Here is a 57,671-nt window from a genome sequence, read left to right on the forward strand (position 1 = left end):
GAAGTTGTTCAAGAAGATATTGAAAATCCTCCGGTAATGGCGCTTCAAACTCTAAATATTCCTTTGTTCTTGGATGGGTAAATCCTAGAATGCCCGCATGCAAGGCTTGCCCATTAATATCTAGTGTTTTTCTCGGACCATACTTCGGATCACCAGCTAGTGGATAGCCAATATATTTCATGTGAACACGAATTTGGTGGGTTCTACCTGTTTCTAACTGACACTCCACAAAAGTGAAGTCTTTAAAACGCTCCAACACATGAAAGTGTGTAACAGCATGTTTGCCGTTATCCACCACTGCCATACTTTGCCTATCCTTCGTGTCCCTAGCAAGCGGAGCGTCGATTGTACCAAAATCATGTGGGATGATTCCATGTACAATTGCTTTATATTTACGGGTAACCGTCTTTTCCACTAATTGATTCACAAGGCTTTCATGAGCCATATCGTTCTTCGCAACCATTAATAGTCCTGATGTATCTTTATCAATCCGATGGACTATGCCAGGTCTTAACACACCATTTATACCAGATAAATCCTTACAGTGTGCCATTAATCCATTCACAAGGGTGCCAGTCAAATGTCCAGGGGCAGGATGTACAACCATCCCACGTGGTTTATTCACAACTAATACATCTTTATCTTCATAATAGATATCTAAATCCATCTCTTCAGGAATGACATCTAATTCCTCTGGTTCGGGAATATTGATTTCAATGACATCATTTAAGCTACATTTATAATTTGTTTTAACAGGTTTTCCATTGACCAAAACATCTCCGTCTTTTATCCATTGTTGAACCTGTGTTCGTGACCATTCTTCGTCTAACCCTGAGATGACCTTATCAATTCGGTCTCCTTTTTGTTCTTCAAGAATGGTGTGTTCCATTTTCTCCATATGATTTCTCCTTTGATCCCCGCTCATCAAGCAGCATTTGAATCATTAACAAAATAACTCCGATTACTAAAGAAGAATCGGCAATATTAAAGACAGGGAAATTATAGCCAAAAATATACGTATGTATAAAGTCAACTACTTCCTTTCTAAGCACCCGATCAATAAAATTCCCAATCGCTCCTCCAAGCATTAAACTTAAGGAAACTCCTAATAGGATTTTTCCTTTAGCCGCTTTGCGCAAATAATACATGATGGCTACAATAACAACTAATGTAATAACATAAAAAAGCCACATTTGACCTTGGAGGATACCCCATGCAGCTCCGCGATTGCGGTGAGAAGTGATATACAAAACATTTTCAATGATCGTAATACTTTCCCCAAAATACATTTTGCTTACAATTAACCATTTTGTAAATTGGTCTAATAAAATTACAAAGATTGCGATTAAGTAATAAAACACTCAAAAAAACCTCCAACATAAGCTAACTAGACCTAGCGTTCGCTTATCTAATCTCTTCTGCATTTTAGCATACTTAATCGCATAACGACAATGTAACAATTATAAAAAAGAGGTTGAAAGGGGCTTTTTATAATAATACTCCAAGCCCTCGGTATCCTTAATAGAACGAATAGTTGGAATCATTTTCAATAAGTCCTCAGGGATAAATTCACCTGAGATCTCACATTGACCAAATTTCCCTTTCTCAAACTTTTGAATAGCAGCATTAATATCTTCAAGTTCTGACTGTAAAATGGAAGTGAGCCAGGCTTGCTTCTTTTTTTCATTCTTTAGCGATGTTTCAATTTCTTCCTTTGTCTGACGGAGTTCTAAAAACAGCTTTTCCTGCATGGCATTCATAGTTGTTACCTCCGTTATTTGTCATTTGTAATATTATCTCCGCACATTAAAATCTTGACACGAAAAAACAATTGACAACGACAACAACTATTGACGGAAAAGGTAATTTTTATAAGAAAAGCGTAAGGCGCTTAGCTTTCGGCGACAAGCACAAGACGAGCTGGCCGAAAGGTTGTTCTTTAGCCTTTTGGACGGATTGATTTAAATGTGGAGGCGACTGTTCTGGGACGAGGGCATAAGATGCCCCCTGTAAGAAGGCGCTTTTTGCCTTCTTCAGGGGGGCATCTTATGCCTTGAGTCCCAAGGAGCCGTCACTGGATAAGCTTGTGACCTCGAGCCTATGGCGCCTGGAGCTGCACAATTCTCGAAGTAGAAATTATTACCTTTTTATCTTTTAAAAAAGTCCCTTACCTATTGGCAAGGGACATTAAATTATGCTAAATGTGAATAATTTTCTTTTACGACTTCTGCACAGCGCGGGCAAAGAGTGCTATGTTCCGGATTTTGACCAACGTCAGGTGTAACAATCCAGCAGCGTTCACATGTTTCACCTTCCGCTTTTGTTACCACAATAGCAGCTGTCTCTAATTTAACCGCATCATCAGGTGCTTGATCATATGTTCCTGCAACCTCAAAACCTGACACAATAAATAATTGTTTCAAGTTCTCGTTAATCGAATGCAATAATTCTTTTGATTTTCCATTCACATATAATGATACTTTTGCTGTTAAAGACTTTCCAATTACCTTTTGATTACGTGCTTCCTCCAACGCCTTAAGCACATCATCTCGAAGCGTCATGAAGGCAGACCATTTTTCTTCAAGAGCCTTCGCCCCTTCTAATTCCTGGTATTCAGGAAGATCTGTTAATTGTACACTTTCCTCTGTAACAGCCGGGATATACTGCCAAACTTCATCCGCTGTATGTGAAAGGATTGGCGAAACTAACTTTGTTAGTGCTAACAGTGATTCATATAATACTGTTTGGATTGCACGACGCTCATGGTTATCAGTTGCTTCAATATAAAGGACATCTTTAGCAAAATCAAGATAAAATGCACTTAAATCAAGCGTACAGAAATTATTAACAGCATGATAAATACCGGCAAACTCATAATTTTCATAGGCATTCTTTACGTATTTAATTAATTTATTGAGTTTCACAAGCATAAATTGATCTACTTCACGTAAGTCTTCGTAGGCAACCTTGTTTACGGCTGGATCAAAGTCAGCTAAGTTTCCTAACAAGAATCGGAACGTGTTTCGGATTTTACGGTAAACCTCTGCCACTTGTTTAAGAATCGGATCAGATACGCGAACATCTGCCTGATAGTCAACAGAAGCGACCCATAGGCGTAAAATATCTGCGCCTAATTGATTCATAACCTTTGCAGGAACAACTGTATTCCCTAGTGATTTGCTCATTTTTCTGCCTTCGCCATCAAGCGCAAAGCCATGGCTTAATACGCCTTTGTATGGTGCTTCACCAGTTACAGCTACAGCAGTTGATAATGATGAGTTGAACCAGCCGCGATATTGGTCTGACCCTTCTAGGTAAAGGTCTGCTGGTCGTACTAAATCCTCTCTCTCAAGTAATACAGCCTGATGAGAAGAGCCAGAATCAAACCAAACATCCATGATGTCTGTTTCTTTCGTAAAGGTACCATTCGGACTTCCCGGATGCGTAAATCCTTCTGGAAGTAAATCCTTTGCTTCCCGTTCAAACCAAATATTTGATCCATTTTCACGGAAAAGATTTGAAACATGATCAATCGTTTCATCAGTAATAATTTCTTCGCCATTTTCTGCATAAAATACAGGAATTGGCACACCCCAAACACGTTGACGAGAAATACACCAATCTCCTCGGTCGCGGACCATATTAAATAACCTTGTTTCGCCCCAGGCTGGTACCCATTTCGTTTCTTTTACTGCTTCAAGTAGTTGGTCACGGAAATCCTTAATCGATGCGAACCATTGTGCAGTAGCACGGTAAATAACCGGCTTTTTGGTTCTCCAGTCATGTGGATAGGAGTGTGTAATAAAGGATAGCTTTAACAACGCGCCCGCTTCTTCTAATGCTTGAACAATTGATTTATTGGCCGTATCATAAAATAATCCTTCAAAGCCCTTTGCTTCAGCTGTCATAACACCTTTATCATCGACAGGGCATAATACCTCTAAGCCATATTTCTGACCAACATAGAAGTCATCTTCACCATGTCCTGGAGCTGTATGAACACATCCGGTACCAGCATCCGTTGTGACGTGTTCTCCTAACATTACTAAAGAATCACGGTCATATAATGGATGTGAGGCAATAATATATTCTAGATCAGAGCCTTTTACTTTTTGAACAACCTCTGCATCTTCCCAGCCCACTTCTTTTGTAAAAGCTTCTAATAAGCTCTCCGCAACCAGATACTTATTATCATTAACCGCAACAACCGCATAAGTTAGGTCAGGATGGACAGAAATACCAAGGTTGGCTGGAATAGTCCAAGGGGTTGTTGTCCAGATGACAATTTGTGTATCTGTATCGAGGACACCCTTACCATCTTTTACTTTAAAACCTACATAAATAGAAGGGGATTTTTTATCTTGGTATTCGATTTCAGCTTCAGCTAGAGCAGATTCACTAGATGGAGACCAATAAACTGGCTTAAGACCTTTATAAATGTAGCCCTTTTTGGCCATCTCGCCAAACACTTTAATTTGCTGCGCCTCATATTCTGGTTTTAGGGTGATATATGGGTTCTCCCAATCTCCTCTTACACCAAGTCGCTTAAATTGAGTCCGTTGATTATCAATTTGTTCAAGAGCATATTTTGTACAAAGTTCACGGAATTCAGCAACTGTCATTTCTTTCCGTTTAACACCTTTATTCGTTAATGCCTGCTCAATTGGCAGACCATGTGTATCCCAACCAGGAACGTATGGAGCATGAAATCCACTCATCGATTTATAGCGGACAATCATGTCCTTTAAAATCTTATTAAGAGCATGCCCCATATGGATGTCTCCATTAGCGTAAGGAGGTCCATCATGAAGGACAAACATAGGACGACCTTTTGTCCGTTCTTGTACTTTTTGATAAATATTCATTTCTTCCCATTTGGCCTGGATTTCAGGTTCTCTTTGGGGAAGGTTGCCACGCATCGGAAATTCCGTTTTTGGCATTAAAAGCGTATCTTTATATTCCATTTTCCTCTTCCTCCTAAATCCTTGTTCATATAATCAGAATAGCCAAAAGACAAATAAAAAAACCTTCTCATCCCAAATAGGGACGAGAAGGTTTATTCCCGCGGTACCACCCTGATAAATAATACCCTTTGAGTACTATCCTCTTTACCATTCGTAACGTGAATAACACGCCTAAGCCTACTGTCCCAAATGGGATTTCAACTCGGAACTCGAGGGTGATTTTCCAATTTTTCAACTATATCGGGCTTTCACCACCCCCGACTCGCTAAGAATAGCTTAAGAAAAATTGTACTGTCCCTTTCATCGTCAATTTTCATTCTATTTACTATGTTTAAAAATTATATGCTAATAAAATGCATTTCGTCAAGCTAATGAATCTTCTTCTTCATGTATCTTTAATTCTGTAGCATCGACTTCATACTCTAATAAATGATCCCAATCATCAGTATTAAGCATGTCAAGCTGTGCCTCAATTAACATCTTAAAACGTGTACGGAAAACTTTTGACTGTTTCTTTAAATCTTCAATTTCAAGGGCAATTTTTCTTGCTTTTGAAAGAGATTCATTTACAATCCGATCAGCATTTTTCTCAGCTTCTTTTATAATAAGTTTTGCTTCCTTCTGAGCATTGCGTTTTACTTCTTCGCCTGCTTCTTGCGCAATAACAATTGACTTGTTTAGCGTTTCTTCAATGTTTACAAAATGACCAAGACGATCATTCATTTCATTTAAACGTTCTTCTAGATCTCTTTTTTCTCTCAGAACTAATTCATAATCCTTAATAACCTGATCAAGAAATTCATTTACTTCATCTTCATCATATCCCCGAAAACCCTTATTAAATTCTTTATTATGAATATCTAACGGCGTTAAAGGCATTAATGCCACCTCCATGCAATCTCTGTGCTTATATATGTACTTGCAAATATTCGACAGTTTTTTCTAAATTCCTGCTTATATTGCAATTATTTTTGTTTTCCTACTGTAATTCGCCATTTTTCCTTTTTTGTTTTTCCATCTATTCCCGCAATCTTTGCTCTGCCATAGCCCCTGACCGAAATCAAATCCCCCTCCTCACACAGAAAAGAAGGATTCTCGATTAAGGTCCAATTAACCTTAACTCGACCGTGCTGGATTAAGACAAGCGATTTTTGCCGCGATAAATGATAAATTCCGGAAATGGCTGTATCAAGCCGTAGAGAAGATAATGTTAATTCATTTTCAACCCATAAATCTAACGATGCAACCGCATTCTCCATACTTAATTCAACAAGAGAAACCCCTGCCCTGCCAATGGACTCGACATTATTTTTTATATATTGGCTTATCTCCAAGGCTGCGAAAAATTGAACACGCCCCTCACTAATTAAGATATCGCCGAATTTCCCTCGTATAAGACCTAAAGACATTAGCGTACCTAATACTTGCCGATGTTCAATAGTGACAAACTTTTTAGGATATCGAATCTCAAATAAACTCACTTGAAAATCAGCTTCATTGGGAATGAAATAATCTGGATAAATAAGTGCACGCTTTCTTTCTACTCCAGTAACTCCCCCAAATAGCTGATATTTCACGTCCCCATGTTCACCAATCAACATCTTTAGAATATGCTGCTCTCTCGGGTCAAGAAAATCAGTTAGCTTTGGAGCGTATTGCTGTTCGACATTGCTCTTCCATTGTAAAACTTGGTCAATAAAGTCCCGTTCTTCTGGCCGAAAATGTTGATAAATGTTCATTCTCTACCTACGCAATCTAGTATGATTCCTAAGTAAGCCATGAATAGACACTGTATAAACCGCTGCTGGCAAAATTTAAAACAAGGAATGCCACGATTGGTGAAATGTCCATCATACCAATAGGAGGGATAATTTTTCTAAACGGTTCTAAATATGGTTCACAGATCCGGGCTAATATTTGTCCAATGGAAGATTCCCTAGCATTTGGAAACCAAGACATTAATATATAGATAATTAATGCCCATGAATAAATTTGTATTACATGCTGTAACAGACTAAAAACTAACGCCATTCACATTACCACCTTGTCGTTGGGTTATTGTGATCAGTTAGAAGCTCAGTGATATTCCCCGTCACCTCTACATTATCAGGAGTACATAGAAAGATGCTAGAGCCGATTTTCTGAATATCTCCGCCAATGGCATAAACAGCTCCGCTAAGAAAATCCACTATCTGCCGTCCTTGATCATGGTTAACGCTTTGAAGGTTGACGACAACAGCACGGCGATTTTTTATATGATCAGCAATATCAGTTGACTCTGAATAAGACAAAGGCTCTACTAAAATGACCTTTGATGATTTTACTGAATTGGACGATGGATTGGACGAACTGACCGGTTTTGGTACACTTTGGAAATTGACAACATTTTGACTCTTAACAGGCTGCTGTTTTTGTTTGACAGGAACTGGTGGCTCTACATATTCATCGTTGTTATCATCATATTCATCATTTAAAAAGAAAAATGTTTTTAATTTTGATTTAAGCGTCATTTTCTTCTCTCCTTATTCTTCTTCACCAACAAGTGCAGTACCTATTCTAATCATCGTCGCCCCTTCTTCAATGGCAATGGCAAAATCGTTTGACATGCCCATTGAGAGGTGAGTACATGGTGCAAACTCCAGGTTCATCTTCTGTATTTGTTCTCGAAGATTGTTTAATCTTCGAAAACAATCTCGAAGAATTTGTTCATCATTTGTAAAAGGAGCCATTGTCATGAGCCCATCGACGACAATATTCTCAAATTTTGAAAGGGATTCGATAAATGGCATTGCTTCTTCTATAGATAGACCGTGTTTGGATTCTTCACCTGAAACATTGACCTGGACAAGACATTTTATTTTTTGGTTAGCCCGCTTATTTATTTCTTCGGCAAGTGATTCACGATCTAATGAATGGATATATTCAACCTTATCAATGATGTTTTTAACCTTGCGAGTTTGTAGTGTTCCAATATAATGCCATATAGGCTTGTCCTGTAATACTTCCCACTTTTCTAAAAGACTATCATCTCGATTTTCACCCAGATTAACAATCCCAGCATCTAGTGCTTCCTCTGCTCGTTCAATGCTGACATATTTGGTTACAGCAATCAACGTCACTTCTTTAATACTTCGATTTACTTTTTGACAGGCTTCATTTATTTGTTGATTAATTCTCTTTAAGTTTTCAACTACTTTCATGATGTACTACTTCTCCTTCCAGCCAATAAAACTCATCATTCTTCCCGTGCTGCCTTTGTCGCGACGGTGAGAAAAAAATTCTTCTTGGTCGCAACTAGAACATAAGTGGGTTTGAAGAATGTTTCGCTCTGGTACACCTGATTCAAGAAGAATCTGTCTATTTAGTTCCTGTAAATTTAGGGAATATTGTCCTTCACTAATTAAATTATAGGGTAATGCTTCGCCTACTTCTAGTGATTTTTCTACCAGGTTAATAACATGTTTATCTACAATATAACATTTTTCGCATATAGATGGTCCTATGGCGGCGACAATCTGCTCTGGTCTTATCCCTTCTTCACCCCAAGCCAAGATCATTTTCTTGGCAATTAAGCCCACGCTCCCTTTCCATCCGGCATGAGCGATTCCAATCATCCCTCTATCAGGAGCAAGAAAATAAAGAGGGACACAGTCAGCAAAACATAGTGTTAACAGGATTCCCTCTTCATCCGTATAAAAGGCATCTGTGCCTTTAAATGCATGATTATAGGAATCGGATCCAGTTCCACGGTCTGCTTTGGTAATCTTTTTGATGACTGTATCATGTATTTGTTCAGCCCCAACCCAGTTCCTTAAAGGGAACTGCAGGACCTGAGCCATTTTTTCTCTATTTGTACAAACGGTTGATAAATCATCGCTAACATGAAATCCAAGGTTGAGGGATTCAAAGTTTCCTTTGCTCGTCCCTCCGTTTTTCGTCGAAAAGCCAGCCGTTAGTTCAGGAAATTGATTAATCCAGCTATCAAGTGAAAAATAGGATTGATGTTTTTTCACAAAGGGTTCCATTCATTTACCTCATTTGTTTTTCTATAGTTTACCATGAAAAGAAAATTTGGTCATCGCAAATAGAAAATATCAAACTTCCGTTTGCTCCTCAATGAATTCATTATGGTCTTTATACCTAACCAAGATCACATCTTGACCAATCTTAAGTATGTTTTTCCACGGGATGACTATATCCTCATCTTTCCCGAAAAACCCAAGGACTCTTCCGTTTCTCGAAATAACAACAGCATCGATTTTTCCTGTTGTTAAGTTTATCTCAATATCCCCTATATTCCCAAGCCTTTTACCATCGGATACATTGACGACATCTTTGATTTGGAATTCTGATATTTTCACCATGTCCGCCCCTCCCACTAACATACTATTAACACTATATGATTCATGAGGCTGTTTTATATATATAAAATTAAACCTGGAAGTTGATTTCCGCTCCAGGTGCTCCAATCAACTTTGTTAGAATATCGATTCTCCTTTTAACACAGCCCCAAAAATAAAGCTGTCCAGGTGGACAGCTTTAACTTTGGATATTTTTATTCATTTGTCTTATTGCTGCTTTCTCAAGGCGTGATACCTGTGCTTGAGAAATTCCAATTTCATCGGCAACTTCCATTTGTGTTTTCCCTTGAAAAAACCGCTTCCGTAAAATAAGCTTTTCTCGCTCGTTTAGTCTCCGCATGCCTTCTTTAAGAGCAATTTCTTCAATCCAATGGATATCTTTATTTTTTTCATCACTTAGTTGATCCATTACATAAATTGGGTCACCGCCATCATTATAGATGGGTTCAAATAAGGAGACCGGGTCCTGGATTGCATCTAGGGCAAAGACAATTTCCTCATGCGGTACTTCTAAGACCTTGGCGATTTCCTCAGCAGTTGGTTCACGTGACGTCTCACTCATTAATCTTTCCCTAACCTGAAGTGCTTTATAGGCGATATCTCTTAAGGAACGCGACACACGGATGGGATTATTATCACGTAAGTATCTTCGAATTTCTCCTATGATCATCGGTACGGCATACGTGGAAAACTTCACGTTTTGACCTAAATCAAAGTTATCAATTGATTTCATGAGTCCAATACAGCCAACCTGAAACAAGTCATCAACAAACTCGCCTCGATTGTTAAACCGCTGAATGACACTAAGGACAAGTCGTAAATTACCGTTGACAAGCTTTTCACGGGCACTTATATCGCCCTCTTGCATTTGCTTGAAGAGTATTCTCATTTCTTCGTTCTTTAAAACAGGAAGTTTTGATGTGTCTACACCGCAAATTTCAACTTTATTCCGAGTCAATCCTTTTCCCTCCTCACAGGAGCTGCTGTACAAAAAACAGTATCTCCCCGAGAAGGAAAAATATGCACCTGCCCTCAAGCATGGACAGGTGCATATTTGTCGAAAAATGCCATTACATCATGAATTTAGTTAGTTTTTTTTGGAAGAAAAATTTTTCTTAATCTCTAAAATTTTGGAAGAAAGACTGTATGTTTACCCATCCATCCTTTCTTTTATACCATCTTATTAAATTCTTTACGAAGCCTCTTAATAATTCTCTTTTCCAATCTTGAAATATACGATTGGGAAATCCCAAGCATATCAGCAACATCCTTCTGGGTTTTTTCTTCCCCATTTGTCAGACCAAATCTTAGCTCCATTATTTGCTTTTCACGATCTGTAAGTTGGTGTAATGCTTTTGTTAGTAGTTTTCTGTCAACACTAGCCTCTAAATCCTTTGTAATAATATCATCATCTGTTCCCAAAACATCTGATAATAACAGCTCATTTCCATCCCAATCGATATTCAGCGGTTCATCAAACGATACTTCTGACCGAATTTTATTGTTCCGTCGTAAGTACATTAGAATTTCATTTTCAATACACCTTGAAGCATATGTAGCAAGTTTTATTTTCTTTTCCGGGTTAAACGTATTGACGGCTTTAATGAGGCCAATTGTTCCAATACTAATCAAATCCTCGATATTAATGCCCGTATTCTCAAATTTTCTGGCAATGTAAACAACAAGACGGAGGTTACGTTCAATGAGAATGGACCTTGCTGTTTTATCCCCACCGGGAAGCTTTTTCAATAAAACCTCTTCTTCATCCTTACTCAAAGGAGGTGGTAATGCTTCGCTTCCACCGATGTAAAAGACCTCATCTGTTTTAAGTCCGAGTTTCATTAATAATTTATACCAGTAGTAAGTTAAGCGAAATCTCCATTTTTTCATGCATGTTCCTCCTTCTAAATCAATTTTTTCTGAGTATAGTAATATTAACTTACCATCACAGCCCCTCCTTGCTGCCTAGGTCCCGTCAGCATTTTAGGATGAACGATACATTCAAAGGCATCATCTGCTGAGAGCTGCTGCATCGTAAAGGAGACTAGACCCTTTTCACATAGATATTGAACACTGTTATGTTCGATTAAAATCAAATCTGGTTTGATGGCCACAATTAACTGATGCTCTTGTCCAACGACCTTACACGGAATGATTCTTACCCTGTGCTCCCATGTATGGGTCCCCTCTCGATTCTCCAGTATGAAAGATTCTGGGTCCACTGCAGCAAGCCTGCTAATCGGCTCAGGTATAGCATCGAGTTGCTCTTTAAGAGAGACAAACATAACAGGGAGTTTAGACAACGGATCATATAGTTGATTTCCACTGTCGACCAATCCTTTAAAATTTAGAATGACATCATCCAATTTCACTTGAACCTTAACAATTTGGTCGTATTGGATTTTGGTCATTTCCATTGTTTCTACATTTTTTCTTGCAAAGTGCCAAGCTAATGGAAAACCAATAATAACAAACAACCAACTAATTGGATCTCCAAATCCTTTTACACTAGAAGAGAGAACCTTTACTGACAGTTCTAAATCAGATTGAATGAAATAATGCGCCCCCATTAAGCCTCCGCCAATTAAAAATGTAGAAACATATAGCGTCATTAAGGCTTTAAAGAAAAAAGATAACCGCTTAAATCCAAAGACCATAAGAATCATAAACATAGAACAAATAAGTTTGGATATGGGTTGGCTAGTATAGGCATTTAGTGGGGTAAACGATAATAAAATGATCAATGAGCCGATAAAACCACCCGCAAGTAATCTCCAGATGTGTATTTTTCTTTTAAGGAAAATGGCTGTTAAATACAATAGCAGGCTATCGAATAAAAAATTAAGAGCCCAAATAACATCTAAATAAACCGTCAAACGAGCTTCCTCCTTATTGCGGCTATAGGCTACTATGTTTCTATTCTTCTGTTTACGAAAAAGTATAACGTACTTTCCTAGCGGAAGTGTGTCACTTTCTGTAATCAAAAAATTAGAAATTTTCACTATCCGAAACGGAATTTGTCATATTTATCTAGTTGAATATATTAAAAAGGCGTAATCCCTAGGGGACTACGCCTTTTTTAATATTATTAATTTTCTATCTCTGAACTTTTAAAATAGTTCAGCTTCAGCGCCTAGCGACTAGTGTACTTCGCTTAACAGATGCTTACGCTTCCTGTTACCTTCTTCTATTCCGGTTTCGTAAGAAAGTAGGAATATCAAGTGCTTCATCTTGTGAAACATTGTTATTGCGGACAGGTGGTTCTTGTGGAATTTCTTCTCGTTTAGTCTCTCTCTTTACAGGGCTATTAGAAGGTTTCACTTGTCCAAATGATGGACGTGTTACTTTTGGCTGTGCTACTTCTTCATTAAAGCCAGTAGCAATAACTGTTACAATAATTTCATCTTTTAGGTTTTCATTGATAACAGAACCGAAGATCATATTTACTTCCTGATCTGTTGCAGTTGCGACAATATCAGCCGCTTCTTGAACTTCATAAAGGCTCAAGTTAGATCCGCCTGTAATATTCATTAATACACCTTGAGCACCATCAATAGAAGTCTCTAACAATGGTGAATTAATCGCCTTTTTAGCTGCTTCAGTTGCACGATTTTCACCGGATGCAACCCCAATTCCCATCAAAGCAGATCCTTTATTGGACATAATGGTTTTAACATCAGCAAAATCCAAGTTAATTAATCCTGGTGTTGCAATTAAATCGGAAATACCTTGAACACCTTGACGCAATACATTATCGGCTTCGCGGAATGCCTCAAGCATTGGCGTACTTTTATCAACAATTTCAAGTAGCCTGTCGTTAGGAATAACGATGAGTGTATCGACTGCTTCTTTCATTGAACCAATACCGCCAGATGCTTGGTTCGAACGTTTTTTACCTTCAAAGGTAAACGGACGTGTTACCACACCAACTGTTAAAGCACCTAAATCGCGGGCGATTTGGGCAATAACTGGCGCGGCACCCGTACCGGTACCCCCGCCCATTCCAGCTGTAACAAAGACCATATCAGCACCTCTTAGTGCTTCTTCAATTTGTTCTTTGCTTTCTTCAGCAGCTTTTTTACCTACTTCAGGATTAGCGCCTGCTCCTAGTCCGCGCGTCAGCTTTGCACCAATCTGCATTTTGACTTCCGCTTTTGACAAATTTAAGGCTTGTGCATCTGTATTAACGGCAATAAATTCTACTCCTTGAACACCATGTTCAATCATTCGGTTTACTGCGTTATTGCCTCCGCCGCCAACTCCGATTACCTTTATTGTTGCAAGAGAATCTAAATTTGTATCAAATTCTAACATGACAAATCCTCCTAATTCGTCGCATTACTTCTTCTACTACTCGAAAAAGTAACCAAGGAATTTTTTTACTTTTGATGACATTTTTTCTTCCGGTTGTTTTTCTACCTTAGTTTTAGGTTGATGTTGTTTTGGTATTCTTTTTTCGATTGGCTCAGTAACAGCTACAGCTGAAGTCGACGAACCGATGGTTCCCCCCGGTAATCTAGCATTCTTGTAAGCGTACTTAATTAGACCAACCGCCGTTGTATATTGAGGTTCTCTTACACCTATATAATCAGGTGAGGCAATACGGACAGGATTTTGGAACATATCTTGTGCTAGCTCCAACACACCTTGCATTTTGGCAGTTCCACCTGTTAAGACAAAACCACCAGGTAAATCCATTACGCCTAAGCGTTTCAATTCATGCGCGATCAGTTCAAAAATCTCTTCCATTCTAGCTTCAATAATTTCAGATACATAGAGTTGGTTAAATTGCTGATGCTGGTCACTTCCGATGATTGGTACGCTGAAGAATTCATCTTCTGAGGCATTATCATAGAAGGCATGTCCATATTTTATCTTAATATTTTCTGCATCCTCAGTTGAGGTGTGCAATACCTTTGAAAGATCATTTGTGAGAAGATCCCCGCCAACCGGGATGACACTAGTAGCTTTAAGGAATCCTTCCTCAAACACGGCAATTGTAGTGGATCCTCCGCCAATATCAATAAGTGCTACACCAAGATTTTTTTCATCCTTTGATAAAGCAAAATCTCCTGCTGCTAATGGCTGCAGGATAATATCTAATATATCAAGACCTGCTCTTTCCACACAACGCAATGTATTAATGATAATTGATTTGGAACCAGTTATTAAAGTTCCATCCATTTCAAGGCGAACACCAATCATCCCGCGGGGATCATTGATTTCATCTTTACCATCGAGAATAAATTGTTTACGAATAACACCAATATTTTCTCTTTCCGGCGGGATTGAACCCACATGCGATGCCTCAATGACACGTATGACATCTTCATTGGTAATTTCTCGATTTTGGCTTGAAACGGCAATAATACCGTGACAATTTTGAAGCATGATGTCTCTGCCTGAGATCCCCACCACTACTTCACGGATCTCCATCCCAATCATTCTCTCTGCCTGCTCAATTGCCCGTTTAATAGAATGAACGGTGTCATCCATATCAACGATTGACCCTTTACGTAAACCTTCTGATTTTACATTCCCAACACCAATTATATTTAACGTGTCTTTTCCAGAGTCATTGACCATTTCACCAATGATTACTTTTACACTGGATGTACCGATGTCAAGACTAACATATATTTCATTGCTGTTCATTCTTTGGCACCTCCTTTTAATTCTCCTTGGATCGAACAACAATTTTAAATTTTGCTCATGTTAAATACTAGTTTCATAGTCATATCTTATAAAATTATTCGTCACAACTACATATTTCCCTTTAAAAATTTCAACTTTTTTCTATTTTTTCTTTGTTTGTTGACCATTTTGTCAATAATATTCGCCGTATTACAGCGATATTCTGAAACAATCTGACACCAAACGCAAAAACTGCTGCTAAATATAAGTCTACACCAAGATGAACACCGAGAAAAGCTAAACTTGCAGCAAGTCCTATATTAAAAAAGAAACCTGATACAAACACTTTTTCATCATAAATATTTTGCAGGTATGCCCTGATTCCACCAAAAAGTGTGTCAAAAGCAGCAAGAACAGCTATCGACAAATAATTGGAATATTCCTCGGGGATTCGAATTTCAGTTAGCAGACCTAGGATGATACCAACGACCAACCCCACAAATGGTAGCCACATTAGGAACCGCCTCCTTCTTTAATGGGCTCAAGGTACTTTACTCGAATGGAATCATCATAGGCAGGTATCGAAATATTGGGATTTGCTTCTGAAACTGAAAGCTTTAAACTCTCTGTAAAAAACTCATCCTTTGCTTTCGATACATTCATTCGATCCGATAATTTTTGCGCTGTATCCATATCATCGACGCCCACTTTTATCTCAATTGGCAGCCCTTTAATCGTATGCCCATCAATTTTTGTTACCCCATTAATATCTCTGATGACGGTTGTATTAATAATCCGCTGACCATCAATGGCGACATATTTCGCTTCGTACATATTCAATTCATTTAATAACCTTTGCAAAAGTTCAGGTGAAACTGTATCATGAACAGGCGTCCCCAACTGAATATCCTCTAACACTGGTTCAATGACGAGTGTAATCCCTGGGCCTGATTTCTCCGTTAGCCCCGCCTCCACTCTTAATTCCTGTAAGGTATCCTTTAATGCCTGTTCTTTACTTTGCTTTCGCTTAGATTCATAGGCTGATAGTTTTTCCTCATTGGAACGGATCTCACTTAATAAATTGGTTTGTAGTTCTTTTTCCTTTAAAAGTGCTTCACGAAGCTGCCATATATCTCGGGTATCACGTTCAACCGGTTTCTTCACTGTTTGAAATTGAATGGCAATCATAAATCCAACTAATGTTGCAATCAAAGTAAAACTTAAATTTAATTTGGGCTTGTCCACCATTTTCACCTAACCTTCTCCATTCTTTGATTGTGGACACATTAACTGCCTAAGATTGGATTCAAAACAATTTCATCTTCCTTTTCCAGTGTAAAAACGACATTATCATTTACAAGTTGATCCTTAACCCCACCAGTTAGGTTTAAAGAGGAAGAAAGAACATTTGGATCACCAATAGCCGTAATAACAAACGGAGCAGGATATGGCACCCCATCCACTGTAATCACCGGTCCGTTACAAACGATATAGGAGCGGCTTGTCAGTCTCTGACCGTTAATGGCAATAGCTGCAGCACCTGAGACATATAACTCATTAACGACCTTAAAAACATGCTGCTCATGAACAAGGTAATTGTTAACATTTCCATCTTTCGGGTCATAAGCACCGTCAGAAAGGGTAACCTTTACCCCCTTACCCTTTACCTTTACTTTTCCAATGAACATTCTATATTTCTCAGCATCAACAGCTAGATTTTGAAAATCTCGTGTTTCTTTTGAAAGATCTTGTTCATTTTTAAGGACCAGCGCTTGCTTTTGGTTTAGATCCTTTTGCAGCTTACGATTGGCTTCCTCTTCTGCTATTAATTGATTTCGAAGTCCCAGTGTTTCTTCATATTGCTTATCAGAAAGGTTATGTTTTTCGTTTTGTTGTTTGATTTGAGTAAGGTGATAAGAGAAAGCAACGATAAAACCTAGAACTAAGCAAACAAGGGACAAGATAAAATGCTTACGCTCTACCCGAATCTTATTCACCTTGTCTTTCCTCCGCCCCTGATCCATAAGCCTTGAAAAATGAACCAACTTCCAAATCAATTAATCCTTTTTTATTAGGATCCAATTGGCTAATAATTGAAGGATAATGAACCATCTTTTCCGAAAAGCTTCTTAGTGTTGCGCTAACTTCGAAACCATCATTCATAAATAAGGAAATATGATACTGGTCAGTTTTTTTTGGAGAATAATGTATTTCAGAAATGGAGTTTATAATTTCACTTGGAAGTTTTTCTAATTCTTTAACCATAAGGTTAAGAACTTTACCTTCCTTAAATTCGAAAAGAATCGGAGAATTAACTGGAATTATGTCCGTTTTTCTATCCTTTAAAACTTTACCGTTTTCCATGATGGGCAGATAGTTTTTGCCTTGTTTAAGGTATGCTATTCTTTTATGCTCCTTAACTTGGATCTGAACCGTATTCGGCCATTTTATTTTTACATTTGCCTGATTGATTTCTGATAACTGTTTAATTTTTGAAGACGTATTGCTTTTTTTGATCTTCCAAATATTCGTATTCGTGGTAATACCACTTGCTTTTATGATTTCATTATCAGAATATACTTCATTCCCATCCACACTAATATGTTTTACATGACTTAATGGAGATTGTGAATAGGCTATAACAACTATCATTGTAAAAAACAATATCAAAAGGAGCACAAGACGTTTGTTAGCCTTTCGGCGCCTTTGTTCCTTCAGTTTGGGTATTCGATCCTCAAGAGCAACGATTTTATCATTTTCCATCTATAACTCCTCCAAAAGAAAAGCGTGAGCGCACCTTGGCGCTTAAGTTATAGTTTAACAAAGTCCTTCATTAAGGTACTTTTAAACTATAAGCAGTTGCCCTAAAACACATCAAAAAGCTCGTCCTATATAAATAGCTGTCACGATAACGAGAAACAACGGCACGAAAATTCATGCCGTCACTCATTTTCTTGCTAATATCCATCTATAATCTTATCAATTATTATAACACAATATTTGTCATTCGTAAGGAATTTCTTACAATATTAGTAAGGATCATTCCACTTAAATGTCTTAGGATCTAAATGTTAAAATCATGCTAGCGGATTTGTATTATCGCCCAATTATTTCTACTTCTGTCTCCATTTTAACGCCATAAAGGTTAAAAATAGTTTCCTTAACATGCTGAATTAAAGATAAAACATCTTTGGCTGTTGCATTACCTGCATTAACAATAAAGTTCCCATGCATTTCCGAAATTTTAGCACCGCCAATACTAAAGCCCTTTAAGCCGGCATCCTCAATTAATTTTCCTGCATAATTCGGGAGCGGATTGCGGAAGATACTGCCTGCACAAGGGAAATTCCATGGCTGCGTTTCTTTCCGATAATCTTTGTTTTTTTGCATTTGCGACACAATCGCAGCACGGTCACCCATTTCTAGATTGAAAATAGCTTCAAGGACTATACCGGGCCGTTTCTTTTGAAGAATAGAGGTTCGATAAGAAAATTCCATTTCTTCATTTGTTAGCCATTCCATTGAACCATCTGTAAACAAAATATGAGCTTTCGCTAATATTTTACTAATATCTGATCCGTGTGCACCTGCATTCATGTACACTGCTCCACCCACTGAACCTGGTATACCGCTGGCAAATTCAAGTCCGGTCATACCCTTTTTACTAATAGAAGTAGCTAAACTAACAAGGGAGTAACCTCCGCCAACGGTAATTTCGGTTTCGTTAATATGCAGATGGTCCAAACCCTGTCCAAGCTTAATGACCACACCTTCAATCCCCTTATCCGATACTAACAGATTCGAACCTCTGCCAATTGCCCGCCATTGAACTCCGTTTTTTTCAATTACTTCCATGACTTTTTTTAAGTTATCAATCGAGGACGGCTCGACAAAGAGGTCAGCTGGCCCACCAATTTTAATGGTCGTATGGTTTAACAAAGGTTCATTTTGTTTTACTTTTCCAATATTTAAAGTTTGCAATTCGGATACAATTGCTTCCATTAAATTCACCTAACTTTCCTAGATGCGTTAATTTCAGTTTATGCATAAACATAATTTGGGCTACTTCTGAATTGGTTTTACCAATTGTTTCATTACAGCATAAAGCCGATGTGCCGAATCAGGAACACCCATCTTTTTCGCTTTCGCTTTCATGTCATTTAAATGATCGCGATTTAATAAAATTCGATCAATATGGCTAATAAGACTTTTATTATTTAAATCCTTTTCTAAAAGCAATTGTGCTGCACCATAATCACTTAAAGATCTTGCATTTTTTTCTTGATGATTATTGGTTACATATGGACTTGGAATTAATATACTTGGTATACCTAATGAGGTTAGTTCAGCTAGTGTAGTTGCACCCGCTCTTGAAACAACGAGATCAATCCCGGCAAGCACTTCTGGCATGTTATGAATAAATGGCTTAATCACTACATTTTGAGGATTGCCCACTAATTCTACTTCCTTTTGTACTGCCTCATAATGAACGTCCCCTGTGATATAGAGAATCTGGTATGGTTTTTCAGCAAATTCTGCCAGTGCCTTCACTACAGCTTCGTTAATGGGTCTTGCCCCCCTGCTGCCACCAAAAATTAGAACGGCAGGTTTAGTCGTACTAAGACCTGCTGAAAGACGACCTTTAATTCCATCTTTGCCAAGCACCTCTGATGCTCGAGGATTTCCAGTAAAGACGACTTTCTCACGAGGAAAGTATTCCTTCGCTTCTTCAAAACAAATAGCAATTTTGTTTACGTACCTGCTTAAGAATTTATTTGTTAAACCCGGTACACTATTCTGTTCGTGAATAATTGTTGGAATTCCAAGACCTTTTGCAGCATATACCACCGGGCCGCATACATAGCCGCCTGTGCCAATAACGATATCGGGTTGAAACTCTTTAAGGATTCTCTTACTATCCTTAACCCCTTTTATAAATCTCATAATCGTTTTTACGTTTTCAAAAGATAGCTTTCTCTTAAAGCCGGTAATATGTATAGATTTAAAAGCAATATCCTCCCTTGGAACAAGCTTGCTTTCTAACCCATTTGTTGTACCAATATATAAGAATTCTGCTTCTTGGTTTTCTTTTTGAATTTCTCTAATAAGTGCGAGAGCAGGATAGATATGCCCGCCAGTCCCTCCGCCACTAACTACTACTTTCATTTTCTCACCTCTAAAAAGTTGCTAAACACATTCTACTATAAAAACAAGAAAATACACGATAGAAAAAAGAATGTTATTTAATTGTAATAAAGAAAGCCATTAAACATAAAAAGAACCCTGCATGTGACAGGGTATCATTTAAAATCTTGAATATCGGCTGATATTAAGGAGAACACCGATGGCCATTAACATTAAGGTTAACGAGGATCCCCCGTAACTTAGGAATGGCAGTGTAATACCTGTAACTGGCATTAGTCCGGTAACTACGCCAATATTGATCATAACCTGGATGGCTACCATCGCAATAATACCAACAGCGAGGAAACTTCCATATAAATCAGGCGCACCAAGTGCAATGCGGATGCCACGCCATAACAATAAAGCAAACAAAAGTAAAATGAAGGATCCGCCAATAAAACCTAGTTCCTCTGAAAGTATGGCAAAAATAAAGTCGGTTTGGGGTTCCGGCAGGTAAAAAAACTTTTGCCTGCTTTCGCCTAGTCCTAAACCAAATAATCCGCCCGGACCGATGGCATAGAGGGATTGGATAATTTGAAATCCACTTCCCAGCGGGTCAGACCACGGATCAAGGAAAGATGTAATCCTCTTAATCCGATATGGTGCGGAGGCAATTAAGCCTACAAATCCACCAACCCCTAATAAACCTAGAAAGGCAAAATGACTGACCCTTGCCCCTGCAATAAAGATCATGACAACACAGGTTCCCATCATTACGGTTCCAGTCCCTAAGTCAGGTTGTAGCATAATCATTGCAAAGGCAATAAAGGCTAGACCTAATGAAGGGATCAAACCCTTTTTAAAGGATGTTATAACTTTTTGCCGCTCAGATAAATATTTTGCCAGAAATGCAATCATCGCGAGTTTCATAAATTCCGATGGCTGTATCGAGAATGCCCCCACACCAATCCAGCTTCTTGAACCATTTCGAACATTCCCGATTCCTGGAATTAACACGAGCACTAATAAGACAAAACAAACAATCAAGATTGTTTTGGCATACGTTCTCCAAGTCCAGTAATTTACATTCATAATAAAAAACATAGCAACAATTCCTACCCCGGCAAATAGGGTTTGCCTTTTTGCAAAGAAAAAGGAATCTTGGAATTTATATTCCGCCCAGACAGCACTAGCACTGTATACCATGATAAGCCCTATTGCCAGAAGTGTAAAGGTTACAATCATTAAGATAAAGTCGGGAGTTGTTCTCTTTGTCGGCACCGCTATCCACCTCAAACCACGTGTTTTAGGGCTCCGCTAGAGTGATAAGCTGAGAACTTAGTAAGTGTCTAGCACAAGCCACCCGGCGGCAAAATGCCGCAAAACGGGCGCTTCCGTTTCGGACAAGCCCTTACTTAAGCTTATGCACCGCTTCGATAAAAATGTCTCCCCTGACTTCAAAACTTTTATATTGATCCCAGCTTGCACATGCCGGTGATAAAAGGATAACGTCGCCAGGTTCAGAGTATCGATACGCTTCAGGCACGGCCTTGTCAACATTATCGACATGGCTAATCGTTTTTATTCCAGCAAGCTTCCCGACACGTTCCAGTTTAGGAGCGGTTTGACCAAACGTAATGAGCGCTTTGACATTAGTTAAATTCGGTAAAAGTTCGTCAAACTCATTTCCGCGGTCAAGCCCCCCTGCAAGCAGAATGGTTGGAGCCTTAAAAGCTGACAAAGCCTTAATCGTAGCTAAGCTATTCGTTGCCTTCGAATCATTATAAAACTTTCTGCCATTAACCTCAGCGACATATTGCAAACGGTGCCTGACACCAGTAAAGGTTTTGAGGACTGCTTGAATGGCGCTGTTGTCTACGCCTGATAGTTTGGCTGCTGCCATGGCTGATAGGATGTTTTCAAGGTTATGGACTCCTGGTAAGGCTATGTCGCCAATTTCCATTACTGGCTCTTGATTAAAGGTAATCCAGCCGTCTTTGATATATGCACCCACTGGCAGTTCCTTTTTAGTAGAGAAAGGAATAATGGTGGCTTTGGAGTTTCGCGCCATTTCCATCGTATCTTCTTGATCGGCATTAACCACTAAATATTCGGACTCAGTCTGGTTCTTCGTGATATTGGCTTTTGCTTCGATATATTCCTTTCTGGTGCCGTGATAATCTAAGTGGGCATCATAAAGATTTGTTATGATTGCTATCTTCGGAGTAAAACTCTTAATCCCCATTAGTTGGAACGAAGAGAGTTCAATAACAATCGTATTGTCTCTTTCAGCCTTTTGGGCCACACCCGAAGCAACGGTACCGATATTACCAGCTATCAGCGGCTGCTTGCTGCCTTCTTTTAACATTTCATAGACTAAGGTAGTCGTCGTTGTTTTTCCATTAGTACCTGTGATGCCAATAAAGGGTGCTTCGGAAATCTCATAAGCAAGTTCCACCTCTGTAATAACAGGAATTCCTTTTTCGATAGCCCCTTCAATCATGGGATTGTGATATGGAATGCCAGGGTTTTTCACAATCAGTTCGAACCCTTCATCCAAAAGTTCAATCGGATGTTCACCACATATCACCTTAATTCCCTGCTCCAATAAACCTTGCGCCTCAGGATTTTCCGATAACGGCTTTTTATCATTCACCGTCACAAATGCTCCAAGCTTATGTAACAAAGAAGCAGCCGTAACACCACTTTTAGCTAAACCTAGTACAAGAATTTTTTTATAACGATAAGATTCGATCTGTTTCAATTATAACCACACCTCAATATAGATACCTAGTATCGCAAATATTAAACCTACGCTCCAAAATGTTACTACAACACGCCATTCCGACCAGCCCACTAGCTCGTAATGATGATGCAAAGGACTCATACGAAAAATCCGTTTTCCGGTCGTCTTAAAGGAAGCTACTTGAAGAATAACAGACAATGTTTCAATTACAAAAACACCGCCAATGATGATTAGCAAAATTTCAAGCTTTGTTAATATGGCAATTGCTGCAATCGCCCCGCCCAAAGCAAGCGACCCGGTATCCCCCATAAATACTTTAGCAGGATGGGCGTTAAATACCAAAAATCCTAAAACTGCCCCAACAACGGCCACTGAGTAAACAGCAATTTCAAATTGGTTTTGATTCCAAGCTAATACTGCAAACGCTCCAAAAGCAATTGCCGCGGTGCCTGACACCAAACCGTCGAGACCATCCGTAAGATTGACTGCATTTGAAAAGCCAACAAGCCAAAAAATAATTAATAATACATAACCCCAGCCTAAATCAATGGAAAAATCACCAAATGGAAACTTGATTTCGGTAGACTGGCCAGTATGTTTATAGATCAAGTAAAAAATGACTGATATGATAATTTGCCCTAAAAATTTCTGCTTAGATGTTAACCCTAAGTTCCGTTTTAAAACTACCTTGATAAAATCATCCAAAAATCCCAAAAGACCAAATCCAAACGTGACAAACAAAAGTAAAAAAGCATTTACCGGTGTATGGTCTGCATATTTCCCTATCATGACCAAAGTGGTAATAATGATAGAAAATAAAATCATAACACCCCCCATTGTCGGTGTGCCTGATTTTTTCTGGTGGGATTTAGGACCTTCCTCGCGGATACTTTGTCCAAATTTCAATCTTCGCAAGAAGGGAATAAAAATGGGAGAAAGTAAAACTGAGATTAAAAAGCCCATTATTATTGTGAAAAAAATAACTTGCTCCTTCATCTTATCCCCTCCTATCCTGATTATTTTGTAATGCCAGCTTCGCTAAATGCCCAGCTATATCATATGTTTGATTGTTTTTATTAAGAAGTAATTTGTTTGAAATATTAAAGTTCGTTCTCTCCATATGCTTGTTCGTTTCTCCATCTAGTTTTTCAATATAAAAATCAATAATTTTCTTCAATGCTTCTGCAGGGTCTTTGGTAAAAAAAATCGGAAACTGGGTTGGTGTATAACGAGGTATTACCCTATCCTGATCCCAAATGGCAGCGATAGCTCCATTGGAAATGGCTTCTAACAGTTCCCCTGACTCTGTATTCACAGGTACAAATAACCCCAATGGCTGGGAGGTATCCGCTTTGTCCGATACTGTCCCCAATAACAAATCGTCTAGGACCCCTTTTTTCTCGCTAAACAATCCAGCCAAGTCACTAATAGCTAAAACCATCTCTATCTCTCCTTAATTGCTTCCCTTGCCACAAGACGGTCATCAAAGTCATGAACCTCTTTACCGATAATTTGATAGGTTTCATGACCTTTGCCAGCAATTAAAATAATATCTCCCGGGGATGCTTCATTTACTGCTGTATAAATCGCCTTTCTACGGTCTGGAATGACTTGGTATTTCTTCCCTTGTACCCCATCTTCCATATCTTTTAAGATAGCAATCGGATCTTCACTTCTAGGATTATCTGAAGTAAGTATCGGATCGGTTGCATACTGACAGGCTATTTGCGCCATCAACGGCCGTTTTGTGCGGTCGCGATCTCCCCCGCAGCCGACAATCACAAAGACCTTCTTCTTGGCAAAATGCTGAATCGTTTTCAATACATTTTCTAAGCTATCAGGTGTGTGTGCATAATCCACAATAACAGTAAAATCCTGACTTGCATTGACAAGTTCAAACCTTCCTGAAACCCCTTCGACGCTCTCAATGGAGTGAATAACTTGCTCTAAGTCAAGTCCGGATACTAATGCAGCCGTCACACTTGCTAGTACATTATAGACACTAAATTTTCCAATTAACTGCATTTGGATTGGATAAATACCGCCCTCAAACACAAGGTCAAAGGTTGTTCCCTTCGGAGTCATCTGTATATTATGCGCCATTATATCTGCCTTTTGTTCAATTCCGTATGTAACCACATGTGCAGCTGTTGACCTGCTATACATTTCTGAAGCAGCGTCATCCGCATTAAGCACTGCGAATTTGGGTTTACTTAAGTCAAATGTATTACCAAGCTGTGCAAATAATAAGCTTTTTGCCCGCTTATATTCCTCCATCGTTTGATGGTAATCAAGATGATCCTGGGTGAGGTTCGTAAATACGGCTACATCATAGTCACAGCCATGGACCCTGCCTAAATCTAGGGCATGGGATGAAACCTCCATCACCGCTGCATCCACACCCGCCTCAACCATTTGTTTAAAGGTCTTTTGAAGTGTAAGACTTTCTGGAGTGGTGTTTTTGGTTTCAATCGTTTTATCGGCAATCTTGGTATACATCGTACCAATTAAGCCCGTCTTTTTCCCTGCATCAGCCAATATCTTTTCAATTAAGTGACTCGTGGTGGTTTTTCCGTTTGTACCTGTTATTCCAATTAGGTGTAGTTTTTTGGTTGGCTGTCCGTAAAAAGCATCAGCAAGTACAGCCATTGCTCTGGTGGTATCTTTCACTATGACAACCGGAACTTCTAAATTTAAAGGTCTTTCAGCAAGTATGGCAGCAGCTCCATTGTTAATAGCTGATTCAGCAAAATCATGCCCATCCACTGTGTATCCTTTAATGCAAATAAATAAGCTCCCCTTTTGCACCTTCCTATTATCGTTCTCAATGGAAGTGATCTCTGGACCTTCACCCTTATAAGGAACGATGGGGTGCAAATTCTTAAGCAGCTCTTGTAACTTCATTTTATCTCAAATCCTCTCATTTCCTCACATAGCCAATTTCCAGTTTATGCCCAAAAATGACTCTATACGAAAGTTCCATCTTATTTTACATTAAATTATTTTATTTTACCATTTAGTAATGAATCCTTAATAAAAATTTTGGCTGTGTTAGACATGAATGTTGATTTCCGCTGCAGGCGCTCAGCAAACCCGCGGGCGTGCCCGGGAGCCTACTCGACGCTGAAGCGTCTGCGGGGTCTCCCCTGCCCCGTACTCCCGCAGGACTTTGAAATTACATCTTTGAATCCGCCCACGCACGAAGGAAATGCGATAGCATTTCCGAGGAGTCGAGCGCCTTCCGCTCCAATCAACATGGCTAAAATATCAACCATGGCCTTTAACACAGCCCAAATTTTAAGGCGGCGGAAAATATTCCGACCGCCCTTTTAAAAATTTTTTTGTTAGTCTCCTTTACCAAAGTAAAGTCTTACTTTTGATCCTTCTTTCACCTTGGTACCTGGTTCAGGCGATTGTCTTACCACCACATCACCATCTCCGCTCGCATCAATCGATATGTTTATAAGCTGCTCCTGAAGTTCATCCTTAGACATCCCTACAAAATCTGGCAATTTAATCAATGGCACATCTGGCCATTTTATTTCTTTTTCTATTTGATCCTTTCGTGGTTGTATACCCATTGCACTTAAGCTATCTTTCATTATGGCACCAACGATTGGAGCACTGACCGTACCACCGAATGCAGTAACTCCTTTAGGATTATCAACTGCTACATAGATAACGATTTGCGGGTCATCTGCTGGTGCAAAACCCATAAAGGATACGATAAAGTTATTTTCAAGATATCTCCCGTTCTGTGCTTTTTGAGCCGTCCCTGTCTTGCCACCAACTCGATAACCTTCTATAAACGCCCTGCCGCCGGAACCCTTTGCCACAACACTTTCAAGGGCATTACGGATTTCCTTTGATGTTTTTTCCGTAATGACACGTCTCTTTGCAACAGGTGTATTTCTCATCACCACTTCTTTTGTAACAGGATCAATCAGTTCTTTTGCAATATACGGCTGGTACAAAATCCCGCCATTAATGGCCGCAGATACTGCTGTAATTTGCTGAATTGGTGTAACAGAGACACCCTGTCCAAAAGCAGTTGTCGCTTGTTCAACAGGACCAACCCTTTTTAAATTAAATAATATTCCAGTTCCTTCACCTTGCAAATCTATGCCCGTTTTTTGTCCGAAGCCAAAGTCTTTAATATATTTAAACAATTTTTCCTTTCCTAAGCGTTCCCCTAACTCTACAAAGCCCGGGTTACAGGAGTTTTCGACAACCTCTAGAAAAGTTTGATCCCCATGTCCGCCTCTTTTCCAGCACTTTAACCTGGCACCCGCTATTTGAACAGAACCTGAATCATGAAAATGCTCTTTCTCTAGATTGACTTTACCTTCATTCAGTGCAGCCGCAAGCGTGATAATCTTAAAGGTAGAACCGGGCTCATAGGTAGACCAGACAGGAAGGTTTCGATTATAGACTTCTTGGGAAACATTCCGAAAATTAGCAGGATCAAATGTCGGCCTGCTTGACATAGCTAATATCTCGCCGTTATTAGGATTCATCGCAATCGCAATAATTCCATCTGGATTATACTTTGCTTGTGCAATATCCAGTTCTCTTTCAACAATGGTTTGTATTTTGGAATCGATTGTTAATTTTAAATCAAGCCCTTTTGTAGGCTGCTCATAATCATCTGCCATATCATTCATTCTTTCCCCTTTGGCATTGGCATAGAATTTAACGGCTCCTCTTTCACCGCTTAATTCTTTGTCATAATATTTCTCAAGTCCCATTAAACCTTGATTATCTACACCAGTAAAACCAAGCACATGCGATAGATAGCTTCCATTTGGATAATACCGTTTGGAATCTTCACCAACATAGACGCCTTCCAATCCAAGAGCCCTAATTTCTTTCGCTTTTTCATGTGAAATTTTTCTACCTTCCTTTAACCGTACGGATGATGCTTTTTTCGTAATTTCTCGATAAGCTGTTTCTTTGGACATCTTTAAGACCGATGCGAGCTTTTCAGCCGTTGTTGCCGGGTCCTTTATTTGTCGTGGAATAACATAGACCGTTGGCGCACTTATATTTGTTGCTAATGCAACACCATTGCGGTCGACAATTTTTCCCCGCTCCGGTTCAAATGGTATATTCCGGCTCCAAGAACCCTTTGCTTTATCAGTCAGCATATCACCGAGTACAAACTGAACATATCCAAGACGCACATCAATAATTAAGAAGGTTAAGAATCCAACAAATAGTGCGATCATTAGCCGTTTTCGAACAGTGACATTAGAAACACGCATATAATGAATAATCCTCCTTTTCCACTTTCACTATCGTTCATTAATATGCTTGTACTTTTTTAAATAGAACGTACCGTCCAGTTTGTAAAACAGAAAAAATCCCGCCTGCTAGCGGGATTTTTCAAATTAATCTTGGACAGATTCTTTGTCAGTCGATTGATTATTCTCTGTTTTTGTCGATTGGTCTTCTGGGGTTTTCAAATCTACAATAAGGTAATCCCCGCTTTTTAATGCTTCTTTTGGTTTTATATTTTGGCTGGTGACAAACCCTCGACCCTTCGAGCTAAATTTTAAATTAGCGATATTGGCAATTTTCATGACATCACGGAGTGACCATCCCGTCATATCAGGCGCCGTCATATTTCCAGAGGTCTTGATAATCACTTTTTCACCCTCCAAAATAGTCGTGCCTGCCTTTGGCAGTTGATCGGTTACAGTTTTACCATCACCTAATACAACGGTATCAAATCCATCTGCTTTTAAACTATTAACCGTATCCTCAACTGACTCTCCGACATATTTCTCCAGTTTATTCGTCTTAGTAGCTTCTACTTTCGATGGTTGGACATTTAAATAATTTAAACTATTTCTCATAACTGGATTAAAAATTGCGGATACCGGAATAGCTCCCTGACCTGCTTCCGCCCCTTTAAGCTGTGGCTGTTGAACGGCTACATAAACAATTAGTTTCGGATCATCTTTTGGAGCCATACCCATGAAGGAAAACACATAATTGTTCGCACCAGTTAAATATTTACCATTTGGTCCAGGAATGTTAGCCGTACCCGTTTTACCAGCAACACTATAACCGTCGATTTTGAATCTTGCGCCCGTACCAACAGGTGATGTCACAACGGTTCCTAAAATATCACGAACTTCTTTAGCCGTTTCAGACGATATCGGTGTTGAAACGACTTCCGGTGAGGTCTTCTTGATGGTTTTTCCTGTATCATGATTCACAATTTTCTCCACAATATGCGGCTTCAACATTTTCCCATCATTTGCAATCGCTGTTACAGCTTGAATTTGTTGAATAGCGGTAATCGCTGTACCTTGTCCATACGCTGTAGTGATTTTTTCAATTGGGTATTGATATTGAATTTTCCCTGATGTCTCATTAGGAAGTTCAATTCCAGTAGGTTTATCAAGACCAAATTTTGTTAAATACTCTCTTAACTTATCAAAACCTAACTTTTCTTTGGCAATTTTGGCAAACGCAACATTGGAGGAACGTTGAACTCCTTCTAGATAGGTAATAGGCCCCCACCCTACATAGTTATGGTCGTGAATCGTTTGACTATTTTCCGTTACTTTGTACGAACCCGATTCATATTTTTCATTTGGATTAAAGACCCCTTCCTGAACAGCGGCTGCAAGAGTAAAGATTTTCATCGTTGAGCCCGGCTCGTAGGAGGTTTCAATCGCTTCATTATGCCAACTTTTAGTAATCCCTTCTTTTGTATCCGGCTGGAAGGACGGACGCTGTCCCATCGCCAAAATTTCCCCAGTTTTAGGATCGGCAACAATAGCGATAATTTTTTTCGGCTTATAATTCTTTACTACTTGATTCATGGCATCTTCTAAGAAAGTTTGAATTTTTTGATCAATCGTTAAATAAACATCATTACCGTTTTTTGCTGGCGTAATATTTTCTTTACCGTCCGGTAAGATATACCCCCACAAATCACTCTCATAACTTAATTTTCCATTTGTCCCTGTTAATTGAGTATTTAAGTATTTTTCAATGCCCATTTTCCCGACAGATTTATAAGTACCGTCACTTTGCTCCGTTTGGTCCACATATCCAACAACGTGAGAAGCAAAAACCCCATTGGGATAGAACCGTTTAGAATCACGCGTAAAGGTAATACCAGGAAGTTTTAAATTTTCTATTTTATTCTTTGTATTATAATCAATATCTCTTCCAGCCTTTCCGAATTCCACTTGGAACCGATTATTTTTCTTTCCATTTGCTAAAATACTATAAATCTCGGATTCATCTAATTTGAGATATTTAGATAACTCACTTGCTGTTTTACTTATATTTGTTACATGTTGAGGTTTTTTGGGATTGGTAGTCATCTTCTTGTCTAAGATCGCAATCAAAGTGTAAGAAGCTGTATCCTCAGCCACCACTGCTCCGGTTCGATCGTAAATAGTTCCCCTGGAAGCCTGCAAGGTTCCCACACGATTGTATTTCTGCTGGGCCTTTGCGGCAAGTGGTTGTCCATTTATTTCCCCTGAAATTTCAATTGAAAAAAACCTGCAAATCAATACAAAAAAGAGCAGGCCGAATATCCCAAACAATATCGCTGCTCCCACATTCATATAGGGTTGTTTCTTATTCATTTGTTCTGCACGACCTTGACATTATTTTCATCTTTTACTAAACCCATTTCCTTTGCCTTTGCAAATATACGATCATACGAGCTTAATTCACTTACTTGGACCTTCAAATCCTCATTAACCTTTTGCTGTTCGGTTATTTTGTCCTGAACAACTTGAAGGTCTTTATTCGCTTCATATATTTGGGATTGATTTGAGATAAGATGAATGGCTCCAAAACAAACCATTCCGGCAAATGTCACTCCAATGATTTTTTCCCCCGGAGTCAGCCAGGACTTTTTAATTTTAACTTGACGCTTAATTCGAACGGATTGCTCGGCTTGTTGCTGCTCTACTACTTTCCTGGCAAGATTACTCAAATACTTCCCCTCCAGATTCTATAATCTAATGTAGTTTTTTACACAATTTTGTTTTGCTCCGGGACGCACAAAATGGATGCCCATTAAAACTTTATAATTTTTCGGCTAGCCGAAGCTTGGCAGATCGTGCCCTGTTGTTATGCTCTAATTCAGTTTCAGACGGAAGAATCGGTTTACGTGAAACCAACTTTAAAATCGGTTTATACTCATCTGGAATGATGGGTAAACCTGGTGGTAAAGGGGGTGTCTCACTAGCCTTTTTAAAGGCTGCCTTACAAATTCGATCCTCTAGGGAATGGAAGGTAATCACACTTATTCTTCCCTCAGGATTGAGTAAGTCAATGGCTTGATTTAGAGACTGTTCAAATACAGCAAGTTCATCATTTACAGCAATTCTGACGGCTTGAAAGATTCGCTTAGCAGGGTGTCCGCCCTTTCGTCTTGCAGGTGCTGGGATGGCGTCCTTAATTAACTCTACAAGTTCCCCGGTGGTCTCGATAGCCTTAACCGCTCTTGCGCTTTCAATTTTCCGAGCAATTTGCTTGGAAAATTTCTCTTCACCGTAACGAAAAAAGATTCGGACAAGGTCTTCATATGACCAGTGGTTAATGACATCAAAAGCTGAAACCTCAGCATCGTTATCCATCCTCATGTCCAATGGGGCATCATGGTGGTAACTAAAACCCCGCTCTGGTGTATCCAACTGCGGCGATGAGACTCCCAAATCATATAAAACTCCATCTACTTTATAGATACCATGTTTTTCAAGCTCTTCTTTCAAATATAAAAAATTACTTTTGATAATGACTAATTGCTCACCATATGCAGCTAATTTTTGTTTTGCATTAGCAATCGCTGTTTCATCCTGGTCAAATGCATAGAGTTTCCCACCCGCACCAAGTCTTGACAAAATGAGAGAGCTATGTCCTGCCCCTCCCAATGTACAATCAACATAGATGCCATCTGACTTAATGTTTAATCCTTCTACAGCTTCATTTAATAACACAGTTGTATGTTCAAACATTTACGTACCTTCCTTTTCCAATCGAACGATATATACGAGAAATATATTAATATAACTTTTCCCATTATATATCAAAGCCAATCATATTTTCTGCTATTTCAGCAAAAGATTCTTCAGATTGTGAAAAATAATCCTCCCAAATCTGCTTACTCCAAATTTCAATTCGATTGGAAACACCCAAAATAACACATTCTTTCTCTAATTTTGCATATTGCAATAGTGGCGTTGGGATATTAATTCTTCCTTGTTTATCCAGTTCACTTTCCGTTGCCCCGGAAAAGAAGAATCTAGTAAAAGCACGGGCATCCTTTTTTGTCAGCGGCAGGCCTTTTAATTTTTCTTCAATAAGGCTCCACTCAGACAATGGGTAACCAAACAAACATTGATCCAATCCACGTGTGATGATGAACATATCACCAAGTTCATCACGGAATTTAGAGGGTACGATTAATCTGCCCTTCGTATCAATGCTGTGATGGTACTCACCCATGAACATACCCATGACCCCCACTTTCTATAAAAACTGTACCACATTCCCCCACTTTCCTCCACTTATTTTTAAACTATTCGCCCTACTTTCTAAAAAATCCTTTTTTAGCCATGATTTTTTAGAAAAAAAAAGAAAAACTCCACAACAAAAGGTGGAGTTTTTCTATAATTTTAGTACTTTATGCCGCCCATCAAATTCATAGCTTCCCGTCATAATTTCATCAATAAAATTCGGACCATATTGGTTTAAATAATAAAAGATATTCCATATCCGCTCCTGCGGGGAACCATCTGGACGTAAAGCAAGATCAACCCGTACATATTTATTTAAAAGTACATCATGTCTTAACTTTACCGTATCTTCAAGTTTCAATTTCATGAAATGAATCTCTTTTAATAAATAATTTTCATTTTTCTTGAGCATTGGTAAGAGCCCGCGATCTAATTGTTCTGTTTTCATTTCAATTAATTTGTAATGGTTCAATAATTGATCAATCGTAGTTGAGAATAGCTGTTCTAGCTCTTGGTCTTTTATCGCTGCTAAAAAGGTCTCCTCTTCCTGCTTTGTCCCTCTACTTAGAACATCAGTTAAATTCATGTTCAGTTCAGTAAGATCAGTTTCTATAGAACGGTCTAAAAATGTAATATTTAATCGTGGAACAATCGGCGGCATTTTAATATGAAAATGTTCAAACACTAGCTTCAATTCTGCCCAGTAAGCGATTTCCCCTGGTCCAGCAATAAAGGCAATCGTTGGAAAAAGCCATTCCTGCATGAGGGGACGTGTTACCACATTATTACTTAAAACAGCAGGATTATCATGCGCTAATGACAATAATTCCTCTTTTGTAAAAGAAATCGCCCCACTTTTACCCACAAAGCAATCGTTTTCACGATCATACTCTAACAAGATTCGCTCATTAAATCGTTGATCATAATAGAAGAGATTCGCTGCTTTCTCATTTGCATCAATTGTATTAGGAAAACCCTTTTTTTCAATTTGCTTTTGCTGCTCTAATAAAGAGAATGTGATCACGTCGTGATGTTCAATTTGCTGTGTAAAAAATTCCTTTTGCAACTGACGGAAGTCCTTATTACCAGAATCCACAATAAGAAGACCATAATCTTTAAATAGTTCCATTATGATGTTCGCAAAAAAATCAACGAAGGTGGTTGATCTGGATATTTGTGTTTCAGCAAATTCTAATAATCCATTTGTGTGCTCGGTCTCACCAAAATTCTTGATTAAGTTCTTCACCCAAGAAAGACAAAGATCTTGATTCAATTTAATATCAGAAACCATTGCTTTTTGGTGTACCTTTTCAGGATAAATCCATTTATCTACATTATGCTGATTCTGTACAAACACATGATTAACTTCTTGAAAATCATGATCTTCCCCGGCAATCCAGAAAACAGGAATGACAGGTACACCCAGCAATCTTTCTTTTTGTTCTGCCAACTTTATGATCGAAATGACTTTATGTATGGAAAATAGTGGTCCAGTAAGAATACCAGCCTGTTGACCACCAATTACAACAAGACAATTCGCTTGTTTAAGCTTTTCAATTGATTTTTTTACTGCTTCTGAAGTGGGAAAACCCTTCATAAAGCCCTCTATATGCCGAGCAACCTCTTTGCGTGGAAACGATCTATTGTTTAACTCTTGCTTTCTTTTCATATCCTCTTGCAAATCATTATATCGATAATGAAAAAAAGGTTGTATCTCAACAGATTGTTCCAAATAATTTGAAGCAAACCGATTGGTTGCCGGTAAAGAGAGATTTAAAATCTCCATCTATGTACTTCCTTTCTGTTACCGTGATTCATTCTTAACGAGTATACCATTATCCGCCCCATTTAAAAAAAACTTTTGCTCTAATTTTAAGAAGAAAAACTAAAGGATATTGCTCGGGAAACTAATCCATAAAAAGTAAGTAAAAAATAAGCGGCGAAAAATAAAATGAAATTAAAACGCCAAAAGCCTTTCCAAACACGTTTTACAATTATCTCTTCTTTTACCTTCCAATGAACCAAAAGAAACACCATTGCCAACACAAGCATTACTAGTATTATTAACCAAAAAAACGATTTTCCCCATAATGTTACAATTAAAAAATGAACAGAGATAATATATAAAAAAGTGGTATAATCAAGAGCCAAATGAAGTGATCTTTTAGTTGATTTTAAAATGAACTTGATCACTATAAAGACCAGAATGGTCCCTAAGATTGGCAGTGCAAAGAATAAAGTAAGTACGGACGAAAAAATAGTACTCATACTAGTCCCTCCTTACTCTCTTTTCCTTTTATAAGATGATACATGGTTCCGATTTGAGGAGATTTCTTTTTTTGTTTGTTAGCTTCTTCTAGTAAATAACCTAAAATAGCATCTACCTCGGTCTGTCTTTTAGCTTCTATATCTTTTAGCATAGAAGAACGATTATCGGCTGTATTGGTACAAATCTTTAATACTTGCTTCCAATATTCTTCTGGGTCTTCGAGATTTAAAATATTGGTGATTTCGCTAAAGAGATTTTGTAATACCTGAAAATAAAACGGATTTTCAACAAGTGCTCCGTTCTTGACCTGAAGAATGGCCGTTAATGGATTAATTAACGCATTAGCAATTAACTTTTTTTTCAACATTTCAAAGAAGTCCTCTTGAAAAGTCATTGGGAACACATCAGAAACTGCTGTAGCAAAGTTCCTTAGAAAGTTCGTGTCACCTTTATATACTGCCACATTTGTGGTACTTACACCATTATGCCTGACTGTGTATGGATTCTCCTTAAGGGCCCCATGCTCAACAGAACCGACAAACAAATGATTAGAGGGTATTTGGTCAAGTAATTTTAGATGTCCCATCCCATTTTGTAAAAATAATAGGCTCTTAGAGCTGGAAGTAAATTGCTTTACTCGCTGAATAATGGGGGAAAGCTGGTATTGTTTCACAGCTATGATGGTTATGTCCTCTAACCCCTGCCAATCATTTATAGGTAACGCTTTAACCTGAGTTCTAATTTCTTCTGACTCATGAAGCAGTACAATACCATTTTGATTAATGACATTTGCTTGCTCATTTGTTCTTGTATAAACTGTCACGGTAAAAATCCGGCTTAGGTAGCCAGCAAATAATAACCCTATCGAACCCGCACCAATAATACCAACCTTCATAGATGATTACTCCTCTTTTTGTTCAATTCAATCATTTCAACTTTTTCTTTTGCTAATATTCTATCAGATGTAGTTTGTTGTTGATAGCTATCAAAAAAAACCCTTTTCGCAAATTTACCGAAAAGAGTTCTTTTTAGAATTAAACAGGGTATACGGGGTGTTTCCTAACGCTGAAGGTAATTTCTTTCGTTTCATAATAGGAAAACCGTTGTATCAGCACATTTCTTAATTCGGAAGGAGCGACGATTTCGTCGACAATCAACTCTGATGCTAATTTATAAATATCGATATGTTCTTTATACTCTTTATGTTTATCTTGCACAAAGGCGATTTTAGCTTTAGGATCTGTTATTTCGTTGATTTTATTAGAGTAAACAGCATTAACAGCTGCCTCCGGACCCATAACGGCAATTTGAGCGGTAGGTAAGGCAATACAACAATCAGGTTCAAAGGCAGGACCTGCCATTGCATATAGACCTGCACCATACGCTTTTCTAACAATAACCGATATCTTCGGAACAGTGGCAGAACTCATTGCCGCAATTAATTTAGCTCCATGACGGATAATTCCAGCCCGTTCTACTTTAGTACCAATCATAAAGCCTGGAACATCTGCTAAAAACAGCAATGGAATATGAAAAGCATCACACAGCTGGATAAATTTTGCCGCTTTATCAGCAGAATCTACGAATAACACTCCGCCTTTTACCTTCGGCTGATTGGCAATTATCCCAACCGCTCTGCCATCTATTCGGGCTAAGCCCGTTATAATCTCTGATGCGAATAATTTCTTGATTTCATAAAAACTTTCATTATCAATCAATCGTTCGATACATTCAAACATATCAAAAGGTGCATTTTGATTTTCCGGTATAATCGCCTCTAATTCTCTTCCTTCCTTTGCTTCAACGCCAACAACCCTTGTGGTCATTTCTTTAAAGCTGGAGGGAAAATAACTTATATATTTTTTAGCTGATTCAATCGCTTCTTGTTCACTATACGCAAGTACATCCCCGCAGCCGGAAACCGTACAATGCATTCGGGCACCGCCCATTTCCTCAAGCGTTACCTTTTCACCGATTACTTTCTCAGCCATCCTTGGAGAGCCTAAATACATGGATGCATTTTGATCAACCATAATGACGATATCACAAAATGCCGGTATGTAGGCCCCGCCAGCTGCGGAAGGACCAAACAAAATACAAACTTGAGGAATCATCCCGGAAAGTTTTACCTGATTATAAAAAATCCTGCCGGCACCTCGCCGATTTGGGAACATTTCTACTTGATCCGTGATCCTTGCTCCCGCTGAATCCACGAGATAAAATAACGGAACCTTTAATTTTTCGGCTGTTTCTTGAATTCGGATAATTTTCTCGACCGTCCGTGCTCCCCATGACCCAGCTTTAATCGTAGAATCATTGGCCATTACACATACCGTCTGCCCATTAATCTTGCCAATCGCTGTTACAACACCATCAGCAGGAAGGTCTGCAGCATTGAAATTAGCAAATTTCCCATCCTCTTCGTACTTACCTTCATCAAACAATAATGATAATCTCTCTCGCACAAACAGTTTATTTTGTTCCTTCGCTTTTTCGTGGTATTTCGGCTGTCCGCCGGCCTCAATTTTTCTCCGATTATCATTTAATTGATCAACTAACGTATTGGTTTTTGCCATCATGCTCCCCCTTCAAGCAAATACTATTCGAGTACCAACAAAACATCGCCTTCATTAACAAAATCGCCAATGCTCACTCTTACCTCCCGGACAACTCCTTCAGTTCCGCTTTCAATCGGAATTTCCATTTTCATTGATTCCAACATGACGACTTCCTGTCCCGGCTTGACTTGTACACCTGCTGCCACATATACATTGAGTACAGTTCCTGCCATGGAGGCTGTAATTTCTTTCATTTGTATACTCCCCCTATTTCACAACATTTTTATTTAAAAAACTGGTCGTGTATTCTCCCTTTTGGAAAGTAGCGGATTCAAGAATTGTTAAAAACAATGGAACATTGGTTTTAATCCCTTCTAAGCTAAAGTCTTTAAAGAAGCTTAATGCAACCGATAACGCTTGCTTTCGTGATTCACCGTAAAAGATACATTTGGCAATCAGCGGGTCATAAAAAGGAGTTACAGTCCCTCCTTCTACATAACCATAATCAATCCTAGCTCCTTCTTTCTCTTGCCATTTAAGTTTTGTAATTTTCCCTGGGGATGGTAAAAAGCGGACCGGATCCTCTGCATACAATCGAAATTCAACAGCATTTCCTCTAGCAGCAATTTCTGCCTGCTGTAACGGAAGTTTTTCACCGCGGGCTACAAGAATTTGCCACTTTACTAAATCAAGACGTGTAATCATTTCCGTAACGGGATGCTCGACCTGAAGGCGTGTGTTCATTTCCAGAAAATAAAAATTCTCCTCTGGATCTACAATAAATTCAATTGTCCCTGCGTTAGTATACTGAACAGCACGAGCCGCTTTAATAGCTGTTTCAAACATCTTCTGCCGGGCATTGTCAGATAAAAATGGGGATGGTGATTCTTCCACCACCTTTTGATGTCTTCTTTGAATGGAACAATCTCTTTCAAACAGGTGAACGATATTGCCATGCTGATCTCCAAAAACCTGTACTTCAATATGTCTGCTATCTTCAATATATTTTTCAATAAATACCTTATCAGAACCGAAATAGGTCATAGCTCTTTTCTTGGTGGATTCATAGGACTTAATGAGCGCTTGCTCATTGTCACATAAAACCATGCCAATTCCACCACCACCGCCACTTGCCTTTAGCATAATTGGGTACCCGATGGTTTTTGCTAGACCGCAGGCTTCTTCAACTGTATTTAACCCTTGGCTGCTACCCGGAACCACCGGGACGCCGGCACCCTCCATGGCATTGCGTGAAGCAATTTTATCTCCCATCAACTTAATCGTTTTAGGCTGGGGTCCAATAAAGGTAATACCTGCATTTATCACTTGTTGAGCAAAGCTAGCATTCTCAGATAGGAATCCATATCCAGGATGAATAGCATCTACCTTTTCGTTTTTGGCAATTTCCAAAATCTTGTCAATTTGTAAATATGATTTGCTTACATGCGGTTCACCAATGCAAATTGCCTTCGTTGCAGCTTTTACGAACGGCAAATCCTTATCTGCTTCGGAATAAATAGCAATCGTTTCAATCCCCATCGTTTGACAGGTTTTAATAATTCTCAGGGCAATCTCTCCTCGATTGGCAATTAAAATTTTTTGCACACTTCTTCCCCTTTCATACCGCCTTAAACACTCCCTAAATGTTTCTACATTAAACAAGCATTTTCCTTCATTCGTTGAAAACGCTTCCGGAACTTATTTGAAGAATTTTTTAGCAATTTGTTTTATAATAAAAGTAATTGATTTTGAATAATTGCAAATATTATTTCTCTTCATGATATTCAAGAGCATATAAATATATACAAGAACAGGAAATGAACATATAAGGAGGCAGACTATGGTGTACAAGGTAGAAAAACTAAAAATAAATTTTAAAACACTAGAAGAGTTTAAAAAGTTTAAAGAATACGGCCTTCAGGAATTATCGATGCTTGAAGATTTAGAAGCAAATATAGTAGATAACAATAACGAATCACCTTTTTATGGAATCTATTTCGGGGACAAACTAGTAGCCAGAATGAGTTTATATCAAATTGATGCTAAATTTGACCGTTATTTCTCACCACCACAAGATTATTTAGAACTTTGGAAGCTGGAAGTTCTACCTGGTTATCAAGGTAAAGGTTTTGGCAAAGCATTGGTTGATTTCGCTAAAAACTTGGGTCTGCCCATTAAAACTAATCCACGAGTCCAATCTAGTGGTTTTTTTGAAAAGTTAGGCTTTACCAATGTAGAATATGAAATGGAACGTGACCGGGGTGAAAATCCACTTGTCTGGTATCCAGAGGGTGTGGAAGCCCAGCATCATGATAATTAACCAGCAAAAACAATAAAAGCGGACTCAATGTCCGCCTTTTTCTATTTTTCAACTCTCTCAAGGTTACCGTTTTTGTCCATCTGGAACTTTACTTTTTGCTGACGGTCCTCATCCTGTAAAACCACCATTTTGCGAGCTCTTTCCATGATTTCAATTAAAGACCGGTAATCTTCTTCAATTGCTTTTAGATTCTTTGACAATCTTTCATTTTCAGCCGCTAAATAGTAAGTTTTCTTTTCTAACTCTTTAATTTTTTCAACCGATCTTTTTCTCTCCTCTTCAATACCAGAAGAACCTTCGGCTTGTTTATTTAAACTTTCTAGGAAGTGAATCACAGCAGAAAATGTGATCCTTTCGCCCTCATTGACCGCTTTAGTCTGTACCTGCTCCTGGATAACTGGTTCAATTTGATATGGTTCCTCATTAGGGACCTCTTGTTTTTTTAATTCCTTACGCTGTTTCTTCGCAAGTTCAATCCCTGACTTATATTGTTTTCTTACATATGAATTCCAGCGGAATCCACATGCTGCTGCGGTACGCGATAACTGTTTGCCAACTTCTTCAAATGCCTGTAACTGTGTACCACCTTCACGTATATGCCTTAAAACCACTTCAGCAAGTAACAAATCCTCATCTTGGGACCATGCGTCTTGTCGAGTTGGTGACATTTGTTCATCCCTCCTAGTGTTTTTATAATACATATGCATCTACTAGAAAAGATAGACTTAATCCAAAGTTGTCATTTAATCTTTATTCATTGTTTTTTTAATAATAAACTTAATTCCTAGCAAAAACGACAAAAGCACAAGGAGCTAATTGCTCCTTGTGCTTTTTATCCTAACAGAAATTAGTCGTTTACAACGTTTTTCCCTTTGTATGTTCCGCAAGCTTTACATACGCGGTGTGCAAGTTTCATTTCACCACAGTTTGGGCAACTTACCATACCAGGTACGTTTAATTTAAAATGTGTACGACGTTTTCTTTTTGCAGTTTTAGAAGTTCTTCTAAAAGGTACAGCCATTCTTCCCACCTCCTTAAAGAGTATTAAGAAAGTAATGAAGGCCAGGAATGCTGGTTCTTCACTTTGCTTCTTAGATTTGCCGATTATGAATCGGAAGAAGTATTGTCTTCGTCAAAAAACTTTGCAAGGCCTGCTAGTCGCGGATCAATCTTCTTAGATTGTTCTTCTTCAGAAATAACTTCCCAATCCTTTCCGGATTGCGGGGCTGCTTCATCAGAATCGACATCATCACAAAACACTTGCATTGGAACTTCAAGTAAAAGAATTTCGCGTATGATTGGCATTAAGTCAATCACATCACCCTTTACTTGATATGTTTCCTCCTCAGTTTCATAGACTGATCCTTGTAAGAGGAAAGTTTCAGTTGTGTCGACATTAATCGGAAGTTTAACATCCACTAAAGTACGAGAACAAGGTAGAATTAAATGACCTTCAATATTTAAGTGAAAAGTCACTTTTGTTGAATCGATATCTCCCCGACCGGTAATATGCATCGGTGAAACTTCGCGGATGGTGGGATCAACTTGTTTGATCTCGTCCACAAGTATCGTCTCATCAAGGTTAAAATCCTTGTTTCGGTATTTTTGTAATTGATTTAATGTCCATTTCAATTGAATCACCCCAAGGCAACAAAGGTAATTATAGCCTTCGATAATATTTTTGTCAATGTTTTTTCTTTACACCTAGAATGGTGATCATCCTAATAATAATGTAATTGACAGTAAAAGATTCCATTATTAGTGTGTCCAGTTGTCTCTTTTACAAACATCTACAACATCTTATCATAATATTTGAATGGTTTCCTTAAAATTTTGCTATAATGTTAAAAAAATAAAATCTGTTAAATTTAGGATTTGCTGTATTTTCATAAGGAGAATGAGATGAACACTGTTGGTTTAATCGTAGAATATAACCCTTTTCATAATGGTCATGCCTTTCATTTACACGCTTCGAAGGAAGCGGCAGACGCTGAAGTTGTAATCGCAGTAATGAGTGGTAATTTTTTGCAAAGAGGTGAACCTGCTCTTGTTTCCAAATGGTATCGAACTAAGATGGCATTACTGAACGGAGTGGATATTGTTTTTGAACTACCCTACAGGTTTGCGGTACAGAAGGCGGAGATTTTTGCAAATGGAGCGATTTCGATTTTAGATGCTGCGGGGTGTGACTCCGTTTGTTTTGGAAGTGAGAGTGGGGATCTTCAGTCATTTTTAGAAACGATTGATTTTTTAACTGACCGCAAGCAGGAATGGGAGGCAAATATCAATCGTTTTATGAATACAGGGGTAAGTTATCCAAAAGCAGTCTCGCTTGCCTTTCACCAATTATCGGATTCAAATTCATATTTGGATTTAGCTAAGCCCAATAATATCTTAGGAATTGAATACATAAAAGCAATTAGAAAACAAAAGAGTTCTCTAAAACCTTTGACCGTTCCTCGAAAAAATGCGGACTACCACGATGAACATTTTGCTTCGGAAACTATCGCAAGTGCAACAAGTATCCGAAAGGCAATATTTTCAAAGGAGCATGAAAAAATTTCGATTGAACAGTACGTCCCTTTTCATACGCAACAATTATTATCGGAATATCTAAAGGAGTATCAAGTTTTTCATCATTGGGAAAATTACTGGAATTACCTGCAATTTCGGCTGCTCCAATGCAGTCCGGATGAATTAAGGGAAATCTATGAAGTTGAAGAAGGGCTGGAGAATAGGTTATTAGCGGCAGCGTTAATCTCAGGAAGTTTTCATGAATTTATGGAGAAGATTAAAACAAAACGATATACCTGGACAAGACTTCAACGGTTATGTGTACATATCTTAACGAATACAAAAAAAGGACAAATGGCGGGTATAGAAGATAAGGCATCCTATTTAAGACTTTTAGGGATGACAAGTAAGGGTAAAGAGTATTTAAATAAGCGAAAAAAGGATTTCTCTCTTCCCCTCGTTTCTAAGCTTTCTTCCTTTAAGGAGGGTGAGATTCAACTCGATTTAAAAGCAGCTCGTGTCTATTCCCTAGGTGTCTCCACTCATGTAACAAAGGAATTAATGAACCAGGAATTTTCGCAACAGCCGATTTTGGTAGAGTAGTGATTGTGGTGATGCCAAATAATTAGAATTGTTGTCGGGTGTCCGGGGGTGGGGATGGTTTTTTGCTGGATTTCTTTGAGGCTTGTCTGAATGAGGTGATTATTCGGACTGCTATTGATGGTTTTCTTTGAGCCTTGTCCGAATACGGGGGTTATTCGGACTGCTCTCACTGAATTTCGGTGAGTGTTGTCCGAATACCATGGTCTTTCGGACAGCTCTCGCTGGTTTTCGTAGAACCCTGTCCGAATACGAGGTTCATTCGGACATCTCTCACTGATTTCCGTTTAAGCCTGTCCGAATCCGCGCCTCATTCGGACAGCCCTCACTGGTTTTTCGATTAACCCTGTCCGAATCCACTCCTCATTCGGACACCTCTCACTGGATTGCTTTGAACCTTGTCCGAATACCGTGGTCTTTCGGACACCTCTCACTGGTTTTCTTTGAACCCTGTCCGAATCCGCCCCTCATTCGGACACCTCTCACTGATTTTCTTTGAACCCTGTCCGAATCCACAGCTCATTTGGACACCCCTCACTGGTTTTCTTTAAACCTTGTCCGAATAAAAGACATTCAGCCAGTTACCTTAAGACCAGTAATCACTTGTCTTTTTCCGGTAATCTTTCAAGATATTTTACGGCTTCTTCAAAAGTATCCACTGGGACAATTTTCATTTTTGACTTAATATCACGAGCAGTTTTTAAGGCATCCCGGTAGTTGGAGGTCTTTGAACCATTCTCGTTCGGAGCAAAAAAGATTTCCGCACCGGCTTTATCGGCTGCCACGATTTTTTGTTCAATACCACCAATTGGGCCAACTGCCCCTTTTTCATCAATCGTTCCTGTACCAGCAATTTGGTATCCTTTAGTTAAATCTTCACTTGTTAACTGATTATATATTTCTAATGAAAACATCAGACCTGCAGACGGACCACCGATTTCATCGGTTTTCACCTTTACTGTTGGGTCCACAATAATGGATTTGTCATCTACCAGAGAAATTCCTATACCAACCTTCTTAGGGTTCTCCTTGAATTGCTCTAGACTTACCGTAATCGTTTTTGTTTTTTTATTTCCTACATAAGTCAAAGTAATCGGATCCCCAGCTTGTTTTTTGCTGACATATTTAATGAACTTTTCCGAAGAGGAGAATGTATGACCATCTACCTTAAAGATTCGATCACCAGCCTGAAGTTTCCCTTCTGCCGGCATCCCTGGTACTACCTGGATCACATAAATGCCCTTAAACTTGTAATGAACTGGAATACCAGCTTTTCGATAGGCTACCTCAATGGCATTTAGTTTCGACCCTGCCATCATCTGGAGCTGCTGGGCATTGTACTCATCTTCCGTTTCCTTGTTAGACAATATCAAATCCAATGGATAGATCTCTTCATATTTTCGTATTTTTGCTTCAAGGTATGAATAAATATTGGCCCTTCCCATTCTTACAGTTGTCAGCATAAAGTTTCCTTCTTCTTTATAACCATCTTCCACCGTTATAATGGGCTCTAGTTCTTTTGCCATTCCGGGCTTCGAAACATAAAAGGGGAGCGGATAATACAATCCGCCAATTAGGATAAACACCACTAAAAATAGTGTTCCTATATAAATTTTTCTACGCATTGCTCGTGTTACTCCTTCCACTTTTCGATGACGGTTTCTATCTGTTTGATATGTTTTAAGGTTTCTTCCTTACCAAGCTGTATGATATCTTCTGTATTTTTGAAGGCACGCGAGCTAAACATTTCAACAGAGGGGCGGATCATAATATCAGCTGACATTTCCCGATTATTAATGATTTCAGTCTGCATTATATCAATACTTTGCATGATGACATCATAAATCGTCGTGATTTCAGCGTTTCGTTTTACCCTTGACACATCTACAGCAATAACAATATCTGCACCCATTTCTCTTGCCACCGATATAGGGACCCGATCAGCTACCCCGCCATCAACTAAAAGTCTTCCCTCATATTTCTCTGGTACAAAAATACCGGGGATAGAGATGCTTGCTCTGACGGCTTCAGCAACAGGTCCTTTCTGAAAGACAACTTTTTCCCCTGTCAATAAATCAGTTGTCACAATTCCAATGGGCAGGGAAAGTTCTTCTATATTTTTTCCATGGGTAAAGACCTTAATAAATTCTTTTATTTTCTTACCAGATATAAACCCCATTTTCGGAACAGTAAAGTCCAGAAAATACTTTCTTTTAAAGGCAGTAGACAATTTATACAACCGATCCAAATCAAGCCCAGCACCATAAAAACTAGCAACAAGTGCCCCCATGCTGCTTCCGGCAATTAAATGAATCGGAATTCCGGCTTCTTGCAATGCCATAATCACACCTAAATGAGCAAACCCTCGTGCACCGCCCGATCCTAGTGCCAACCCTATTTTTGGGTGCTCCATAATTACTGACCTCCCACATGAATAAATCGTTCAAGAGTAAATTGAAACTCGTTCAATCTTATGGTCTAAATTACTTTTCTATGAGTATATTTGATGTATATGGGGACAAGGGTATAACAATCCATTTCATCAGATTAATCTATATTTTAGCATTGATAATTTTGATTTGCACGACATTGAAATCGTTTGGAAGGAGGGCACTTGATTGGTTCTGTCAAAACTTAAAACCGTTATTCTATCGGTTTCTGTTACTATTTTAGCTGCATCACTTATCTCCTTCCCACGGGAATCTTTTGAAGCTTCCATGCGTGGTCTAAATATGTGGTGGGAAATCGTCTTTCCTTCGCTCTTACCCTTTTTTATTGTTTCTGAGATGTTGATTGGATTCGGAGTTGTTAAGTTTATTGGCGTACTGTTAGAACCCCTTATGAGACCTTTATTTAAAGTTCCGGGGGTTGGCGGGTTTGTGTGGGCAATGGGGATGGCTTCTGGACAACCTGCTGGAGCAAAATTCACTTCCCGATTACGTCAAGAAGGACAAATAACCCAAATTGAAGCGGAAAGACTTGTATCCTTTACCAATTCGTCTAATCCATTATTTATTTTTAGCGCTGTTGCAGTCGGCTTCTTTAATAACCCCAAACTCGGATTACTTTTGGCGGCAGCTCATTACTTAGGGAATATATGTGTAGGAATTTTTATGCGTTTTTATGGCAAAGAAGCACCAAATTTGTCTCGAGAAAATCGAAAAAAATTTAAATTTAGAAATGCCTTATCAGCTCTCCATCAAACTCGTTTAAAAGATAATCGGCCAATCGGAAAACTATTAGGAGATGCTGTAAATTCATCGATTCAGACCTTATTAATGATAGGTGGATTTATTATTTTATTTTCGGTGATTAACAAACTGCTTTATCAACTACATATTACGGCGATGTTGGCCAAGACAATTGAGTTTCTGCTCTCATCCATATCATTCCCGGATATGTTAAGCATTCCTTTTATCTCGGGATTGTTTGAGATTACCATGGGAAGTCAATTGATAAGTCAGGTTCAAGATGCGACACTTTTGCAGAAAGTCATTATTACTAGTTTTATCTTAGCTTTCAGCGGTTTTAGTATTCAAGCACAAGTTGCTAGCATCCTAGCGCAAACAGATATTAGATTTAAGCCCTTTTTTATTGCGAGAATTCTCCAAGGACTCTTTGCAGCCCTTTTTGCATTAATTTTATGGAAGCCGTTATATTTGCGTTTTAATGGTCATGAACAACCATCCAACGCTATACCCGTTTTCGGAGATGGTTCATGGGCAAATGATCTTTATCATAAATTGATCGAGGCTGGCCCCCTGTTCACCATTTTTTCCCTTATAGGGTATATCCTCATTTTATTTACACGTTTAAAAAAGAGCTAGGCACAAGCCCAGCTCTTTTAGTATCCAAAAAGTTCAAGTATCGCCTAACGCCCATATTTTTTGTGCAGTTCCCTCTCAACAATTGGTGGAACAAGTGAAGAAATATCGCCATTATACTTTGCTACTTCCTTTACAATACTTGAACTTAAGAAGGAGTATTGGCTGTTGGTCATTATAAAAAAGGTTTCAATATCCTCATTTAGTACTCTGTTCATTGATGTTATTTGCATTTCATATTCAAAATCAGAAACAGCACGCAATCCGCGAATAATGGCGCTAGCATTAACAGACCTTGCGTAGTCAACGAGTAAGCCAGAATGAACGTCCACTCTTACATTTGGGAGATCCTTTGTTACCACTTTAATTAGATTCATCCGTTCTTCAAGTGTGAACAGTGGATTTTTCGAAGAGTTATTCAATACACTCACATAGACGATATCAAATACCTTTGAGCCTCTTTTTATAATATCTAGATGACCATATGTAATCGGGTCAAAACTTCCTGGACAAACCGCAATTCTCACCAACTTAACTCCTCCTCATTGCCTAATTTCGAATAAATCGTAACAGCAATAACCCCATATTTTTCATGTTTAATTTGCTTAAAACGTCCTACTAATGAAGGTAACTCTACATCGAAACTATGTTCACAGACAATAACTCCATCTGGATTGACTAATTCCTGTTGATCCATTTTTTCCATCAGGTTGACAAGCTGTTGTTTTTTATATGGGGGGTCTAAAAATATGTAATCAAATGTCATGCTTCTTTTTATTAGGGCTTTTAACGCTCTTTCTGCATCATTTCGATAAACTTCTGATTTTTCTTCCATTTTGCAGGCCTTAATATTTTCTTGGATGACATGAATGGCTTTTGGCTCTCGGTCTATAAATATAACTTTTTCCAAACCTCGGCTAATTCCCTCTATTCCTAATCCTCCGCTTCCTGCAAATAGGTCTAGACCAATCCCGCCATCAAAGTAGGGTCCAATCATATTAAACAAAGCTTCTTTCACTTTATCTGTTGTTGGACGTGTCGTATTCCCGGGAACTGCTTTAAGCGGTCTTCCCTTACATGAACCTGAAACCACTCTCACGGATATATCACCACATTTTTTTGAAAATCAATTTCTTAATACATCCTATCATAATTTGCAAAAAAGACAATCTGTTACTTGTATCTTTTTACCGTTTTATCTAATTATTGTCCAACTAATTGGAAATTTTATTAAAAAGATGTATAAGCTTTTCTGTGGTGGGGATAATGTAATTAACAACATCAATTCGAGGATGTTGTTGCCAACCGCGGAGAAGACTTACGTTTCCCCATAAGTTCTTCCTCCGGTTTCTCCTCTCCCTTTGCCTTCTATCCTTGTTAAGGATATAGAAGGACCCTGCGGACGAAAGTCTGCAGGGTTTTTTTTAATTTATCTTCAAATAAATAAATGATAAAGTAGGGAGGAATAAAGCTTTAAAGGAGAATGTTAATTGATACAGCGTTTTATTGAACTAGGTGAAGGATATTCAGATATTTATGAACTAATAGAACTTGCAAAAGCGAATCATGGTCGTCTCCAGCATATGATGGCAATCCATACCAAAATCAAGGATAAGGATATGACTTCCTTAGTGGTTGTACTAAAACCAACAGACCCAGGAAAATTCCAAGCCCTTTACATTTGTCGTGAAGGGATTCCTAACCCACATATGCTGCCAAATAAAAGGTTCGATTTGTTTGCCCAAACAGCAGAATCTCTTGGAAAACAAATCATCGAACTTACTGTAAAACCGTCGGACATCTATAATGAAAAAGAACTATATTATCAGTACTTGATTGGGATACTGCGATTAAATCACTATATTTTGCCGCTGCAATAAGAGAAGCACTAGAGCTGGACAATAGGAAAAGGTGTGGGAACACTCCCGCACCTTTTATATTCCCATTTTATAATCATATTCCTTGGCCTTATCCGGTGCAGAATTCTCAAATTCCATTTTTAAGAATGGTTTATACGAAGGTTCTACTTTCTTCACAAATGAAAAAGAATTTAACTTTTCCATAATCCCTTCTATTTCGTCCTGATTACAGTATAAGACAACATATTTAAGTTTTTTTGAAACATAATGTACATTTCCAAAACGCCTAAGCATTTTTGCCTGTTTTAAAGAGTATAGCCAAATAACTAATCCTTGTCTTTGAACAAACATTCTTTATTCCCCTTCAGCAAACCATCATTTTACATAAGTCTAGCACATCAAAACGTTTTATTTCAATTCTAACTTGTCTCATTTAATCGATAAAATGAACTCGCATAAGAAATAAAAAAATCAGCTTTATTAAAAACTGATTTTTTAATAGTTAACTACACCCGCAGCTTCCACCACTGCCACATCCATGACCGGTTTCAAAGAAAGGGTTTCCTGCTGGTACCTTGATATGTTCGGATACCGACTTTCCAATCATTTTACTAATTTCATCCAAAAGTGTTTGCAAATCAGTTTCAGCTAGCTTAAAATCTGCAACATATGGATCCAAATCCATATCACGTTTCGCAACGCGAATGTCCATCATCACTCTTTTATAGTCTGGATGGTACTTGCCAAACCTCTGAACTTCCTCATAAAGTTCCTTTAATTGGACAAATCTATTTATTTTACGTTGTGTTTCTTTATTTTTTTGCATTTTATTTAAACAAATTTGATACTGTTCTGCTATATTAGACTCTAAGACCATCTTTGCTAAATCTTCAGCATATTCTAATAGCTCAATTCTTTCTAAAGTAGCAAGCACTTTCGCCCACCTCCAATGATATTTTAACATATATACTAGGAGAAAGCTAAAAATCCTGCTACCTAGGGATATTTACCATTAGCCTATGGTAGATTTCATAAAAAAAAGGCCACAAAAGTAAATGATGTGGTCCTTTTCTTAATTCTGTGTTTTCATTGCCTGGAACATATGATACATCATTGAGGCCATTTGTACACTATTTGAAAATTTCTCGACTTGATCCGGGATTGTCTTTTTATAATAATGTAAAGAAGCTACCTCTAATGATTGTAAATCATAAGGATTCCTAGTTAACTTTCTATACCATAGCGGCTGTTCACGAATAAATTGTTTTAAATCTTTTTGACGTTCCAAATAATCGAGTACATCTCTACGCATTGTGGATGGTTCCTTCCATTTTAGTCTTTACGAAATCCAAATGGGTGCTTTGGCCCTTCTTGCGGCTTTAATGGTCCAGATACTGAGTTTACATTTCCACCTTGGAACTGGGATATAACACCTTGGATAGCCCCTAAAGCTTGACTTAAATTATTTATATGTCCTTGCATTTGATTAGGATCCATTTTCTTCACCATGCCCATAATATTGGATACCCAATCATTTTTGGACTCTTCGTTGGATTTAGATTCTGTTCCCTTCTCTGCTCCTCCACCTACGGATTCCCAGCGTTTATCCTCTTCCCCCAATAAATACCAATCCTCGTATAACTCCTGCCAGGTCGCCTTGCCACTCCGAACTTCCTTAATAATGTTCGGATTATTTTTTACAAATTCTTTAAATTGGAGCACGGAAGGATGCAATTGCTTTTGCGTCATTTTTCTCACCTCTGCCCATATTAATCGCCAATAATACAATATGTAGTAAAAGATGAAATGTGAAATGAATTCATAGTTAAATAATTTATTAATTTCCTTTTAAATGGTAAGATGTCATCAGATAATGAAATGAAAGTGGGAATATGTATGAAGGAAGAATTACGCCGACTCTTAGACACCTGTTTGGAAAATGGAACAGAAGAAGACCTCAGAGTGATTAAACAGTTACTAGAGGGAATTCAATACAAAATAAACCGTAACCGCCGCACTTATATTGATGGACTTTTGCAAATGGAAACGAGCTACGACCAAAACTCCTGTGAAATTACCATTCCTATTACACCTGTTATTCATAATAACTTAAACATTGTTCACGGTGGTATCACAGCTACAGTACTTGATACTACCATGGGCGTATTGGCTAATCGCTTGCTGCCAGAAGGATACGGTGCTGTTACGAATCAATTAAATATTCATTATATTGCTCCAGGTATTGGTGATTCAATCCGGTGCAAAGCAGAAGTAATACATAAAGGAACCAAAACAATGGTTATTTCAGGTGAGGCTTTCCGAAGTGATGGCAAAAAAATGGCCTATGCCACGGGTACCTTTTTTATGATTAAAAAAGAATAATGGAGCGATTGAACCTAGTTATGTACAGTTTTTTTTGCTCATATACGTGAAATAGAAAAAGGTGACATTTTGTCACCCTTTTTTGCTTTATTGTTTCTCTTTTAGGATAAAGTTTTGTGTGAAATATTTTTCATAAACTCCTACGCCAAGATGAGAGTATCCTTTGTATAGTAATGAATCACGATGCTCTTTACTATTAAGCCACCCTTCCACTACGGCAGGTCCGTCCGTATAATTAGCTGCAATATTTTCCCCAGCAGATTGATAGGCAACTTTGGCCGTTTTTAAACGATTGGCTAAATCACCAAATTTCTTAGAGGTATGAGAAAAATCATTATTTTCAGCCATATCTTTACTATGTTCAAACGCTACTTCCGATGTCTTTTCATCCCACACTAAAGGTTTTACGTTATGACTTATTCTTAGGGCATTGGTGATATCAAAAATTTGCTGCTCCGTACCTTGATCCACTATATTCATTGCTTCTTCGCTTAATACAGGTGGTTTAATAAGCTGACCATGATAAACAAGTTCATAAGGACGCTGTTTCACTAAGGTTTCTGCGTCAAGAAAACGAACACTCGAAAGATTCCCCGTAAATTTATCAATATATAACTGTACAAAAATATCACCTAGCTGTACCATTGGTCGAAGATTTAAGTCGGTATCATTCAATTCGAAACGATATGTATTCCCATTCACATCTAGATTAATATTCGTATCAAAAAATTGCGTATTAAATATTTCTTCGACCGGCTGACCAATTTCAAAAGGAGCAACATCCAGATTTTCTCCAAGTGCAAAAATGGTTACAATTCGTTTATTTTCAACCCCTACTTGTAAGTAACGGTTGTAGTTCTCATTATAGATATACCATTGATACCCGTACATGGATTCGTCAATTCTTTTTGGAGTTCCATAATCTTTTTCAAGTATTGAAATATCCTGTCCAATTAATAGGGCTAATCCTTCCTTGGGCTTCTCTAACGGTGCTTGACTCCCATCTGTTTGATTCGGTTCCTGTGGCATGGGTTGTTTCATTTCTGATGTATGATCTTCCTTAATTAGGACCTTACTATTATCATTTTGCCCATTTATACTAACGTAAAAACCGATTGTCAGGAAAACAACTGAGAGTATTAAGATTCTGCTTAGAGTACGCAGGGCACTCACCTCTCTATAACAATTTCTATCATTATATGTATTGATAAAATAATTATATCATTTATATTCTGAATAGTAAGAGTCATAATCAAAAATGTCAAATTCCTTACATTTTAAAAATAAAACAGGTACCGGATGTACCTGCTTTTAAGAAGAAATTTTAATATTTATATAATAATTTTAATGCCTGCTATCATAGTTTTGTTCGGAAATTTCACTAAGTGCTTGCTTTGCCTGATCATCGGTTAATTCACGAATAGCAAAATCTCCAAGTGAAACAATGCCCACCAATTTATCATTTTCTACAACAGGTAAGCGGCGAATCTGATGGTCCGCCATTAATTTAGCCGCTTCTCTAGTAGACATTTCTGGAGTTACTGTTACCAATTCTTTACTCATAATATCTTCTACTTTAGTTGAACCTGGATGTTTTTCAGCCACACCTCTAATCACAATATCACGGTCTGTAATCATGCCAACAATTTTTTCCTTATCAACAATTGGTATGGCTCCAACATTAAGTTCTTTCATCTTAACAGCAACTTCAAACATATTATCTAATAAAGTACAACATTCGATCTCATCAGTCATAATATCACGAATCTTTTCCATATTTCTTCCTCCAAAGTCTATTTATTCCCTTTTCACTAGTAGGCTTTACCAATGCAAGCGGTTTTATTCGCTCAAATCTATACATTGCAAGTTGAAACAATTTCAACTATTATTAAATTGAATTGTATTTTCTTTCAATACTCAGGAACAAAGGAATAGGGACACTGTTTTTAGGAGGGATTATGGATGAAATTCGAGAATACTGGAATTGAACAATTAAAGGCGGACTTAAACCGTTTAGATGATGTCATGCATGAATACGGTTTAGTTCGGGCCGGACAATGGGATTATGACCGGGTTACATACGACCGCAAATTTGAACTAAAAGAAGGCGTCTTTTATCTTCGCGTTCAAGGTTATGCAGTTCAAGGGGATGTCGATACGTTTAAGGCCATCATTCAATTGCTTACTCCACTTTTAGGGAAACATTATTACCCACACGGTGTAGAATATGGTGAAGGTGAGAACTTCCCTGCCTCTCTTGTTAATCAGTGCAAACAAATCATCGAAAAAATTAAAGAAGAAGTTAGTCAATTTGCCATTTAAATTAAGTAAAGGTGTATGGGTTAATAACCATACACCTTTTATTATAAAAGCTTAATTCAATTAGACTGTTCACACTCTGTATCCAAGAGTCGTTTAAAATCCAAGAATCGCCTTAATCATGGAAGTGGTCTCTCCACCCTTATAAAAAACATATAACAAAAGGTAAACGACAACACCTGTAATCGCAGTAAAAAACCAAATAAAACTTGTAATCGGACCGAGCTTGCGATGAATGGGCAAGTTATTCTTATATCCTGTTATTAAAGAAATAAGACCAAAAACTGCACCAACCGTTGCTAGTGTAATGTGAAAAACTAAAAATATAGTGTAATAAACCTTAACATGAGCAGGTCCACCAAAAGAGGTGTTCCCGATAAAAACTGTTCTTGTTGCATAAATAATAAAAAAGATAAGAGCAAAAACCCCAGCTGTAAACATGGTTTTTCTATGGGCATCAATTTTTCTTTGTTTTATTTGCCACCAGCCAATGGCAACGGTAATGGCACTTAATACAATAAAAGTTGTACTGATCGTCGGTAACACGGGCAAAGAATTCATTATAGATCCTCTCTTCTTAATATTTCTACTCTTATTTTAGAGTAGTTAAACATTCATTTCAAATAATATCCGTAGTTAAAAAATAAAACTCCCATTTATAGGGAGTTATTCAATAGTAGGATTTAATAAATGCTTCTTCATTTCACGTTCTGATTCTTCTTGGTCATTTCGATACCACTCAAAGAATACTTGCCCTAATACAACGGCAAATATCACTTCTTGTATAATCTTCATTACAACTCCGCCCAGCCTTTGGTCATCCACAAGTGTCATTGAGCTAAATAGTTCTGGACCGCTTAGATTTAGTTCTGCAAAGGTAGAGGAGCCTACGCATAAACTCATTGCTTGCCCCCACACTCTTGGATCATGATAGGTCGCATAGAGGGAAGTATCTGAAAAGATTATGAGTGCACAAGCAGGGGTAATTAGGATACTGTTAACAAAAATAAAGGCTACTTTTTTAATCCCGTTTAATGACCTATACTCTGGCAACGGACAAATCAGTAACCACCACATAAAGATAGCCAATACAAATAAAAGGATTGAATATCCAGCATGGAGAAACCTGTTTTGCATCACGTGATCAAAAACAATTGGAATATGGTAAAAAGAGAAGAAACCATTAAATAACAGTAAAGCAACGACTGGTTTGGTAAATAACCTAAAAACAGGCTTCACGATATTCAAATTTAGAAACCATCTCCAAAGCCAAGATGGAATGGCTAATATGAATAGGGGTGGAACTAGAAAAACAAAGAGAACCATCGAAATCCCATGAATATAAAACACTAGATGTCCCATTAAATCTAATGGAGAACCTTTAACTGTATACAATAACCCCATCCCTGTTATAAAAAGGATTATTTGTTTTACGCTTAATGGTTCACTGTCAGGGAAATACTTTCTAAATTTGGTTGTAATGAGAAAAAAGACTGCAGTTAATACAAGTAATATAACTAAAAAGTACGGGCTCCAAAGAGCTTTAAAACCAAAAATATCTAAAGAAAGCACCGTAAAATCACCTCTATAATAGAAAATTGACCACGCATAGATTGCATTTCCTTAAAAAGAAAAATCGGCAAAAAGCCGATTTTTCTTTCGTTCAATTATTACCACCAAATAATGGTGCTAAATGTTAAAATCGCAGTTAATCCTACAAATAAACCTGAAAATAGGAATAAAGTTGGCGCTTCATGTCCTTTATGGCTCATATGCATAAAATAAAATAATTGGAAAACAACCTGAACTGCCGCTAATAAAACGATAAATGGTACAGTAAACCATTGAGTAGTTCCTTTCATAGCAACAGCACCGAAGGCGACTAATGTTAAGAATAACATTAAAGCAAACGAAATAACTTGATGGCGCATTTCTTCAGCACTTTTTTTACGCCGGTATTCTAAATCCACTCTTGGGTTATCTGAGCTTAATGGCTGATTTGTCATTTTATCCCACCATCCCCATTAAATATACTACCGTAAAGATAAATACCCAAACTACGTCAATAAAATGCCAATAAAGGCTGGCAACATAAAATTTAGGTGCGTTGTAAAGATTTAGCCCTCGTTTAGAGTTTCTTATCATTAAGGTTAAAATCCAACACAACCCAAAGGCAACGTGGCCTCCATGGAAGCCAACCAGTGCATAAAAAGCAGAACCAAACGCACTGCTGGTAAACGTATGACCTTCATGAACATAATTTGTAAATTCGTATACCTCACTGGCTAGGAACCCTAAACCTAATAAGACTGTAATGCCAAACCAAAACATCATTTTTTTGAAAGCAAAGTTTTTCATGTGGTATATTGCATAAACACTTGTTATCGAGCTTGTTAATAAAAGCATCGTCGCAAGAAATGTTAATGGAAGTTCAAATAAATCCTTTGCTAGTGGCAGACTAGTATTTGGTACCTTATCCTTCAATGCAAGATAGGTGGCAAAGAGAGAGGCGAATAAAACGGTCTCTCCCCCTAAGAATAACCAAAAACCAATAAATTTATTTTTTGCTTCAAGGGTCGATCTTTCCGGCTCAGCAGGCCATGTTTCAAACGTCATCTTATCATCAGCGTGCATTATGCCTTAGCCCCCTTTTCCTCCTGTAATTCCTCTTTATGGATATGGAATCCATGATCATCTTTAACCGAACGAGTAAACAATGAACCAAATGTGATTAGGAGACCAATAATTATGACAGGCACTGACCATGAAACTTTATCGGCATGATGTAATGCTCCAAATGCCGCGATGAAAAGTCCGAATGCAGTCACAAATGGAATGAAAGAAGAATTAGGCATATGAATATCACCAATCGGCTCTGCAGGTGTCATTCCTTTTTTACCGTCCATTTTTTCAATCCAATAAGCATCTAATCCACGAACTAACGGTAGTTGTTTAAAGTTGTAGAATGGCGGTGGCGATGAAATTGCCCATTCAAGTGTTCGACCATCCCCCCATGGATCATTGCCAACTTTAACATTTTTAACGGAAGTCGCAACGATGTTAAAGAGCATAACTAGAATTGCAACACCCATAAAAGCGGCTCCAATAGAACTTACCATGTTAGCTGTTTCAAACCCTTGACCTGGGAGGTATGTGAAGACACGACGCGGCATGCCCCAAAGACCTAAGAAATGCTGAATAAAGAATGTTAAATGGAAGCCAATAAAGAAGAGCCAGAATGTAATTTTCCCTAACTTCTCACTTAACATGGTTCCAAACATTTTAGGCCACCAAAGATGTGTCCCTGCTAAAACAGCGAACACAACCCCACCAACAATTACATAGTGAAAGTGAGCAACTACAAAGTAAGTATCATGATATTGATAGTCGGCTGCAGCTGCAGCTAGCATTACCCCTGTAACACCACCCATTACAAATGAAGGGATAAATGCAAAGGCATAAAGCATAGGAGTAGTGAATTTAACACTACCACCCCACATAGTAAATAACCAGTTAAAAATCTTAATACCTGTTGGTACCCCGATTGCCATCGTTGCTACAGCAAAAATAGCATTTGCAACAGGTCCTAAACCTGTGGTGAACATATGGTGAGCCCATACCATGAATCCTAAGAAACCGATTAATACTGTCGCAAATACCATGGACGAATAACCGAAAAGACGCTTTCTTGAAAATATCGCGAAGATTTCTGAAAATATTCCAAAAGCCGGAAGAATTAAGATATAAACTTCAGGGTGGCCGAAAATCCAGAAAAGGTGTTCCCAAATAACAGTATTACCGCCCATTGTTACATCAAAGAAATTTCCTCCAAACATACGGTCAAACATCATCAAAGTTAAACCGACAGTAAATGGGGGGAAGGCGAATAAGATTAAGGCAGATGCAACAAATGTTGTCCATGTGAACAGTGGCATCCTCATATATGTCATGCCCGGTGCACGCATATTAATAATGGTTACTAGGAAGTTGATTCCGCCAATCAATGTCCCAATACCAGCAATCTGTAAACCTAACACATAAAAATCAATTCCGTGTCCTTTAGAGTGGAGTGCAAGTGAAGCATATGATGTCCACCCAGCATCTGGAGCCCCTCCCATGAACCATGATAAGTTAAGGAAGATTCCACCAAAGAAAAACAACCAAAACCCTAGAGCGTTTACATACGGGAACGCAACGTCACGTGCACCGATTTGTAAAGGCATAACAGCATTCATAAATCCAAAGAGGAGCGGCATGGCTGCTAAGAAAATCATCGTTGTTCCGTGCATGGTAATAATCTCGTTAAATGCACCTGCACTAACAAAGTCATTATTAGGTACTGCAAGCTGGATCCTGATGAAAACGGCTTCTAGCCCCCCGACTAAGAAGAAAAATCCGCCTGCCATCATATATAGGATTGCGATTTTTTTATGGTCAACAGTGGTTAAAAAGTCCCATACTGTTGCGCCAAACCCCTTTTTTTGAGCAATGGTACTCACAATTTTACCTCCCTTTCAAAAAATTCCCCTTTATTTCTGAACCTTTAAGCTCAATAAATAATCTGCTAAGTTATTGAGATCCTCTTCTGTCAGATTTTCTGCGTTGTACTTACCTGTCATCATATTACCTGGCTTATAGGTTTCAGGATTTTTAATCCAATTTTTAATTTCTTCTTTATTATGAGCTAAAATCCCCGCAACACG

At 38.3% G+C, this 57,671-nt stretch carries 64 protein-coding genes and 1 other annotated feature (2 of these 65 cut by a window edge); of the genes, 6 read left to right on the plus strand and 58 right to left on the minus strand.

Annotation, left to right across the window (positions count from 1 at the left end):
* The 38 genes from JOC76_RS16870 to JOC76_RS17055 all read right to left on the minus strand — a co-directional run.
* Positions 1-898, minus strand: the 5' portion of a protein-coding gene (locus JOC76_RS16870) for an RluA family pseudouridine synthase (protein WP_205179370.1). The gene continues 8 nt to the left of window position 1, outside the view; only the first 898 of its 906 coding nucleotides appear in the window; the start codon lies at positions 896-898; the stop codon falls past the left edge of the window.
* Positions 870-1,361, minus strand: a complete 492-nt coding sequence (gene lspA, locus JOC76_RS16875) for a signal peptidase II (protein WP_205179372.1) — start codon at positions 1,359-1,361, stop codon at positions 870-872. The genes JOC76_RS16870 and lspA overlap by 29 nt, the downstream gene beginning before the upstream one ends.
* 99 nt (positions 1,362-1,460) lie before the next feature.
* The gene (locus tag JOC76_RS16880) at positions 1,461-1,760 is read right to left on the minus strand and encodes a hypothetical protein (RefSeq protein WP_205179374.1); all 300 of its coding nucleotides are present in this window, start codon (positions 1,758-1,760) and stop codon (positions 1,461-1,463) included.
* 432 nt (positions 1,761-2,192) lie between these two features.
* Entirely contained in the window at positions 2,193-4,964 is a 2,772-nt protein-coding gene (gene ileS, locus JOC76_RS16885; protein WP_205179375.1) for an isoleucine--tRNA ligase, read from the minus strand.
* Positions 4,965-5,039: 75 nt separating this feature from the next.
* Positions 5,040-5,277: a binding site (T-box leader), on the minus strand.
* Positions 5,278-5,327: 50 nt separating this feature from the next.
* Entirely contained in the window at positions 5,328-5,843 is a 516-nt protein-coding gene (locus tag JOC76_RS16890; RefSeq protein WP_205179376.1) for a DivIVA domain-containing protein, read from the minus strand.
* An 86-nt stretch (positions 5,844-5,929) separates the two neighbouring features.
* Positions 5,930-6,703: a YlmH family RNA-binding protein gene (locus tag JOC76_RS16895; protein WP_205179377.1), complete on the minus strand. Its 774-nt coding sequence runs from the start codon at positions 6,701-6,703 to the stop codon at positions 5,930-5,932.
* A 28-nt stretch (positions 6,704-6,731) separates the two neighbouring features.
* Positions 6,732-6,995, minus strand: a complete 264-nt coding sequence (locus JOC76_RS16900) for a YggT family protein (protein WP_205179378.1) — start codon at positions 6,993-6,995, stop codon at positions 6,732-6,734.
* A gap of 5 nt (positions 6,996-7,000) precedes the next feature.
* Complete coding sequence (locus JOC76_RS16905) at positions 7,001-7,474, minus strand: cell division protein SepF (RefSeq protein ID WP_205179379.1); 474 nt, start codon at positions 7,472-7,474, stop codon at positions 7,001-7,003.
* 12 nt (positions 7,475-7,486) lie between these two features.
* Entirely contained in the window at positions 7,487-8,164 is a 678-nt protein-coding gene (locus JOC76_RS16910) for a YggS family pyridoxal phosphate-dependent enzyme (protein ID WP_205179380.1), read from the minus strand.
* A 6-nt stretch (positions 8,165-8,170) separates the two neighbouring features.
* The gene (gene pgeF / locus JOC76_RS16915; RefSeq protein ID WP_205179381.1) at positions 8,171-8,989 is read right to left on the minus strand and encodes a peptidoglycan editing factor PgeF; all 819 of its coding nucleotides are present in this window, start codon (positions 8,987-8,989) and stop codon (positions 8,171-8,173) included.
* Between the two features lie 69 nt (positions 8,990-9,058).
* The gene (locus JOC76_RS16920) at positions 9,059-9,328 is read right to left on the minus strand and encodes a YlmC/YmxH family sporulation protein (RefSeq protein WP_205179382.1); all 270 of its coding nucleotides are present in this window, start codon (positions 9,326-9,328) and stop codon (positions 9,059-9,061) included.
* Between the two features lie 175 nt (positions 9,329-9,503).
* Positions 9,504-10,283, minus strand: coding sequence for an RNA polymerase sporulation sigma factor SigG (gene sigG / locus JOC76_RS16925; protein ID WP_040204876.1), 780 nt, complete (start codon positions 10,281-10,283; stop codon positions 9,504-9,506).
* Positions 10,284-10,495: 212 nt separating this feature from the next.
* On the minus strand, positions 10,496-11,215 hold the full coding sequence (gene sigE, locus JOC76_RS16930) for an RNA polymerase sporulation sigma factor SigE (protein WP_205179383.1): 720 nt from the start codon (positions 11,213-11,215) through the stop codon (positions 10,496-10,498).
* A 44-nt stretch (positions 11,216-11,259) separates the two neighbouring features.
* Entirely contained in the window at positions 11,260-12,201 is a 942-nt protein-coding gene (gene spoIIGA, locus JOC76_RS16935) for a sigma-E processing peptidase SpoIIGA (RefSeq protein WP_205179385.1), read from the minus strand.
* 301 nt (positions 12,202-12,502) lie between these two features.
* Complete coding sequence (gene ftsZ, locus JOC76_RS16940; RefSeq protein ID WP_205179388.1) at positions 12,503-13,639, minus strand: cell division protein FtsZ; 1,137 nt, start codon at positions 13,637-13,639, stop codon at positions 12,503-12,505.
* Between the two features lie 36 nt (positions 13,640-13,675).
* Positions 13,676-14,980, minus strand: a complete 1,305-nt coding sequence (gene ftsA / locus JOC76_RS16945; protein ID WP_205179390.1) for a cell division protein FtsA — start codon at positions 14,978-14,980, stop codon at positions 13,676-13,678.
* 130 nt (positions 14,981-15,110) lie between these two features.
* Positions 15,111-15,473 carry a small basic family protein gene (locus JOC76_RS16950; protein WP_205179395.1) on the minus strand — a complete coding sequence of 121 codons (363 nt, stop codon included), beginning with the start codon at positions 15,471-15,473 and terminating at the stop codon, positions 15,111-15,113.
* Positions 15,473-16,204 carry a DUF881 domain-containing protein gene (locus JOC76_RS16955; protein WP_205179684.1) on the minus strand — a complete coding sequence of 244 codons (732 nt, stop codon included), beginning with the start codon at positions 16,202-16,204 and terminating at the stop codon, positions 15,473-15,475. The genes JOC76_RS16950 and JOC76_RS16955 overlap by 1 nt, the downstream gene beginning before the upstream one ends.
* A 41-nt stretch (positions 16,205-16,245) precedes the next feature.
* Entirely contained in the window at positions 16,246-16,983 is a 738-nt protein-coding gene (locus tag JOC76_RS16960; protein WP_205179405.1) for a DUF881 domain-containing protein, read from the minus strand.
* The gene (locus tag JOC76_RS16965; RefSeq protein WP_205179406.1) at positions 16,949-17,722 is read right to left on the minus strand and encodes a cell division protein FtsQ/DivIB; all 774 of its coding nucleotides are present in this window, start codon (positions 17,720-17,722) and stop codon (positions 16,949-16,951) included. The genes JOC76_RS16960 and JOC76_RS16965 overlap by 35 nt, the downstream gene beginning before the upstream one ends.
* A gap of 333 nt (positions 17,723-18,055) precedes the next feature.
* Entirely contained in the window at positions 18,056-18,961 is a 906-nt protein-coding gene (gene murB, locus JOC76_RS16970) for a UDP-N-acetylmuramate dehydrogenase (RefSeq protein WP_205179407.1), read from the minus strand.
* Between the two features lie 60 nt (positions 18,962-19,021).
* Complete coding sequence (gene murG, locus JOC76_RS16975; protein WP_205179408.1) at positions 19,022-20,125, minus strand: undecaprenyldiphospho-muramoylpentapeptide beta-N-acetylglucosaminyltransferase; 1,104 nt, start codon at positions 20,123-20,125, stop codon at positions 19,022-19,024.
* A 138-nt stretch (positions 20,126-20,263) separates the two neighbouring features.
* On the minus strand, positions 20,264-21,364 hold the full coding sequence (gene spoVE / locus JOC76_RS16980) for a stage V sporulation protein E (RefSeq protein ID WP_205179410.1): 1,101 nt from the start codon (positions 21,362-21,364) through the stop codon (positions 20,264-20,266).
* 130 nt (positions 21,365-21,494) lie between these two features.
* Positions 21,495-22,847 carry a UDP-N-acetylmuramoyl-L-alanine--D-glutamate ligase gene (gene murD / locus JOC76_RS16985; protein ID WP_205179412.1) on the minus strand — a complete coding sequence of 451 codons (1,353 nt, stop codon included), beginning with the start codon at positions 22,845-22,847 and terminating at the stop codon, positions 21,495-21,497.
* On the minus strand, positions 22,848-23,825 hold the full coding sequence (gene mraY, locus JOC76_RS16990; protein WP_205179414.1) for a phospho-N-acetylmuramoyl-pentapeptide-transferase: 978 nt from the start codon (positions 23,823-23,825) through the stop codon (positions 22,848-22,850).
* A gap of 1 nt (position 23,826) precedes the next feature.
* On the minus strand, positions 23,827-24,270 hold the full coding sequence (locus JOC76_RS16995; protein WP_205179416.1) for a hypothetical protein: 444 nt from the start codon (positions 24,268-24,270) through the stop codon (positions 23,827-23,829).
* Between the two features lie 2 nt (positions 24,271-24,272).
* Complete coding sequence (locus JOC76_RS17000; RefSeq protein ID WP_205179417.1) at positions 24,273-25,733, minus strand: UDP-N-acetylmuramoyl-L-alanyl-D-glutamate--2,6-diaminopimelate ligase; 1,461 nt, start codon at positions 25,731-25,733, stop codon at positions 24,273-24,275.
* Positions 25,734-26,173: 440 nt separating this feature from the next.
* Complete coding sequence (locus JOC76_RS17005) at positions 26,174-28,093, minus strand: stage V sporulation protein D (protein ID WP_205179418.1); 1,920 nt, start codon at positions 28,091-28,093, stop codon at positions 26,174-26,176.
* 126 nt (positions 28,094-28,219) lie between these two features.
* On the minus strand, positions 28,220-30,442 hold the full coding sequence (locus tag JOC76_RS17010) for a penicillin-binding protein (protein ID WP_205179419.1): 2,223 nt from the start codon (positions 30,440-30,442) through the stop codon (positions 28,220-28,222).
* A complete protein-coding gene (ftsL, locus tag JOC76_RS17015) occupies positions 30,439-30,798 on the minus strand; it encodes a cell division protein FtsL (RefSeq protein ID WP_205179424.1) in 360 nt (119 codons plus the stop codon). Before ftsL ends, JOC76_RS17010 begins: the two co-directional genes overlap by 4 nt.
* Before the next feature lie 91 nt (positions 30,799-30,889).
* A complete protein-coding gene (gene rsmH, locus JOC76_RS17020; protein WP_205179431.1) occupies positions 30,890-31,822 on the minus strand; it encodes a 16S rRNA (cytosine(1402)-N(4))-methyltransferase RsmH in 933 nt (310 codons plus the stop codon).
* A gap of 64 nt (positions 31,823-31,886) precedes the next feature.
* Positions 31,887-32,318 (minus strand): division/cell wall cluster transcriptional repressor MraZ, encoded by a 432-nt coding sequence (gene mraZ / locus JOC76_RS17025; protein WP_205179685.1) that lies wholly within the window; start codon positions 32,316-32,318, stop codon positions 31,887-31,889.
* A gap of 156 nt (positions 32,319-32,474) precedes the next feature.
* Positions 32,475-34,109, minus strand: coding sequence for a bacillithiol biosynthesis cysteine-adding enzyme BshC (gene bshC / locus JOC76_RS17030; protein WP_205179432.1), 1,635 nt, complete (start codon positions 34,107-34,109; stop codon positions 32,475-32,477).
* An 86-nt stretch (positions 34,110-34,195) separates the two neighbouring features.
* On the minus strand, positions 34,196-34,591 hold the full coding sequence (locus JOC76_RS17035; RefSeq protein WP_205179433.1) for a DUF3397 domain-containing protein: 396 nt from the start codon (positions 34,589-34,591) through the stop codon (positions 34,196-34,198).
* A complete protein-coding gene (locus JOC76_RS17040; RefSeq protein ID WP_205179435.1) occupies positions 34,588-35,487 on the minus strand; it encodes a 2-dehydropantoate 2-reductase in 900 nt (299 codons plus the stop codon). The genes JOC76_RS17035 and JOC76_RS17040 overlap by 4 nt, the downstream gene beginning before the upstream one ends.
* A 139-nt stretch (positions 35,488-35,626) precedes the next feature.
* A complete protein-coding gene (locus tag JOC76_RS17045) occupies positions 35,627-37,168 on the minus strand; it encodes an acyl-CoA carboxylase subunit beta (protein WP_205179437.1) in 1,542 nt (513 codons plus the stop codon).
* A gap of 23 nt (positions 37,169-37,191) precedes the next feature.
* On the minus strand, positions 37,192-37,404 hold the full coding sequence (locus tag JOC76_RS17050) for an acetyl-CoA carboxylase biotin carboxyl carrier protein subunit (protein WP_205179439.1): 213 nt from the start codon (positions 37,402-37,404) through the stop codon (positions 37,192-37,194).
* A gap of 13 nt (positions 37,405-37,417) precedes the next feature.
* Positions 37,418-38,755, minus strand: coding sequence for an acetyl-CoA carboxylase biotin carboxylase subunit (locus JOC76_RS17055; protein WP_205179441.1), 1,338 nt, complete (start codon positions 38,753-38,755; stop codon positions 37,418-37,420).
* Between the two features lie 235 nt (positions 38,756-38,990).
* Between JOC76_RS17055 and JOC76_RS17060 the strand changes: the two genes are divergently transcribed.
* Positions 38,991-39,470, plus strand: coding sequence for an N-acetyltransferase (locus tag JOC76_RS17060; RefSeq protein WP_205179443.1), 480 nt, complete (start codon positions 38,991-38,993; stop codon positions 39,468-39,470).
* Positions 39,471-39,511: 41 nt separating this feature from the next.
* On the opposite strand, the gene JOC76_RS17065 is transcribed toward JOC76_RS17060, so the two are convergent.
* The 3 genes from JOC76_RS17065 to JOC76_RS17075 all read right to left on the minus strand — a co-directional run bounded on the left by JOC76_RS17065 (position 39,512) and on the right by JOC76_RS17075 (position 41,102).
* Positions 39,512-40,138: an RsfA family transcriptional regulator gene (locus tag JOC76_RS17065; RefSeq protein WP_205179445.1), complete on the minus strand. Its 627-nt coding sequence runs from the start codon at positions 40,136-40,138 to the stop codon at positions 39,512-39,514.
* Positions 40,139-40,317: 179 nt separating this feature from the next.
* Positions 40,318-40,491, minus strand: a complete 174-nt coding sequence (gene rpmF, locus JOC76_RS17070; protein WP_205179447.1) for a 50S ribosomal protein L32 — start codon at positions 40,489-40,491, stop codon at positions 40,318-40,320.
* Positions 40,492-40,574: 83 nt separating this feature from the next.
* Complete coding sequence (locus JOC76_RS17075) at positions 40,575-41,102, minus strand: YceD family protein (protein WP_205179448.1); 528 nt, start codon at positions 41,100-41,102, stop codon at positions 40,575-40,577.
* Positions 41,103-41,372: 270 nt separating this feature from the next.
* Between JOC76_RS17075 and JOC76_RS17080 the strand changes: the two genes are divergently transcribed.
* Positions 41,373-42,587 (plus strand): nucleotidyltransferase, encoded by a 1,215-nt coding sequence (locus tag JOC76_RS17080; RefSeq protein WP_205179449.1) that lies wholly within the window; start codon positions 41,373-41,375, stop codon positions 42,585-42,587.
* A 284-nt stretch (positions 42,588-42,871) separates the two neighbouring features.
* Here the strand turns inward: JOC76_RS17080 and JOC76_RS17085 are convergent, their stop codons facing one another.
* From JOC76_RS17085 to JOC76_RS17095, 3 genes are all read right to left on the minus strand, one after another.
* On the minus strand, positions 42,872-43,018 hold the full coding sequence (locus JOC76_RS17085) for a hypothetical protein (protein WP_205179450.1): 147 nt from the start codon (positions 43,016-43,018) through the stop codon (positions 42,872-42,874).
* Between the two features lie 165 nt (positions 43,019-43,183).
* Positions 43,184-44,209, minus strand: a complete 1,026-nt coding sequence (locus JOC76_RS17090; RefSeq protein ID WP_205179451.1) for a SepM family pheromone-processing serine protease — start codon at positions 44,207-44,209, stop codon at positions 43,184-43,186.
* Positions 44,210-44,217: 8 nt separating this feature from the next.
* A complete protein-coding gene (locus JOC76_RS17095; protein ID WP_205179452.1) occupies positions 44,218-44,997 on the minus strand; it encodes a patatin-like phospholipase family protein in 780 nt (259 codons plus the stop codon).
* Positions 44,998-45,202: 205 nt separating this feature from the next.
* Between JOC76_RS17095 and spoVV the strand changes: the two genes are divergently transcribed.
* Positions 45,203-46,411, plus strand: a complete 1,209-nt coding sequence (gene spoVV / locus JOC76_RS17100; protein WP_205179458.1) for a dipicolinic acid transporter SpoVV — start codon at positions 45,203-45,205, stop codon at positions 46,409-46,411.
* Positions 46,412-46,455: 44 nt separating this feature from the next.
* On the opposite strand, the gene coaD is transcribed toward spoVV, so the two are convergent.
* Together coaD and rsmD are read right to left on the minus strand one after the other, a co-directional pair.
* Positions 46,456-46,938: a pantetheine-phosphate adenylyltransferase gene (gene coaD / locus JOC76_RS17105; protein ID WP_205179460.1), complete on the minus strand. Its 483-nt coding sequence runs from the start codon at positions 46,936-46,938 to the stop codon at positions 46,456-46,458.
* Positions 46,932-47,507, minus strand: a complete 576-nt coding sequence (gene rsmD, locus JOC76_RS17110) for a 16S rRNA (guanine(966)-N(2))-methyltransferase RsmD (protein ID WP_205179470.1) — start codon at positions 47,505-47,507, stop codon at positions 46,932-46,934. The genes coaD and rsmD overlap by 7 nt, the downstream gene beginning before the upstream one ends.
* Before the next feature lie 391 nt (positions 47,508-47,898).
* On the opposite strand from rsmD, the gene JOC76_RS17115 reads away from it, so the two are divergent.
* On the plus strand, positions 47,899-48,288 hold the full coding sequence (locus tag JOC76_RS17115; protein ID WP_205179472.1) for a DUF7147 family protein: 390 nt from the start codon (positions 47,899-47,901) through the stop codon (positions 48,286-48,288).
* Between the two features lie 54 nt (positions 48,289-48,342).
* Here the strand turns inward: JOC76_RS17115 and JOC76_RS17120 are convergent, their stop codons facing one another.
* From JOC76_RS17120 to JOC76_RS17135, 4 genes are all read right to left on the minus strand, one after another.
* Complete coding sequence (locus JOC76_RS17120; RefSeq protein WP_205179474.1) at positions 48,343-48,618, minus strand: YlbG family protein; 276 nt, start codon at positions 48,616-48,618, stop codon at positions 48,343-48,345.
* 151 nt (positions 48,619-48,769) lie between these two features.
* Entirely contained in the window at positions 48,770-49,201 is a 432-nt protein-coding gene (locus tag JOC76_RS17125; protein ID WP_205179476.1) for a YlbF/YmcA family competence regulator, read from the minus strand.
* A 138-nt stretch (positions 49,202-49,339) separates the two neighbouring features.
* Positions 49,340-49,579, minus strand: coding sequence for a YlbE-like family protein (locus JOC76_RS17130; protein ID WP_205179478.1), 240 nt, complete (start codon positions 49,577-49,579; stop codon positions 49,340-49,342).
* A 20-nt stretch (positions 49,580-49,599) separates the two neighbouring features.
* Complete coding sequence (locus JOC76_RS17135; RefSeq protein WP_205179479.1) at positions 49,600-50,016, minus strand: YlbD family protein; 417 nt, start codon at positions 50,014-50,016, stop codon at positions 49,600-49,602.
* A 147-nt stretch (positions 50,017-50,163) separates the two neighbouring features.
* Here JOC76_RS17135 and JOC76_RS17140 point away from each other — a divergent pair, with 147 nt between their 5' ends.
* Positions 50,164-50,649, plus strand: a complete 486-nt coding sequence (locus tag JOC76_RS17140; RefSeq protein WP_205179480.1) for a PaaI family thioesterase — start codon at positions 50,164-50,166, stop codon at positions 50,647-50,649.
* Positions 50,650-50,736: 87 nt separating this feature from the next.
* On the opposite strand, the gene JOC76_RS17145 is transcribed toward JOC76_RS17140, so the two are convergent.
* Positions 50,737-51,690 (minus strand): CAP domain-containing protein, encoded by a 954-nt coding sequence (locus JOC76_RS17145; RefSeq protein ID WP_239557777.1) that lies wholly within the window; start codon positions 51,688-51,690, stop codon positions 50,737-50,739.
* 303 nt (positions 51,691-51,993) lie between these two features.
* Positions 51,994-52,425 (minus strand): CBS domain-containing protein, encoded by a 432-nt coding sequence (locus JOC76_RS17150; RefSeq protein WP_205179482.1) that lies wholly within the window; start codon positions 52,423-52,425, stop codon positions 51,994-51,996.
* A gap of 186 nt (positions 52,426-52,611) precedes the next feature.
* On the opposite strand from JOC76_RS17150, the gene JOC76_RS17155 reads away from it, so the two are divergent.
* Positions 52,612-52,971 (plus strand): YugN family protein, encoded by a 360-nt coding sequence (locus JOC76_RS17155; RefSeq protein WP_205179483.1) that lies wholly within the window; start codon positions 52,612-52,614, stop codon positions 52,969-52,971.
* A 93-nt stretch (positions 52,972-53,064) separates the two neighbouring features.
* Here the strand turns inward: JOC76_RS17155 and JOC76_RS17160 are convergent, their stop codons facing one another.
* From JOC76_RS17160 to coxB, 6 genes are all read right to left on the minus strand, one after another.
* Positions 53,065-53,529, minus strand: coding sequence for a DUF420 domain-containing protein (locus JOC76_RS17160; RefSeq protein ID WP_205179484.1), 465 nt, complete (start codon positions 53,527-53,529; stop codon positions 53,065-53,067).
* Between the two features lie 105 nt (positions 53,530-53,634).
* The gene (gene ctaG / locus JOC76_RS17165) at positions 53,635-54,540 is read right to left on the minus strand and encodes a cytochrome c oxidase assembly factor CtaG (protein WP_205179486.1); all 906 of its coding nucleotides are present in this window, start codon (positions 54,538-54,540) and stop codon (positions 53,635-53,637) included.
* Between the two features lie 98 nt (positions 54,541-54,638).
* Entirely contained in the window at positions 54,639-54,974 is a 336-nt protein-coding gene (gene ctaF / locus JOC76_RS17170; RefSeq protein ID WP_205179487.1) for a cytochrome c oxidase subunit IVB, read from the minus strand.
* 1 nt (position 54,975) lies between these two features.
* Positions 54,976-55,602, minus strand: a complete 627-nt coding sequence (locus tag JOC76_RS17175) for a cytochrome (ubi)quinol oxidase subunit III (protein WP_205179488.1) — start codon at positions 55,600-55,602, stop codon at positions 54,976-54,978.
* Entirely contained in the window at positions 55,602-57,467 is a 1,866-nt protein-coding gene (gene ctaD / locus JOC76_RS17180) for a cytochrome c oxidase subunit I (protein ID WP_205179489.1), read from the minus strand. The genes JOC76_RS17175 and ctaD overlap by 1 nt, the downstream gene beginning before the upstream one ends.
* Positions 57,468-57,497: 30 nt before the next feature.
* On the minus strand, positions 57,498-57,671 hold the end of the coding sequence (coxB, locus tag JOC76_RS17185; RefSeq protein WP_205179490.1) for a cytochrome c oxidase subunit II. 891 nt of this gene lie beyond the right edge of the window; only the last 174 of its 1,065 coding nucleotides appear in the window; its start codon lies off the right edge, out of view — the gene reads right to left on this strand; the stop codon is at positions 57,498-57,500.

The sequence above is a fragment of the Neobacillus cucumis genome (assembly GCF_016908975.1).
Lineage (GTDB): Bacteria > Bacillota > Bacilli > Bacillales > Cytobacillaceae > Neobacillus > Neobacillus cucumis.

Excerpts from the sequence above, each read along its gene's own strand:
- JOC76_RS17000 (WP_205179417.1), bottom strand. The coding sequence starts at position 25,733 with ATGAAGTTACAAGAGCTGCTTAAGAATTTGCACCCCATCGTTCCTTAT.
- JOC76_RS16890 (WP_205179376.1), bottom strand. The coding sequence starts at position 5,843 with ATGCCTTTAACGCCGTTAGATATTCATAATAAAGAATTTAATAAGGGT.
- ileS (WP_205179375.1), bottom strand. The coding sequence starts at position 4,964 with ATGGAATATAAAGATACGCTTTTAATGCCAAAAACGGAATTTCCGATG.
- murG (WP_205179408.1), bottom strand. The coding sequence starts at position 20,125 with ATGAAAGTAGTAGTTAGTGGCGGAGGGACTGGCGGGCATATCTATCCT.
- JOC76_RS16880 (WP_205179374.1), bottom strand. The coding sequence starts at position 1,760 with ATGAATGCCATGCAGGAAAAGCTGTTTTTAGAACTCCGTCAGACAAAG.
- JOC76_RS16900 (WP_205179378.1), bottom strand. The coding sequence starts at position 6,995 with ATGGCGTTAGTTTTTAGTCTGTTACAGCATGTAATACAAATTTATTCA.
- rsmH (WP_205179431.1), bottom strand. The coding sequence starts at position 31,822 with ATGTTTGAACATACAACTGTGTTATTAAATGAAGCTGTAGAAGGATTA.
- JOC76_RS17150 (WP_205179482.1), bottom strand. The coding sequence starts at position 52,425 with ATGGAAAAGATTCGTGATATTATGACTGATGAGATCGAATGTTGTACT.
- JOC76_RS17135 (WP_205179479.1), bottom strand. The coding sequence starts at position 50,016 with ATGACGCAAAAGCAATTGCATCCTTCCGTGCTCCAATTTAAAGAATTT.
- sigE (WP_205179383.1), bottom strand. The coding sequence starts at position 11,215 with ATGAAAAAATGGAGATTTCGCTTAACTTACTACTGGTATAAATTATTA.
- mraZ (WP_205179685.1), bottom strand. The coding sequence starts at position 32,318 with ATGTTCATGGGTGAGTACCATCACAGCATTGATACGAAGGGCAGATTA.
- bshC (WP_205179432.1), bottom strand. The coding sequence starts at position 34,109 with ATGGAGATTTTAAATCTCTCTTTACCGGCAACCAATCGGTTTGCTTCA.
- JOC76_RS16905 (WP_205179379.1), bottom strand. The coding sequence starts at position 7,474 with ATGACGCTTAAATCAAAATTAAAAACATTTTTCTTTTTAAATGATGAA.
- JOC76_RS16920 (WP_205179382.1), bottom strand. The coding sequence starts at position 9,328 with ATGGTGAAAATATCAGAATTCCAAATCAAAGATGTCGTCAATGTATCC.
- JOC76_RS16995 (WP_205179416.1), bottom strand. The coding sequence starts at position 24,270 with ATGGTTTTAGCTATTAGTGACTTGGCTGGATTGTTTAGCGAGAAAAAA.
- murB (WP_205179407.1), bottom strand. The coding sequence starts at position 18,961 with ATGGAAGCAATTGTATCCGAATTGCAAACTTTAAATATTGGAAAAGTA.
- JOC76_RS17160 (WP_205179484.1), bottom strand. The coding sequence starts at position 53,529 with ATGAATTCTTTGCCCGTGTTACCGACGATCAGTACAACTTTTATTGTA.
- JOC76_RS17145 (WP_239557777.1), bottom strand. The coding sequence starts at position 51,690 with ATGAAACAACCCATGCCACAGGAACCGAATCAAACAGATGGGAGTCAA.
- rpmF (WP_205179447.1), bottom strand. The coding sequence starts at position 40,491 with ATGGCTGTACCTTTTAGAAGAACTTCTAAAACTGCAAAAAGAAAACGT.
- ftsA (WP_205179390.1), bottom strand. The coding sequence starts at position 14,980 with ATGAACAGCAATGAAATATATGTTAGTCTTGACATCGGTACATCCAGT.
- JOC76_RS17175 (WP_205179488.1), bottom strand. The coding sequence starts at position 55,602 with ATGCACGCTGATGATAAGATGACGTTTGAAACATGGCCTGCTGAGCCG.
- JOC76_RS17120 (WP_205179474.1), bottom strand. The coding sequence starts at position 48,618 with ATGTTTGTTCAAAGACAAGGATTAGTTATTTGGCTATACTCTTTAAAA.
- JOC76_RS17005 (WP_205179418.1), bottom strand. The coding sequence starts at position 28,093 with ATGCGTGTTTCTAATGTCACTGTTCGAAAACGGCTAATGATCGCACTA.
- JOC76_RS17035 (WP_205179433.1), bottom strand. The coding sequence starts at position 34,591 with ATGAGTACTATTTTTTCGTCCGTACTTACTTTATTCTTTGCACTGCCA.
- JOC76_RS17080 (WP_205179449.1), top strand. The coding sequence starts at position 41,373 with ATGAACACTGTTGGTTTAATCGTAGAATATAACCCTTTTCATAATGGT.
- JOC76_RS16960 (WP_205179405.1), bottom strand. The coding sequence starts at position 16,983 with ATGGATCAGGGGCGGAGGAAAGACAAGGTGAATAAGATTCGGGTAGAG.
- JOC76_RS17155 (WP_205179483.1), top strand. The coding sequence starts at position 52,612 with ATGAAATTCGAGAATACTGGAATTGAACAATTAAAGGCGGACTTAAAC.
- JOC76_RS17090 (WP_205179451.1), bottom strand. The coding sequence starts at position 44,209 with ATGCGTAGAAAAATTTATATAGGAACACTATTTTTAGTGGTGTTTATC.
- mraY (WP_205179414.1), bottom strand. The coding sequence starts at position 23,825 with ATGAAGGAGCAAGTTATTTTTTTCACAATAATAATGGGCTTTTTAATC.
- JOC76_RS17060 (WP_205179443.1), top strand. The coding sequence starts at position 38,991 with ATGGTGTACAAGGTAGAAAAACTAAAAATAAATTTTAAAACACTAGAA.
- JOC76_RS16965 (WP_205179406.1), bottom strand. The coding sequence starts at position 17,722 with ATGGAAAATGATAAAATCGTTGCTCTTGAGGATCGAATACCCAAACTG.
- ftsZ (WP_205179388.1), bottom strand. The coding sequence starts at position 13,639 with ATGTTAGAATTTGATACAAATTTAGATTCTCTTGCAACAATAAAGGTA.
- JOC76_RS17040 (WP_205179435.1), bottom strand. The coding sequence starts at position 35,487 with ATGAAGGTTGGTATTATTGGTGCGGGTTCGATAGGGTTATTATTTGCT.
- JOC76_RS17140 (WP_205179480.1), top strand. The coding sequence starts at position 50,164 with ATGAAGGAAGAATTACGCCGACTCTTAGACACCTGTTTGGAAAATGGA.
- JOC76_RS17010 (WP_205179419.1), bottom strand. The coding sequence starts at position 30,442 with ATGAATAAGAAACAACCCTATATGAATGTGGGAGCAGCGATATTGTTT.
- ctaF (WP_205179487.1), bottom strand. The coding sequence starts at position 54,974 with ATGACAAATCAGCCATTAAGCTCAGATAACCCAAGAGTGGATTTAGAA.
- JOC76_RS17095 (WP_205179452.1), bottom strand. The coding sequence starts at position 44,997 with ATGGAGCACCCAAAAATAGGGTTGGCACTAGGATCGGGCGGTGCACGA.
- JOC76_RS17045 (WP_205179437.1), bottom strand. The coding sequence starts at position 37,168 with ATGGCAAAAACCAATACGTTAGTTGATCAATTAAATGATAATCGGAGA.
- JOC76_RS16950 (WP_205179395.1), bottom strand. The coding sequence starts at position 15,473 with ATGTGGCTACCATTTGTGGGGTTGGTCGTTGGTATCATCCTAGGTCTG.
- pgeF (WP_205179381.1), bottom strand. The coding sequence starts at position 8,989 with ATGGAACCCTTTGTGAAAAAACATCAATCCTATTTTTCACTTGATAGC.
- JOC76_RS17050 (WP_205179439.1), bottom strand. The coding sequence starts at position 37,404 with ATGAAAGAAATTACAGCCTCCATGGCAGGAACTGTACTCAATGTATAT.
- JOC76_RS17065 (WP_205179445.1), bottom strand. The coding sequence starts at position 40,138 with ATGTCACCAACTCGACAAGACGCATGGTCCCAAGATGAGGATTTGTTA.
- JOC76_RS16910 (WP_205179380.1), bottom strand. The coding sequence starts at position 8,164 with ATGAAAGTAGTTGAAAACTTAAAGAGAATTAATCAACAAATAAATGAA.
- JOC76_RS16895 (WP_205179377.1), bottom strand. The coding sequence starts at position 6,703 with ATGAACATTTATCAACATTTTCGGCCAGAAGAACGGGACTTTATTGAC.
- JOC76_RS17130 (WP_205179478.1), bottom strand. The coding sequence starts at position 49,579 with ATGCGTAGAGATGTACTCGATTATTTGGAACGTCAAAAAGATTTAAAA.